This is a genomic window from Streptomyces sp. NPDC000878, from assembly GCF_053599695.1.
This window is the reverse complement of sequence record NZ_JBSFMT010000077.1, coordinates 1-45,874: the sequence shown is the minus strand read 5'-3', so window position 1 is coordinate 45,874 and position 45,874 is coordinate 1. Positions and strand designations below refer to the sequence as shown.

Below are 45,874 nucleotides of genomic sequence, written 5' to 3'. Positions count from 1 at the left end.
ATAGGGGCGCGGGGCTGTATCGATCTGCGGCTCCGCCGCGGGGCGCGACCAGCCCCCACTGGCCCGCGGTTTGACTACCGTCCGTCCCGCGGAGCGCTGAGTTCCAACTCCAGCAGCCACTCCACGACTTCGGTGTGGTGCCGGGCCTGACGGGGGTTGTCCCCCCACACGTACAGCCCGTGTCCCGCGACCACGACAGCCGGCATCCGGGGATCCCGAGCCGCCTCCAGGCGGTCCCCGAGCACCTTCATGTCCTGGCTGTTGGTGATGACCGGCAGGGTCACCTCGACGTCGTGCGCGGGCTGACCGACACCCTTGAGCATCTCGACGTCCTTGAACACGATGCCGCCCGGCTCGCGCCGGCCCATCGCCACGGACGCCACGGTGTGCACGTGCACCACCGCGCCGGCACCGGTCAGCGCGGCGACCCGGGCGTGCAGTTCGGCCTCGGCGGACGGCTTGCCGCCGTTGACGGCCGCGCCCTGCGCGTCCACCAACACCACGTCGGCGGGCGTCAGTTCGCCCTTGTCGTGGCCGCTCGCGGTGACCGCGAGGAGCAGCGGATCGCGGGACAGCACCACGGACAGGTTCCCGGAGGTGCCCCGCATCCAGCCGAAGGAGGCGAAGCGGGCGGACTCGGCGGCGAGCACCGCCCCCGCCTCCTCCAGGTCGAGCGTGCTGATGTCGGCGGTCACGTGGTGCTCCTTGAACTGGCGGTACTGGTAGTGCTGTTGATGCTGATCTCGTCGAACGTCCCCGCCTGCGCGTGGTCGCCGACGCCCTGCTCGTAGTACGGCTCCCCGGGGCGCCGGATCCCGACGGCCCGCCATCCGGCGGCGAGCGCCGCGTCCAGCTCGCCCGGCCGGTCGGAGAGGAAGAGGAGTCGGCTCGGGTCGGTGGTGCCGGTCGCCTCCGCGATACGGCGGTACGACTCCGGCTCCTGCTTGGGCCCCGCGTTCTCGGTGTCGTACAGGCCCGAGACGAGCGGCAGCAGGTCGCCCTCCGGGGTGGACGCGAACCACGCGCGCTGCGCGGCGACCGACCCCGAGGAGTAGACGTACAGCCGGAGACCCGCCGCGTGCCAGGTGCGCAGTGCGGGCAGGACGTCGTCGTAGAAGTGCGAGACGAGGTCGCCGCGTGCGAAGCCCTCGGACCAGATGATGCCCTGGAGGGTCTTGAGGGGCGTGGCCTTGCGGTCCTCGTCGAGCCAGGCGTTGAGGGTCTTCTCGACGAGTACGGCGTCGGCGCCGGGGTCGCCGATCAGCTCGCGCACCTGTGCGACGGCCCGCGCGACCTGCGGATCACCGCTCCGTTCCGAGAGCAGTGCTCCGAAACGAGAGCGTGAGTACGGATACAGCACGTCGACGACGAACCCCGTGGCGCTCGTGGTGCCCTCGATGTCGAGCACCACGGCGTCCACGCCGTCCACGGCGTACGTGCTGTTCTCCGTGTCCCGCAGGGTCACGCGGCGGCCTTGTCCTGCTGGTACCCGGCGTCGATCGTGTCGTAGTCCGGGAACTGCGAGGCGATGGTCGAGCCGGTGAAGCTGCCGATCCAGCCGTCCTCCTCGTGGAAGAAGCGGATCGCGGTGAAGGCCGGGCTGGTGCCCATGTCGAACCAGTGCGTGGTGCCGCGCGGCACGCCCAGCAGGTCGCCCTTCTCGCAGTACACGGCGTGGACCTCGCCGTTCACGTGCAGATAGAAGATGCCGGAACCGGAGACGAAGAAGCGGACCTCGTCATCGTCGTCGTGCGTGTGCTCCTGGAGGAACTTCGCGCGCGCGGCCTTCGCCTTGACGAGGTACTCCGGGTCGTCGCTGGGGTGCAGTCCGAGGACGTCGACCGTGGTGAAGCCCTCCTCGGCGTTCAGCTTGTCGATCTCCGGGCCGTACGCGGCGAACACGGTGTCGCTGTCGGCGTCCGCGGGGACGTCCTCACGGATCGGCCACTGCTCGTAGCGCACACCGATCGGGGCCAGCGCGGCGGCGATCTCGGCCGGGTCGGACGTACGGCGCACGACGGTCTCCGGGCCGGACTCGGGCCAGGTCGTCAGCAGGGTCATGGGAACAACTCCAGGTGGCTGGAAGGGGGGAGAGGGGGGAGTGGAACGCAGAACGGGAACGAAGGCGGGGGGAGGGGCCGGAGAGCCTGAGGGCCGGGGAACAGGAGGGGGGCCGGGCCGGTCGTCAGTCGCGACAGCCGCGACACAGCGCGCCGGTACAGCGTCGTACCGCTGCCGCGCAGGGTGTCGTCATCATCGGAAGCCTCACTGTCCCGGGTCGGGTGCCGGTCCCGTGATGGTAACTCCCGTCGGCGGGTCGGCAGAGTGTGACGAATCCGGCGTTCCACATGCTGAGATCCAGTGTCCAAGGCTTTGACGAATGGCTGGAAACGTTCTCATGATCTCCCTATGAAGACGCTGCTGCTCGTGCGGCGGCTGTACGTGGACTTGCTCCGGTCGACCACAGCCCGCTGTCGCTGACCTGACCCGGAGTACCCGAGACGCCCTCGGCCGTGGCGCGACCTCCGCCCCACGCGGCCCCCTCGCGCTCGGGGCCGGACACTCCCGCGCCCTCGCTTCCCGGCCATCGCCTTTCGGTCATCGCCACCTTCCGCTCGATCCCTCCCGTACTGCCCTTGCCCCTGGAGTTCCGCATGTCCCGCACCCGTCTGCCTCTCGCCGCGCTCTCGCTGGCCTCCGTCTCGGCGCTGTTCCTCGCGGGCTGCTCGCAGTCGACGAACGCCTCCGAGGACACCGGCGACACCTCCGCCTCCGCCTCCGCGTCCGCCGCCACCGGCACGAAGCCCGCGCCCTTCAGCAAGGGCACGGTCAAGGTCGCGCTGGTCCGCCAGAGCGGCGCCGGCGACTACTTCGAGCAGTGGGGCAACGGCGCCAAGGCGCAGGCCAAGGCCCTCGGCATCGACCTGACGGTGTACGACGCTCAGGCCGACAACGCCAAGCAGGCCACCGACCTGTCCTCGGCGATCAACTCCGGCGCGCAGGCGATCATCGTGGACCACGGCTTCCCGTCGACGATCCAGCCCGAGATCGACAAGGCCGTGAAGAAGGGCATCAAGGTCGTCGTCTACGACGTCGAGACCGCGACCAAGGGCGTCGTCAGCACCAAGCAGGACGACGCGAGCATGGCCCAGGCCGTCCTCGACGTGATGGGCAAGGAACTTGGCAAGAACGCCAAGGTCGGCTACGTCAACGTCGCCGGCTACGCGGCCCTCGACAAGCGCGACAGTGTCTGGAAGTCGACGGTCGACGCCAACGGCTGGAAGCAGGCCTTCAAGGTCGGCAAGGTCACCGACTCGACGGCCACTGACAACGTTCCCCTGGTCTCCGCCGCCCTCACCCAGCACTCGGACGTGACGGGCGTCTTCGCCCCCTACGACGAGCTGGCCAAGGGCACCGTCCTCGCCGTGCAGAACAAGAAGCTCCAGGACAAGGTGAAGGTGTTCGGCGCGGACGTCTCCAACGCCGACATCCAGAACATGACCGCCGCGGACAGCCCGTGGGTCGCCACGGCGGGCACCGACCCGTCCGCCGTCGGCGCCGCGGTGGTCCGTACGACCGCCCTGGAGCTGGCCGGCCAGTTGAACAAGACCTCGGTCGAGTTCCCGGCCGTCGCCATCACCCAGGACTTCCTGAAGAGCAAGAACATCCAGAACATGGACCAGCTGCGCGCCGCGCTGCCCGCGCTGAACCTCTCCCAGGTCAGCACGGCGGACTGGATCGCCAATGTCGCCCACTGAGGCGTCGCCGGCTTCTCCGGCCTCGCCCGCGGTGAGTCTGCGGGACGTCAGCATGGCCTTCGGCGGCAAGACGGTCCTGGAGTCCGTCTCGCTGGACATCGCACCGGGCAGCGTCGTCGCGCTGCTCGGTGCGAACGGGGCCGGCAAGTCCACGCTCATCAAGATCCTGTCCGGCGTCCACACGGACCACGGCGGCGAAGTGACCGTGAACGGCTCCCCGGCCGCCCTCCAATCACCGCTCGCCGCCCGCCAGTTGGGCATCCAGACGGTGCACCAGCGGATCGGCGAGGGCATCGTGCCCGGGCTCACGGTCGCCGAGAACCTGGTCTTCGAGGAGCTGGCTCAAGCACGCGGCAACCCGTTCCTGAACGGGCGCCGCGTGCTGGCCCGCGCCCGCGAGATCCAGTCGGCCCTGGACCTCGGCTGGAGCGACGCCCTGCTCAAGCGGGACGTCACCGAACTCGGCATCTCCGACCGCCAGTTGCTGATCCTGGCCCGCGCCCTGGCCACCCGCCCCGGACTCCTGATCCTCGACGAGCCGACCTCGGCGCTCTCCGCCGCCGAGGCGGAACGCCTCTTCGCGCTGGTCGAGAGAATGCGGGACGACGGCATCGCGGTCCTGTACGTCTCCCACCGCCTCGGCGAGATCGACGCGCTGGCGGACCGGCTGGTCGTCCTGCGAGACGGCCGTCTCACCGAGGACCAGGTCAAGCCCTTCGACTGGGACAGCGCCCTGCGCGCCATGCTCGCCCAGGCCCAGGAGGCGACCACCGCACGTCCGCAACGCGCGGGAGACCAGGGCGAGACCCTGCTGTCCCTGCGCGGCGTACGGCTCCTGGAGGGCCGCACCCCCCAGGATCTGGACCTGCGAGCGGGCGAAGTCACCGGCATCGTCGGCCTGTTGGGCGCAGGCAAGACGGAGCTGGCCCGAGGCCTCTTCGGCGCCGAACCCTTCACCACCGGAGCCGTGGAACTGGACGGCAAGGCGTACGAGCCCCGCCGCCCCGCCGACGCGATCCGGGCCGGCATCCACCTGGTCCCCGAGGACCGGCACGCGGACGCCCTGGTCCCCGGCTGGTCGCTCGCCCAGAACATCTCCCTCCCGTTCCTCAAGTCCCTGTCCACGGCCGGGCTGGTGAACCGCTCGAAGGAGGACGCCCTCGGCCGCGACACCATCGAGGCGCTCGGAGTCGTCGCCCGCGACGAGCACAGCACGGTGGAGGAGCTGTCCGGCGGCAACCAGCAGAAGATCGTCGTCGGCCGCTGGCTCGCCGAACGCCCCCGCGTCCTCATCCTGGACGAGCCGTTCCGAGGGGTGGACATCGGTGCGCGGCGGGACATCGGGCGGCGCGCCCGGGCGTTGGCGGCGGAGGGGGCGGCGGTCCTGGTCCTGTCCGCTGATGTGGACGAGGTGCTGGAGGTCGCCGACCGAGTCGTTGTCCTGGCGGCCGGCGAGATCCATCTCGACGCGTATGGCGAGGACGCGGAGCGGGACCGGGTCATCCAGACGATCTCGGCGTCCGTCTGATGCGGGGCGCTCTGCGGGTGACGGTGCCCGGCGGGGCTGGCGGGCGCGGAATCGCGCCCCCAAAGGGGCGCGGGGCTGCGACATTTGCGGCTCCGCCGCGTGGGCGCGACCAGCCCCCACCGGCCCGCAGCCGAACAACCGCCCAGCCCGCCGCCCACCCCCACGCCGGCCCCACCGCCCCCGCCACACCAGGAAGCACCCCATGACCACCACCCAGAGCGCTCCCGCGAAGACGGCGACCCCGTCCACGCCGGCCGCCGCCGGTCCGCGCATCCAGAACGCGGTCATCAAGTACGGCTTCATCTTCGTCACCGTCACGCTCTTCACGTACTTCGCGCTGAGTGAGCCGTCGTTCCGGGACTCCGCGACCCTCCTGGACACCCTCCGGTACGTCTCCGTCGCCGCGATCCTCGGCCTCGGGGTCACGCTCACCATGGCCGTCGGCGGAATGGACATGTCGGTCGGCGCGGTGGCCGGGCTCGGCGTGACCGTCGCCGCGAAGACGATGGTCACGTACAACCAGGTCGGCGTGGTCGCGATCATCGCGGTGATAGTGGCGGGCGCCCTGGCCGGCCTCCTCAACGCCCTGCTCATCGTGGTCCTGAAGATCCCCGACATGCTGGCCACGCTGGGCACCATGTTCGTCATCCAGGGCACCAAACTCATCCTGGTCGACGGCCAGTCCATCACTCCGGGCATGACCCAGTCCGACGGCACGACGGCCCCCGGCAGGTTCACCGAGGGCTTCCTGCGCATCGACCGGGGCACGATCCTCGGCATCCCCATCTCCGTGGTGATCTTCGGCGCCCTCACCGTCGTCGCCTGGGTCTTCCTGGCACGCACCCGCTGGGGCCGCGTGCTGTACGCGATCGGCGCCAACCCCGAGGCCTCCCGCCTGGCGGGCATCCGCGTGGGCGCGTACCGGGCACTGGCGTACGTCCTGTCCGGCGTCCTGGCCTCGATCGGCGGCCTGATCCTGGCGGCACGCATCGGCCAGGGAGACGTGTCCGCGGGCACCTCGCAACTCCTCGAAGCGGTCGCCGTGGCCCTGGTCGGCACGTCCGTCCTCGGCCGGGGCCGCCCGAACGTGTGGGGCACCGCTCTGGGCGCGGTCCTGATCGGCATCATCACCACGGGCCTGACCATCAAGGGCCTGCCGTACTACACGCAGGACGTGGTCGAGGGCGCCGTCCTGATCCTCGCCCTGGTCTTCAGCTTCACCCTGTCCAAGCGCCGCACCGCATAAGGAAGTTCACGATGGGCTACCGCATCCTGGAGCCGGCCGACATCCCCGCGTACCTGAACGAGCGCGGCCACTGGCCCGACCCGGCGGACATCCAGGTCCGTGAGGTCTCCGACGGCAACATGAACCGCGTCTTCCTGGCCAGGTCCGCCGACGGCACCCGCAGCCTGGCCGTCAAGCAGGCCCTGCCCTGGGTCCGGGTGGCCGGCCCGTCCTGGCCGATGAGCCCGGAGCGAGCCGACGCCGAGGCAAGGGCGTACGAGCAGGTCGCGAAGGTCGCCCCCGACAAGATCCCGGCGATCCACGGCTACGACCCCGAGAACTACGCCCTCGTCATGGAGGACATGTCGGACCTGGAGGTCCTGCGCACCCTCCTCAACGATGGCGCGTCCTACGGCCCGCACACCTCCGCCCGCATCGGCGAGTTCGTAGCCCAACTGACCTTCGCGACAAGCGACTTCGGAATGCAGTCGGCGGACCGCAAGGCACTGCTGGCAGCCTCGGTGAGCCCGGAACTGTGCAAGATCACCGAGGACGTGGTCCTCTCCGAGCCGTACATCGAGCACGAACACAACCACTGGCACGAGGACTTGGACGACCTGGCGAGGGAGTTCCGCGCGGACACGAGCCTCCGCACAGAGGTCGCCGACCTCCGCCACACGTTCATGACGAGCGCCCAGGCCCTCCTCCACGGCGACCTCCACACGGGCAGCGTCATGGTCGGCGAACGCGAAGGCGCCCCGGTGGTACGGGTCTTCGACCCCGAGTTCTCCTTCGTGGGCCCGATCGGCTACGACCTGGGCCTGTACTGGGCCAACGTATTGGTCTCGGAGGAGCGGGCCCGGGCGCTCGGCACGCTGTCCGACCACGGCGACCAACTCGCCCTGTCCTGGGCGGCGTTCGAGGCGGAGTTCCGCCGCCTGTGGCCCACAAGGGTCGACACGTTCTTCGACGACGCCTACTTGGACCGCTTCCTACGCAGGATCTGGACAGAGTCGGTGGGCTACGCGGGCACAGAAATCATCCGCAGAATCATCGGCTTCGCCCACCTGACAGACCTGACGACCCTCCCCAACCCGGCTCCAGCATCCCGCAGGGCACTACTGATCGGGCGGCAACTGATCCTGCGCCGCGAGGAGTTGACCAACCCGCACGATGTAGAGGCGCTGGTCCTTTAGGGGCGCGGGGAACTGAGCGACAAGCCACAACGAACCCGCAGACGGCAAAAAGGGGCAGCTCCCCCGACGAGGAGCCGCCCCTTTCACCAATCCTGGCTCTACTTCTTGTCGAGCAGATCCTGAACCTTGGCCCGGACCTCATCCGTAGCCAAGCCCCGAATCGTCAGCGTCGTCCGACGACGCAGCACGTCATCCGCAGTCTCAGCCCACTCGTTGTCCCGCGCATAAACAACCTGAGCCCAGATCTCCGGCGCATCCGCATGCACCCGCTCACCCAACTCAGGGTTCTCATTGGCCAGACGAGCGATGTCGAACGCCAACGACCCATAGTGCGTGGCAAGATGCCGAGCCGTGTCCGCAGCCATCCGCGGACCAGGCGCAGGCCCGTCCACCAACAGCCGGTGCGCAACCGCACGAGGGTTCGCGACCCCAGGCAGCGGCATCCGCTTCGGCAGCTCCGAGATCGGCTCGAACCCGTCACCCAGCGGAGCGCCCGGCAGGGTCTCCAGCTTCTGCATGACCGTACGGCCGATGTGCCGGAACGTCGTCCACTTGCCGCCCGAGACGGACAGCATGCCGCCCTTGCCCTCGGTCACGACAGTCTCCCGCTTGGCCTTCGCCGTGTCGCCGGGGCCACCCGGCAGCACCCGCAGGCCCGCGAAGGAGTACGTGATCAGATCACGGGACAGCTGCTGGTCACGTACGGAGAACGCGGCCTCGTCGAGGATCTGCGCCGTGTCCTTCTCGGTGACCGCGACGTCCGCCGGGTCGCCCTCGAACTCCTCGTCGGTCGTACCGAGCAGGAGCATGTCCTCCCACGGCAGGGCGAACGTGATGCGGTACTTGTCGATCGGCGTGGCCAGCGCGGCCTTCCACGGAGACGTCCGCTTCAGGACCAGGTGCGCGCCCTTCGACAGCCGGATGGACGGCGCCGCGTCCGGGTTCTCCATCCTGCGCAGGTGGTCGACCCAGGGGCCGGTCGCGTTGAGCACGAGCCGGGCGTTCACGCCGAACTCGTCACCGGAGAGCCGGTCGCGCAGCTCGGCACCGGTGACCCGGCCGTTGGTGAAGCGCAGCCCGGACACCTCGGCGTGGTTGAGGACGACCGCGCCCGCCTCGACGGCCGCACGGACCGTCATCAGCGCCATGCGCGCGTCGTTCATCTGACCGTCGCCGTACACGGCCACGGCCTTGAGGTTCTCGGTGCGCAGCTCGGGCACGTCCTGCGCGGCCTTGGCCGGCGACAGCAGGTGGCCGACGCCGTCACCGAACGCCGACAGCATGGAGTAGGCGAAGACGCCCGCCCCGAGCTTCGCCGCGCCGTGCGGCCCGCCCTTGTACACGGGGAGGTAGAACGTGAGCGGATTGGCCAGGTGGGGGGCCACCTGACGGGACACCGCGCGGCGCTCGAAGTGGTTCTCCGCCACCAGCTTCACCGCGCCGGTCTGCAGATAGCGCAGACCGCCGTGGAGCAGCTTGGAGGAGGCGGAGGAGGTGGCGCCGGCGAAGTCGCCGGCGTCGACCAGGGCCACCCGCAGCCCGGACTGCGCGGCATGCCAGGCAGTCGAGATGCCGAGGATGCCACCGCCGATCACGAGAAGGTCGTACGTCGCCTTGGAGAGCTGCTCCCGGGTCTCGGCGCGGCTCGGGTTCGTGCCGAAGGCCGGGTGCGTACCGAGGGCAGGCACGGACTGCAGGGTGGACTGGCTGGTCATGTTGTTTCTTACTCCTCGACAGAGCTGTCTTCGAGCCAGCCCATGGACCGCTCGACGGCCTTGAGCCAGCTCTTGTACTCACGGTCGCGCTTCTCCGCGTCCATGTTGGGGGTCCACTCGGCGGCCCGGCGCCAGTTGGCGCGCAGGTCGTCGGTGTTGGTCCAGAAGCCGACGGCGAGGCCGGCGGCGTAGGCGGCACCGAGGCAGGTCGTCTCGGCGACCATGGGACGGACCACGGGGGCGTCCAGGAAGTCCGAGAGGGTCTGCATCAGCAGGTTGTTGGAGGTCATGCCGCCGTCGACCTTGAGGGCCGCCAGCTCGACGCCGGAGTCCTTGGTCATGGCGTCCGTGATCTCACGGGTCTGCCAGGCGGTGGCCTCCAGGACGGCGCGCGCGAGGTGCGCCTTGGTGACGTACCGGGTCAGGCCGGCGATCACACCGCGGGCGTCGGAGCGCCAGTACGGGGCGAACAGACCGGAGAAGGCCGGCACGAAGTAGGCGCCGCCGTTGTCCTCGACCGACGACGCGAGCGTCTCGATCTCGGCGGCGGTGGAGATCAGGCCCATCTGGTCGCGCATCCACTGCACCAGCGAACCGGTGACCGCGATCGAGCCCTCCAGGGCGTAGACCGGGGCGTCGTTCCCGATGCGGTAGCCGACCGTGGTCAGCAGGCCGGAGTACGAGTTGATGATCTTGTCGCCGGTGTTCATCAGCATGAACGTGCCGGTGCCGTACGTCGACTTGGCCTCGCCCTCGGCGAAACAGGTCTGGCCGAACAGGGCCGCCTGCTGGTCGCCGAGCGCCGAGGCGACCGGGATGCCGCCGAGCAGGTCGCCCAGCTTGCCGCCGGTGACCTCGCCGTAGACCTCGGCGGAGGAGCGGATCTCCGGGAGCATCGACAGCGGGACGCCGATCGACTCGGCGATCTTCGGGTCCCACTCCAGGGTGTGCAGGTTCATCAGCATGGTGCGGGAGGCGTTGGTGACGTCGGTGACGTGGTGACCGCCGTTGACACCGCCCGTCAGGTTCCAGATGACCCAGCTGTCCATGGTGCCGAAGAGGATGTCCCCGGCCTCGGCGCGCTCGCGCAGGCCCTCGACGTTGTCGAGCAGCCAGCGGGCCTTGGGGCCGGCGAAGTACGAGGCCAGCGGCAGGCCGGTCTCACGGCGGAAACGATCCTGCCCGACATTGCGGCCCAGCTCCTTGCAGAGCGCGTCGGTACGGGTGTCCTGCCAGACGATGGCGTTGTGGACGGGCTCACCGGTGTTCCTGTCCCACAGCAGCGTCGTCTCGCGCTGGTTGGTGATGCCGATGGCCTTGATGTCGTCGCGGGTGATGCCGGCCTTGGAGATGGCTCCGGCGACGACCTCCTCGACGTTCGTCCAGATCTCGGTGGCGTCGTGCTCCACCCAGCCCGGCTTCGGGAAGATCTGCTCGTGCTCCTTCTGGTCGACGGAGACGATCCGGCCGTCCCGGTCGAAGACGATGCAGCGGCTGGAGGTGGTGCCCTGGTCGATCGCTGCAATGAACGGCCCTGCGCCGTGGGAATGCGTTGCGGCGGTGTGCGCGTCGGTCACTGTGTGCTCCTGAAAGGTCCGTGGGTTCCGTCGGTAAGAGGCGGGCTTGCTGCGTAGTCGCTCAAGACTGCTCAAGACTGCTCTGGCGGCTCAAGGCTGTGTTGGCTGCTCTAAGCAAAAGCGACGTTGTAGATGCCCGCAGCGATGGCGCCGCCGATCAGCGGACCGGCCACCGGGATCCAGGCGTAGGACCAGTCGGAGCCGCCCTTGTTGGGCAGGGGCAGGAGAGCGTGCACGATGCGCGGGCCGAGGTCACGGGCCGGGTTGATCGCGTAGCCGGTCGGGCCACCGAGCGAGAGCCCGATGGAGACGACCACGAGGGCGGTGATCAGCGCGCCCAGGGTGCCGAGACCCTTGCCGTCGCCGTTGAGACCCTGCGTGAGGACGGCGAGCACCAGCACGACGGTGCCGATGACCTCCGTGGCGATGTTCTGCCAGGCGACACGGATCTCGGGACCGGTGGAGAAGATGCCGAGGACGGGGCCCGCGCCCTTCTCCTGGGCTTCGACGGCCTTGGTCTTCGTGGCCTGCGCGCCCGGACCGCCGACGATCTCTCTGTCGGTGAGGTGCGCGTGGAACTGGCCGTAGTAGGCGACCCAGACCAGAGCGGCACCGATCATGGCGCCGAGCAGCTGCCCGCCCCAGTAGATCGGGACGTCGCTCCAGTCGATGCCGTTCTTCTTGAGCGCGAGCGCGAGGGTCACGGCCGGGTTGAGGTGGGCGCCGGAGAGGGGCGCCGAGGTGTAGACGGCCGTCAGTACGGCGAAACCCCACCCGAAGGTGATGGCGAGCCAGCCGGCGTTGCGGGCCTTGGAGGCCTTCAGCGTGACGGCGGCACAGACACCGCCGCCGAGCAGGATGAGTATGGCGGTACCGATGGTCTCGCCGATGAAGATGTCGGAGCTGGACACCCGCGACTCCTTTGTCCTTCGTCCAGGGGGTAACTGCCGGCCCTTGGCGTTGTCACACTCTAACGCCTATTGCCGGTCGGTGTTCGACAATGTCGACCGATGGACGGGAGTCTTGCTCTGGGGTTACGGGCGCGTCAAGAGCTCTGTTATCGAAAACACGATCGTTATTGATTGCTGTGAGCTATCGATCTTGAGTCGGTCGCGACCCGCGTCCACCCGCACACTCCACGCACACGCCGAGCCCGCTCAGTGCATCGAAAAAGGCCGGAACATCCAAGATGTCCCGGCCGTTTTCGTAGGAAAGTTCAGATTTTGTACGAAGGTTCAGAACCGCCCCGCGCCCAGGTCCCGTGACACCGCGCGGGCGCAGTCCCGCACCGCCGCGATCAGTTCCGGGCGCAGCTCGCCCTCCCGGCGGAGCCGTTCCACGGCCCCGGTGACGGCGACCGCGCCGACCGGCATCCGCCGCCGGTCGTGGATGGGGGCGGCGATGGACGCGACGCCCTCCCAGGTCTCCTCGACGTCGGCCGCGTACCCGCGCGCGCGGGTGAGGTCCAGGACGCCCTCGAAGCCCTCCGGGTCGATGATCGTCCGGTCGGTGAACGACTTGCGCTCGACCTCCAGGACCTCGCTGTGCGCGACCGGGTCGAAGGCCGACAGGACCTTGCCCAGGGCCGTGGAGTGCAGCGGCTGCATGGCCCCGACCTCCAGCACCTGGCGGCTGTCGTCGGGGCGGAAGACGTGGTGCACGATCAGCACACCGTGCTGGTGCAGCACCCCCAGGTGGACGCTCTCGCCGCTGGAACGGGCCAGGTCGTCGGTCCACACCAGGGCACGCGCGCGCAGCTCGTGGACGTCCAGATAGGTGGTCCCCAGACGCAGTAGCTCGGCGCCCAGCTGGTAGCGCCCGGACGCGGCCTCCTGCTCGACGAAGCCCTCCTGCTGGAGGGTGCGCAGGATGCCGTGGGCGGTGCCCTTGGCGAGGCCGAGGGACGAGGCGATGTCCGAGAGGCCGAGCCGACGCTCGCCGCCCGCGAGGAGCCGCAGCATCGCCGCCGCCCGTTCGAGCGACTGGATGTTCCGTGCCATCGCCGTCCTGCCTCCGTCCCCTTCGACCGCCGGCACACCGGCGTTCGCTGCCACCGTTCGGCAATGTCGAACACTACCGGTCCATGTCGACCGCCCGCCAATGGCCGGTCGTCACCTGTTACATCCGCGTACATCCGGGTGGATGTCTCGTATACGGCCCGCCCGCGACCCGCTGCTTCCGGCCACGACACGCGCGCCACGTACGTCCGTCCCGTGGACGCCCTGACCATACGGCCCCGCACCGGGCTACCCTGGCCGCGTGCGCCTTCCCCGGGAAGACGCAAAGCCGACAGCCGTCGCACTCCAGGGAGCCCTTACATGGCCGCCTCGTCGTCCGCCCCTTCCACCGACAACAGGACCCGTGTGTCCGCCCTCCGGGACGCACTCGCCACCCGAGTGGTGGTAGCCGACGGTGCGATGGGCACCATGCTGCAGGCGCAGGACCCGACGATGGAGGACTTCGAGAATCTCGAGGGCTGCAACGAGATTCTGAACGTCACCCGCCCCGACATCGTCCGCTCCGTCCACGAGGCGTACTTCGCCGTGGGCGTCGACTGCGTCGAGACGAACACCTTCGGCGCCAACCACACGGCGGCGTCCGAGTACGACATCGCCGAGCGCGTGTACGAACTGTCCGAGTCCGGTGCCCGTATCGCCCGCGAGACCGCCGACGACTTCGGCGCCCGCGACGGCCGCCAGCGCTGGGTCCTCGGCTCGATCGGCCCCGGCACCAAGCTGCCGTCCCTCGGTCACATCGACTACGTCACCCTCCGCGACGGCTTCCAGGCGAACGCCGAGGGCCTGCTCGCCGGCGGCGCCGACGCCCTGATCGTGGAGACCACACAGGACCTCCTCCAGACGAAGTCGTCGATCCTGGGCGCCCGCCGCGCCATGGAGGCCACCGGCCTCGACGTACCCCTGCTGGTCTCGATGGCCTTCGAGACGACCGGCACGATGCTGCTCGGCTCGGAGATCGGCGCCGCGCTGACCGCGCTCGAACCGCTCGGCATCGACATGATCGGCCTGAACTGCTCGACCGGCCCGGCCGAGATGAGCGAGCACCTGCGCTATCTCTCCCGCCACTCCCGCACTCCGCTGCTCTGCATGCCCAACGCCGGTCTGCCGATCCTCACCAAGGACGGCGCCCACTTCCCGCTCGACCCCGAGGGCCTGGCCGACGCCCAGGACACCTTCGTACGGGACTACGGCCTGAACCTGGTCGGCGGCTGCTGCGGAACCACCCCGGAGCACCTGCGGCAGCTCGTGGAGCGCGTACAGGGCGCCTCGCCCGTCGAGCGCGACCCGCAGCCCGAGCCGGGTGCCGCCTCGCTCTACCAGACGGTCCCGTTCCGCCAGGACACCGCGTACATGGCGATCGGTGAGCGCACCAACGCCAACGGGTCCAGGAAGTTCCGCGAGGCCATGCTGGACGCCCGCTGGGACGACTGTGTCGAGATGGCCCGTGAGCAGATCCGCGAGGGCGCGCACATGCTCGACCTGTGCGTGGACTACGTGGGCCGCGACGGTGTCGCCGACATGGCGGAACTGGCCGGCCGCTTCGCCACCGCCTCCACCCTGCCGATCGTCCTGGACTCCACCGAGGTCCCCGTCATCCGGGCCGGGCTGGAGAAGCTCGGCGGGCGCGCGGTCATCAACTCCGTCAACTACGAGGACGGCGACGGCCCCGAGTCCCGCTTCGCCAAGGTCACCAAGCTCGCCCAGGAGCACGGCGCCGCGCTGATCGCGTTGACCATCGACGAGGAGGGCCAGGCCCGCACTCCGGAGCACAAGGTCGCCATCGCCGAACGGCTGATCGACGACCTGACCGGCAACTGGGGCATCCATGAGTCGGACATCCTCATCGACACGCTGACCTTCACGATCTGTACCGGTCAGGAGGAGTCCCGCAAGGACGGCATCGCGACGATCGAGGCGATCCGCGAGCTGAAGCGCCGCCACCCGGACGTCCAGACGACGCTGGGTCTGTCGAACATCTCCTTCGGTCTCAACCCGGCCGCCCGCATGCTGCTGAACTCGGTCTTCCTCGACGAGTGCGTGAAAGCGGGCCTGGACTCGGCGATCGTCCACGCGAGCAAGATCCTGCCGATCGCCCGCTTCAGCGAGGAGGAGGTCACCACCGCGCTCGACCTGGTCTACGACCGGCGCGCGGAGGGTTACGACCCGCTCCAGAAGCTGATGGCGCTGTTCGAGGGCGCCACCACCAAGTCCCTCAAGGCGGGCAAGGCCGAGGAACTCGCCGCCCTGCCCCTGGACGAGCGGCTTAAGCGCCGCATCATCGACGGCGAGAAGAACGGTCTGGAGGCCGACCTCGACGAGGCACTCCAAACCCGCCCCGCCCTCGACATCGTCAACGACACCCTCCTGGAGGGCATGAAGGTCGTCGGCGAACTCTTCGGCTCCGGCCAGATGCAGCTGCCGTTCGTGCTCCAGTCCGCCGAGGTCATGAAGACGGCCGTCGCCCACCTCGAACCGCACATGGAGAAGACCGACGACGAGGGCAAGGGCACGATCGTCCTCGCCACCGTCCGCGGCGACGTCCACGACATCGGCAAGAACCTCGTCGACATCATCCTCACCAACAACGGCTACACCGTCGTCAACATCGGCATCAAGCAGCCGGTCTCCGCGATCCTCGAAGCCGCGCAGGAGCACCGGGCCGACGTCATCGGCATGTCCGGCCTCCTCGTGAAGTCGACCGTGATCATGAAGGAGAACCTCCAGGAGCTGAACCAGCGCAAGCTGGCCGCCGACTACCCGGTCATCCTCGGCGGCGCCGCCCTGACCAGGGCCTACGTCGAGCAGGACCTCCACGAGATCTACGAGGGCGAGGTCCGCTACGCCCGCGACGCCTTCGAGGGCCTGCGCCTCATGGACGCCCTGATCGGCGTCAAGCGGGGCGTGCCCGGCGCCAAGCTGCCCGAGCTGAAGCAGCGCCGCGTCCGCGCCACCGCCGCCGTACAGACCGAGGAACGCCCGGAAGAGGGCCACGTCCGCTCCGACGTCGCCATCGACAACCCGATCCCCACCCCGCCCTTCCAGGGCACCCGCGTCATCAAGGGCATCCAGCTCAAGGAGTACGCGAGCTGGCTCGACGAGGGCGCCCTCTTCAAGGGCCAGTGGGGCCTCAAGCAGGCCCGCGCCGGCGACGGGCCGACCTACGAGGAGCTGGCCGAGACCGAGGGCCGGCCCCGGCTGCGCGGCCTCCTGGACAAGCTCCAGACGGAGAGCCTGCTGGAGGCGGCCGTCGTCTACGGCTACTTCCCGTGCGTCTCCAAGGACGACGACCTGATCATCCTGGACGACGACGGCAACGAGCGGACGCGCTTCACGTTCCCGCGCCAGCGCCGTGGCCGCAGGCTCTGCCTGGCCGACTTCTTCCGTCCGGAGGAGTCCGGCGAGATCGACGTCGTCGGCCTCCAGGTCGTCACCGTCGGCTCCCGGATCGGCGAGGAGACCGCCAAGCTCTTCGAGTCGAACTCCTACCGCGACTACCTCGAACTGCACGGCCTGTCCGTCCAGTTGGCCGAAGCCCTCGCCGAGTACTGGCACGCGCGCGTCCGCTCCGAACTCGGCTTCGCCGGCGAGGACCCGGCCGACGTCGAGGACATGTTCGCCCTCAAGTACCGGGGCGCCCGCTTCTCCCTCGGCTACGGCGCCTGCCCCGACCTGGAGGACCGCGCCAAGATCGCCGACCTCCTCCAGCCCGAGCGCATCGGCGTCCAGCTCTCCGAGGAGTTCCAGCTCCACCCCGAGCAGTCCACCGACGCCATCGTCATCCACCACCCCGAGGCGAAGTACTTCAACGCACGCTGAGCCGGTCGGCGCCTTTGACGCACGCTGATCGGATAAGTCGTACACTGGTCGGTCCATCGCAGGCCGGTTGCCCTCTGTGCACTCAGGGGCAACCGGCCTGATCGTCCCTCAAGGAGGTGCGCCAGGATGACCAGCACGGTCCCCGCGCTCGGAACCCGTACGGCCGAAGGCTCAGCACTGCAGGCCGTACTCCTCGACATGGACGGCACCCTGGTGGACACCGAGGGCTTCTGGTGGGACGTCGAGGTCGAGATCTTCGCCGGCCTCGGCCACACCCTCGACGACTCCTGGCGGCACGTCGTGGTCGGCGGCCCGATGACCCGCAGCGCCGGATTCCTCCTTGAGGCCACTGGCGCCGACATCACCTTCGCCGAACTGTCGGTCCTGCTCAACGACGGGTTCGAGGACCGGATCGGCCGCGCCCTGCCGCTGATGCCGGGCGCCGCCCGCCTCCTCGCCGAACTCTCCGCGCACGAGATCCCGACCGCCCTCGTCTCCGCCTCGCACCGTCGCATCATCGACCGCGTCCTGGCCTCCCTGGGCCCCCAGCACTTCGCCCTGAGCATCGCCGGCGACGAGGTGGAGCGTACGAAGCCGTACCCCGACCCCTATCTGATCGCCGCCGCCGGACTCGGCGCCGAGCCGGCGAGATGCGCCGTCGTCGAGGACACGGCGACCGGGGTCGCCGCCGCCGAGGCCGCCGGCTGCCATGTCGTGGCCGTGCCGTCGGTCGCGCCCATCGCCCCCGGCGCGCGCCGTACGATCGTGACCTCCCTGGAAGAAGTCGACCTGCCCTTTCTGCGCGGCCTGATGACGTTCGACCGATGACGGAAATGCGCTGACCCGTTTACCGAGCGTGCCTGATCGAATGCGGAAAACGCGCGGATGAACAGGCAGGTCGTCAGATGAGAAATTCGGACCACCGAATATCTGTCGATGGCTGAATTCGGGTATGCGGCAATGTCGGCGAACATGTGAGGTTCGCCACGCGGCAGGGGCTCGACAGTGCACACGTGCTGTGTACACGCACCCCTTTCGGGGTCTTGGGGGAGGCCCTTGTGTCCCGTTTGGGGAGAGCCTGCACGGAATCCTTCCGCTGCCGGTTTTCCGGTGCGTCCACACCCGGTTCCACAGCGTGATCGGCCACCAACTCCGGCTGCCTGCGGGCCTCTCCACGGTCCGGACTAATCTCGTTGCGAGAACATCGCCGTAATCCCGAAACCCCGCGCGCACCACCCCACGCATGCCGGGCCCCTGGGATCGACAGCCTGGAGAAACCCGAGCATGAACCGTAAGACTTTGGTGCTGCCGGCCGTCATCGGTCTGCTCGCTCCGGTGCTCGCCGCCTGCGGCGGAGCCAACGGCGGAGGCAGCGGAGGCGACGCGATCGTCGTCGGCACCACGGACCGGTTCACCGCCTCGAAGGAGGCCCCGGCACCGATCGACCCGGCCTACGCCTACGACGTCGGCACCTGGAACATCCTGCGCCAGACCGTGCAGACCCTCATGGTGCAGCCGCGCGGCGACGGCGAACCGGTGCCCGAGGCCGCCGAGAAGTGCCGGTTCACCGACGCAGGCAACGAGCGCTACGCCTGCACCCTGCGCAAGGACCTCAAGTTCTCCAACGGCGACAAGATCACCGCCTCCGATGTGAAGTTCTCCATCGACCGGGCCCTGCGGATCCAGGCCGACAGCGGTGTGTTCGCCCTGCTGTCCACGATCGACACCGTCGAGACCCAGGGCGACCGCGAGGTCATCTTCCACCTCAAGACCGCCGACGCCACCTTCCCGTTCAAGCTGTCCACCCCGGTCGCGGGCATCGTCAACCCGGACGACTACGACAAGGACAAGCTGCGCGACGGCTTCGACGTGGACGGCTCCGGCCCGTACACGCTCCACTCCGAGGTCAAGAACGACGAACTCGTTAACGCCGTCTTCACCAAGAACCCCAACTACCAGGGGCAGTTGACGCCGAAGAACGACAAGGTCGAACTGCGTTCCTTCGCCGACGCCACCGCGATGGGCACCGCGCTCTCCAAGGGCGACATCGACCTGATGACCCGCACGATGTCCCCCGAGCAGATCAGGAAGCTCGACGACGACTCGACCGGCGACATCGACCTCGTCCAGATGCCCGGCCTCGAAATCCGCTACCTCGCCTTCAACACCGACGCCCCGACGGTGAAGACCAAGGCCGTCCGCCAGGCGATGGCGCAGATCATCAACCGCGCCGAACTCGTCTCGAAGGTGTACGGCGACGAGGCCCAGCCGCTCTACTCGCTGGTCCCGGCCACCATCACCGGCCACTCGAACTCCTTCTTCAACAAGTACGGCGAGCCGAGCGACATCAAGGCCAAGACCCTGATGGAGAACGCCGGTGTCACCGCCCCGGTGAAGCTGACCCTGCACTACACGACCGACCACTACGGCTCGGCCACCAAGCAGGAGTTCGAGGAACTGCAGAAGCAGCTCAACGCCAGCGGACTGTTCAAGGTCAGCATCGAGGGCGCCCCCTGGGCCACCTTCCGCCCGGCCGAGAAGGAGGGCGAGTACGACGTCTACGGCATGGGCTGGTTCCCGGACTTCCCCGACGCGGACAACTACCTCGCCCCGTTCCTCGACAAGGACAACTTCCTCAACCTGCCGTACGCCAACAGCAGGATCCGCACCACTCTGATCCCGGAGTCCCGCCGTGAGGCCGACCGCCTCACCGCCTCCACGAGCCTGACGGACATCCAGGACATCGTCGCCGACGACGTACCCGTACTGCCGCTGTGGCAGGGCAACCAGTACATCGCCGCACGCGACGGCATCACCGGTGCCGAGTGGGCCCTCAACTCCTCCTCGACGCTTCAGCTTTGGGAGCTCGGCCGCGGTGTGAGCAACTGACCGCCACACCCGTCCGACGCGTGAATCCCGACCCGGGGCTGGGACGGTCCCGGGTTCCCGAGACCCGACGACAAGGCACATCCACGTGAACCTGCGCAACCAGTGGCCGGTCCTGCCCATCGTGGCGGGGCTGGCCTCCGGCCTCCTGACCGGATGCGGCTCGGAGAACGGTGAGCCGGGGGCCGACGGCTCCACCGTGGTGATGGGGATGTCCGACGACGTCCTGGCCACCGACCCGGCCTCCGGCTACGACCCCGGCTCCTGGCTGTTGTTCAACAACGTCTTCCAGTCGTTGCTCAGCTTCCCCAACGGGGGCACCGAACCACAGCCCGAGGCCGCCAAGGAGTGCGCCTTCAGCGACGCGCAGACCAAGGTGTACAAGTGCACCCTGCGCGACGGCCTGAAGTTCAGCAACGGTGACGCGCTCACCTCGGAGGACGTCAAGTTCTCCTTCGACCGCATGCTGAAGATCAACGACGACGCGGGCCCCGCGATCATGTTCCCGATGCTCGACTCGGTGGACACCCCCGACGAGAAGACCGTCGTCTTCAACCTCAAGGTGCCCGACGCCACCTTCCCCAGCAAGATCGCCTCCGGCGCCGGCTCGATCGTCGACCACACCCAGTACGACGAGGACGGCCTGCGCACGGACGGCGAAGCCGTCGGCTCCGGCCCCTACAAGCTCGACTCGTTCGGCGACGAAAGCGCGGTCTTCTCCGTCAACCCGAACTACAAGGGCACCGCCGACGTCAAGAACTCCGGCGTCACCCTCCAGTTCTTCCACGGCGACCAGACCAAGCTGAAGGACGCCCTCCTCGACGGCAAGGTCGACATCGCCTACCGAGGCCTCAAGGCCGGCGACATCGCCGACATCGAGAAGGACAGCGGCGACGAGGGCATCGACATCGTCGAGGGCACCAGCGCCGAGGTCCAGCACCTCGTCTTCAACATGAACGACCCGGTCACCGGAAAGCTCGGCGTACGCAAGGCCATCGCCTACCTCCTCGACCGCGAGGCCCTCGTCGACGAGGTCTACGAGGACACCGCGACCCCGCTCTACTCGATCATCCCGGCCGGCATAGCCGGTCACAACACCGCCTTCTTCGACACCTACGGCGCCCGCCCCTCCAAGGCCAAGGCCCAGGCGGCCCTCCAGGACGACGGCATCACCGACAAGGTCGAGCTGACCCTCTGGTCGACCCCGTCCCGCTACGGCCCCGCCACCGACGACGAGTTCAAGGCCATCGCCAAGCAGCTCAACGCCAGCGGCCTCTTCCGGGCGACCGTCAAGTCCGTCCCCTTCGCGCAGTACGAGAAGGACATCGAAGCCGGCAAGTACGGCGTGTACGTGAAGGGCTGGGTGCCGGACTACCCCGACGCCGACAACTTCACCGCCCCCTTCTTCGGCGAGGGCAACGTCCTCGGCAACAACTACGCCAACAGCACCATCACCGGCACGCTCATCCCCGGCACCGCCGCCGAGAGCGACCGCGCCGCGACCGACGCGGACTTCGGCGAACTCCAGGACATCGTCGCCCAGGAGCTCCCCGTCATCCCGATCTGGCAGGCCAAGCAGTACGCCGTCACCCGCGAGAACGTCTACGGCCTGGAGTACTGCCTCGACGCCTCGACCGTCTTCCGCTTCTGGGAGATCAACAAGGGCTGACCCGGCCGATACGACGACGAGGGCGCCCCTTCCGTTCCAGGAAGGGGCGCCCTCGTCGTCGTACACACAGTGCGGTTGCCGCCTACTGGGCGCCGGGACGCACCAGCCCGCTCTCGTACGCGTACACCGCGGCCTGCACCCGGTCGCGCAGCCCCAGCTTGGTCAGCACATGCCCGACATGCGTCTTGACCGTCGTCTCGCTGACGAACAGGTCGGCGGCGATCTCCGCGTTCGACAGCCCGCGTGCCACCAGCTTCAGCACCTCGACCTCACGCTCGGTCAGCGTGTGCAGGGTGTCCGGCACGGGCTCGTCACCCGACGGCAGATGGCCCGCGTACTTGTCGAGCAGCCGGCGCGTGATGCTCGGCGCGAGCATCGCCTCACCGGCCGCCACCACCCGGATCGCCTGCACCAGCTCGTTCGCCGGCGCGTCCTTCAGGAGGAAGCCACTGGCACCGGCCCGCAGCGCCTCCACCACGTACTCGTCGAGATCGAAGGTCGTCAGCACCAGCACCTTCGCCGGCCCGTCCCGCCCAGGACCCGTGATCTGCCGAGTCGCCTCGACCCCATCCATTCGCGGCATGCGAATGTCCATCAGAACCACATCGGGCTGCAGGGCCCGCACCTGGTCGATCGCCTGAAGACCGTCTCCGGCCTCGCCGACGACCGCGATGTCCTGCTCGGCCTCCAGAATCATCCGGAACCCGGTACGCAGCAGCGGCTGGTCGTCGACCAGTAGAACGCGGACGGCCACGTAAGTCTCCTTCGCTAGGCCCCTTCATTCTGCCTTGCCGACCAACATCGGACGCGACCACGCCCTGCTTTTAGGGGCGCGGGGAACTGCGCGACCAGCCCCCACCGGCCGGCAGACGAATCACAACGCTCCCGGTGGAGCCACACCCACCGGCAACGGATAAGGCGGGGGAGTCCCCCCAAACTCCGGACACACGGCCTGGTGATCACACCAACCACAGAGCTTCGTCGGCCGAGGCCGCCAGACCCCGGACTCCGTCGCCTCCCGGATCGCCTCCCACAAGGAATGCAGCTTTCGCTCCACCCGCTCAAGATCAGCCAGCACCGGGTCGTACGTCAGCACATCCCCACTGCCGAGATACACCAGCTGCAACCGCCGAGGCACCACGTTCTTCAACCGCCAGACGACCAGCGCGTAGAACTTCATCTGGAACAGCGCCCCCTCCGCGTACTCCGGCCGCGGCGCCTTCCCCGTCTTGTAGTCGACGATCCGCACCTCGCCCGAGGGCGCCACATCGACCCGGTCGATGATCCCGCGCAGCCGCAGCCCCGAATCCAGCTCCGCCTCGACGAACAGCTCACGCTCGGCGGGCTCCAGCCGCGTCGGATCCTCCAGCCCGAACCAGCGCTCCACCAGCCGCTCTGCCTCGCCCAGCCAGCGCGCCAGCCGCTCCCCGTCCGGATCGTCCGCGAACAGCTCCACCACCTCCGGCCGCGACTCCCGCAGCCGGTCCCACTGGCCCGGGATCAGCGACTTCGCCCGGGGCGCCGTCCGCTCCGCCGCCGGCGCGTCGAACAGCCGCTCAAGGACCGCGTGCACCAGCGTGCCTCTCGTGGCCGCCTCACTCGGCTTCTCCGGCAACCGGTCGATCACCCGGAACCGGTACAGCAACGGACACTGCATGAAGTCACTGGCCCGCGAGGGCGACAGCGACGACGGCGCGGAGGGCAGCACGACCGGCGAGACGGACTCGGCAGTGCCCTCGGTGCTGATTTCCATGACGACGACCTTACGGCCCACCACTGACAGTGACCCACCCGCCGCCACGACCAGGGCCTGTCCGGCGGATCATGTCGCGGACGCGGGGTCTGGCACGCCCATCTGCGGCGTTGTCGTCGCTCTCCCCCACTCTCGGCTTCGCTCGAGAGGGGGGACCCCCATCGCTCCGCGTCGACTCCCTCCTCCGCCTTGCAGCTGCACGCACCAGACCCCGCTCACCGGCGATGATGCGGCGCCGTTGCTTTCCCGCGACCTGATCCGCCGGACAGGCCCTACACCAGGACACCCCGGCGAACACAGGGGGTGCCGGGGCGGAACACGTCGCGACGGCCGCATACCATCGACCCGAGACCCTTCCGCCCCGGAGCGGAAAAGGGAGACGCATTCGACAAGGGGACACTGTGGACGAGAGCGGCGGGAGCGGGCAGCCGCGCTCCGGCAACGACCAGCCGACCGACCGCCACACCGGGAGTACGGCCCCGGCCACCGACCCCGCACGCCCCGAACCCACGAGCACCGACACCAGGCTCGCCCAGACCGAGAAGCCGACGGAGCCCGCCCGGAACGAGCGGAACGATCGGGACGAACACAACGACAAGCCCACGGAACCCGGCGAACCGGCAGCCCCGGAAGAACCCGCGAAACCGACCGGGCCCACCCCGCCGGACGCGCCCGCCGACACCACCGGCCGCTCCCGCACCACCCCCCGCCTCGGCAAGTCCCGCGCCCCCCAGAAGCCCAAGAAGGAACCCGGCGGCGGACTCCTCATGGGACGCCCCTTCGGCGTACCCGTCTACGTCGCCCCCAGCTGGTTCCTCGTCGCCGCCCTCATCACCTGGGTCTTCGGCGGCCAGCTCGACCGCGTCCTGCCCGAACTCGGCGCCCTGCGCTACCTCGTGGCCCTCTTCTTCGCCGTCGCCTTCTACGCCTCCGTCCTGGTCCACGAACTCGCCCACACCGTCGCCGCCCTCCGCTACAAACTCCCGGTACGCCGCATCCAGCTCCAGTTCTTCGGCGGCGTCTCCGAGATCGAGAAGGAGTCCGAGACCCCCGGCCGCGAATTCGTCCTCGCCTTCGTGGGCCCGCTCCTCTCCCTGATCCTCGCGGGCGTCTTCTACCTCGCCCTCCAGACCGTCGAAGCCGGCACCGTCCCCGGAGTCCTGCTGGCCGGCCTGATGATCTCCAACCTCATCGTCGCCGCCTTCAACCTCCTGCCCGGCCTGCCCCTCGACGGCGGCCGGATGCTCCGCGCCGTCGTCTGGAAGATCACCGGCAAACCCATGAGCGGTACGATCGCCGCCGCCTGGGTCGGCCGCGCCCTCGCCGTCTCCGTCCTCATCGGACTCCCGCTGCTCACCCAGTCCGGCGCCCTCGGCTCCAGCGCCGAGGACAGCGTCGGCATGGACACCGTCACCGACGCCCTGCTCGCCGCCATCCTCGCCGCGATCATCTGGACCGGCGCCGGCAACAGCCTCCGCATGGCCCGCCTGCGCGAACACCTCCCGGAACTCCGCGCCCGCAACCTCACCCGCCGCGCCGTCCCCGTCGAGACCAACACCCCCCTCTCCGAGGCCCTGCGCCGCGCCAACGACGCCGGCGCCCGCGCCCTGGTAGTCGTAGACCCCGACGGCGAACCCCTGTCTCTCGTCCGAGAGGCCGCCATCGTCGGCGTACCCGAGCACCGCCGTCCCTGGGTCTCCGTCAGCGGCCTCGCCCAGGACCTCACCGACGGCATGCGCGTCTCGGCCGAACTCTCCGGCGAGGAACTCCTCGACGCCCTGCGCGCGACCCCCGCCACCGAATACCTGGTCGTGGAGGAGTCCGGCGAGATCTACGGAGTCCTCTCGGCGGCCGACGTGGAACGCGCCTTCGTCAAGGCCATGGCCCGCCCGAACTAGAGAGCACGGCTCTCCTGAAGCCGGTGTCGCAGGTTCTCGTCCTGCCGGGGCTCGCGACGCCAGGAACGGGCGGCCAGGCGCTCGACGAGCAGGTAGTGGACGAGCAGCGCCAGGAACCAGGTCACCACGCCCCCGACCAGGAACAGGGCGAGCGGACTGAGCCCCGCCTGGCCGCGCCGCAGCAGCCAGTACACGGGCAGGTGCAGCAGAAACAGGCTGTACGACATACGGCCGATCTCCGTGAGCAGACCGCCCGACAGCAGCCGCACCAGAGGACCCCGATCACCGCAGAGCACCGCCGTCAGCAGACCGGCACCCAGCACGACCCCGACCACGTACCGGCTGTCGCCCTGCTCCCCGCCCCGCAGGACGGCCGCCACCGCCAGGGCTCCCGCAGCGGCGAAACCGGTCACCATCAGCAGCACGGCCCCTGGCCGGGACACCGCACGGCCACGACGCTCAGCCAGATGAACCAGGCACGCGGCAACCGCACCGGCCGGCAACGCGACCGCCTGTACGCCGGAAACGACGCCCAGATCGGGCAGCGCCCCGCATGCCGCAGCGACGGTCACCGCCCCGCCGAGCAGGGCGACGACCAGCGCCACCGGGGCCAGCCGACGCCGGGCCAGGAGACAGAGGCCCGCCAGCACAAGTGACCACGCCAGCATGGAACGCGCGGTGACCTCCACCAACCACAGCGGAGCAAGCGGCGCGTCCGGCAGGGGGACGGCACCGAGCGGCCACCCCCGCAACCACGCGGCCCACCCACCATGTCCGAGTGCCCAGTACGCAGCGAGGGTCATGCCGACCGACACCAGCAGCGCGGGCAGCAACCGCTTCGCGCGACGGCCCAGGAAGCCGACCACGCCGGTCCTCCCGGTGGTGGTCGCCCGACGGAGCAGCGGCAGGGTGGCGAGGAAACCCGAGAGCACCAGCAGGACGTCGACACCCGCACCGGCCCAGGAGAAATACGGCCCGCCCACTCCGGTGTCGTGCAACAGAACGGCCAGCACAGCCGCGCCCCGCAGCCCGTCCACAGGGGAGAATCGCCTCCCACTGGCCTCCTGCCCGGAATCCGGCCTTGGCTCGCCTTCGGGCGCGGGCCCGGCGGCAGGCAGCGCGGGGGATCGGGTGAGGGCCGCGGAGGGAGTGCTGCCGAGCGGTCCTCCGAACGCGACCGGTCCCACCTCGACGTCCGATGCCGGCCAGGCCATCGGTTCCCGCTCCGCGGCCGGTGTCACGTCGTTGCCCGGCTCCGGCCGGACGACCGGATGCAGATCCGCGATCCGTCCCGCCCCGACACTCCGGGGCCTCCCGGCGGTCTGAAGAGGCACGGTGTCATCTGGAGCCCCTTTGGTTGGCGCCCCTTCCGCCGACGGATGGGGACGGGAACCGTACTCGCCCCAGAAGCGCTCTTCGTTCATCGCGGCCAGTCCCGGAAGCAGGAGGCGACAACGGCCTCGGCCGGGCGCCCGAGGAAGGAGGCGCGGGAGACGGCGTCGGCTCCCGCCGCGGGGTCGGCGTGGAAGTCGAGGTTCCACCAGTACAGGCCGGCCATGTCCCGGTCCCGGGCGACCTGACAGGCCGCCGCGAACCAGCGTTGCTGCACCGTCTGGTTGAGCTTCCCCTCGCCCTTCCAGACGGCCGGGTGCCGATAGGCGCCGTCCTCGGCGATGATGCCGACCTCGCTCAGCACGATCCGGGGCAGCTTCCCGGTGCTCTTGCGGTCCAGCCAGCGCTGCCAGCCCTCGGCGATCTCCGCGACGGAGGCGTCGTCGCCGAGCCGGGGGAGGGGGAAGTAGGCGTCCACGCCCAGGTGTTCGACGGGCACGGGGACATGCCGGGAGACGTAGTCGTCCCAGTTGGCGTCGTAGGACAGTTCACCGGTGAACGACCTGCGCGCGGTGGCGATCAGCGAACGCCAGCGCGGATCGTCCTCCAGCGAGGTCAGCTCCGCCCCGACGACGAACGTGCTCGCGTGATGCCGGGCCGCGAGCGTGAGATACGGCGCCAGGAAAGCCTCGTACGACCGGAACCAGGCCGCCCGGTCCGCCGGGGCGAGCGACCCGCGCCAGGCCAGGGGATCCCGGGCCACCAGGCTCCGCTCGTCGAGAAGCGGACGCACGGTGATCCGCAGCCCGGCCGCCGCCGCGGTGTCCAGGAGCATCCCCAGATGCCGTACCGAGGGCGTCTCGGCCGAGGCACCGACCCGGCTCGCCGTGGGCCCGGCGGTCGCGAACGGAAACGTCACCGAGACCGCGTTCATGTCCTTGCCGACCATGTAGTTCACCAGCCGCAGCGAGTCGGCCCGCACGGACGCGTCCGTCTCGCCCGGGTACGTGTACCAGAGCACCTGCGCCCCGAGCTGAGGGTCCCCACGCCGCCAGGGCCGGGCGACCCGCGCCGGAGCAGGGGTCTCGGCCGCCGACGCGGACGCTGACGCCGATGCGGACGGTGTGGTCGGCTCCGGAGCACCGGCTCCCAACGAGACGCACCCACTCGTGAACAGAAGGGCGGGGAGGGAGAGGAGAGCGAGGCCACGCAGACCCCGAAGACGTGTACGCATCCCTCAGGCCGGCTTCGCGATCACGACGAACTGGTTCTCCACGCCCCGCAGACACCGCAGCAGCCCCCGGAACGAACCGGCCGCCTCCCACAACGCGAAGAACGGCATCAGAGCGACCACCGCCATCGGCTCCCACCACAGCCGACGGCCGTTGGCCGACACCGAGGCGTTGATCTTCAGGCCCTCCCAGTACATCCACACCGCGTACCCCATGGTCACCGCCCACAGCGGCAGGATCCACGGCGTGACCGGCGAGGTGTTGAGGTCGCCGAGCAGCGCGCCCACCGCCAGGACGACCCCGACATGCTGGAACGGCCCCATCACCCACGTCGTCACGCTGTACATGAGCAGCGCCCTCGAACGGCGCGGCAGACTCCGGTTGAAGGCCAGCCCCACCAGACCCCACGACCAGCGCTCCCGCTGCTTCAGGAAGTCCCGCATGGTCGCCGGGGACGCCCCGTAACTGCGGCCGGAGAACCAGTCGCTGCGCCCCTTGTAACGGCTGGCGAAGACCAGGGCCAGATGAGCGTCCTCGCAGATGGAGTCAGGCCCGAAGTCCCAGCCGATCGTGGCCTCGATCGACGCACGGAGCAGCAGCAGCTCGCCGTGCAGCCCGGCCAGCGGGGTACCGCCGCCGGTGAGGACGGCGAAGCGGGCGATGTCGTCGGCGGGACGTATCGCGTCGGCCAGCCACGTCAGCCGGTTCACCGCGTTCTCCCGCGGATACGTCAGCATCCCCTGCGCCAGATGCTTTCCGTCGGGACCCGCGCGCCGCTGGGCGTTGATGAACCGGGCGACCTGCTCGGCCGTGTCGGGACCGACCCCGGTGTCGTCGTCCATGTGCAGCACCCACACGTCGTCCAGGGCCTCACCCTCGGCGATGCGCAGCTCATGGGCGTAGTGGTTCGCGCGCGCCTTGAAACGGGTGCCATTGGGTGTGCGATAGGCCTTCGGCACGGTGACCACGCGAATCAGCGGGCTGCGGGCCGCCAGGGCGTCGATGCGCTCGGCCGCCTCACAGCCCTCCTCCGTCAGGACGTCGATACGCAGCGCGGGAAACCAGCCCGGCAGGAACGCGCAGTACGACAGCACCGACCGCTCCAGCGCCGGATACGTGTCGTGCCGTCCAATGGTCGGCACGAGCACGACGAGCCGGTCGTGCAGCGCCGGAGCCGCACCGGCCCAGCCCCGCTGACGCGCGATACGGCGCCGGGTCAGCACGGCACCGGTGACACCGACGAGCGAACTGACGACGGGCAGCGTCCACAGGACGGTCACCACCCAGCCCATCAGAGTCTGCCTGGGGGAGTACAACGCGGAGGAGAAGACGTAGGCGAGACCCGCGGTGACCAGGAACGGCAGGAAGCCCGGCTTCCACACCGCCTGACGCCGCACCATCCGCGCGGTACGGCGGGACGGGAAGACGTCGACGCCGTCGGCGGAGGTGGCCATGATCACCCACTTGTGTACGTAAAGAAAGAATCATCACCAAGGGCCGGAACACCCCCGAAGCACCCTCGAAGCGCTAAGCGGAACCATGCACGCCGATTGTGGATTTTGTGAAGATGATTCCTGTCACAGCACAGGACACCCGACCCCGGTCCCTCATCCACCGACGCGATGGTCGGCGGCCCCCGCCAACACCAGTAGGCTGTTCACATGTCCGAACCGACCGGTGCCGCCCGCAGGCGCGGGCCCTTCAAGGTCGGGGACCAGGTACAGCTGACCGACCCCAAGGGCCGCCACTACACGTTCACGCTCGAAGCCGGAAAGAACTTCCACACCCACAAGGGTTCCTTCCCGCACGACGAGCTGATCGGCGCACCCGAGGGCAGCGTTGTCCGCACCACCGGAAACGTCGCCTACCTCGCGCTGCGCCCCCTGCTCCCCGACTACGTCCTGTCCATGCCCCGCGGCGCCGCCGTGGTCTACCCCAAGGACGCGGGGCAGATCCTGGCCTTCGCCGACATCTTCCCCGGCGCACGCGTCGTGGAAGCCGGCGTGGGCTCCGGCTCACTCAGCAGCTTCCTGCTGCGCGCCATCGGCGACCAGGGCATGCTGCACTCCTACGAGCGCCGCGAGGACTTCGCCGAGATCGCCCAGCAGAACGTGGAACGCTACTTCGGCGGCCCCCACCCCGCCTGGCAGCTCACCGTCGGCGACCTCCAGGACAACCTCAGCGACACCGACGTCGACCGCGTCGTCCTCGACATGCTCGCCCCCTGGGAATGCCTGGAGGCCGTCTCCAAGGCCCTCGTCCCCGGCGGCATCGTCTGCTGCTACGTGGCGACCACCACCCAGCTCGCCCGGACCGTCGAGTCCATCCGCGAGATCGGCTGCTTCAACGAGCCGAGCGCCTGGGAATCGATGGTCCGCAACTGGCACATCGAGGGCCTCGCCGTCCGTCCGGACCACCGCATGATCGGCCACACCGGCTTCCTGCTCACCGCCCGCCGCCTCGCCGACGGCGTCGAGCCCCCCGTCCGCCGCCGCCGCCCCTCCAAGGGCTCCTACGGCGAGGACTACTCCGGCCCCAACGCCGACGGCGGCAACGGCCGCTGACCGCGTCAACGCACGAACACCGTGGCCGAGTTCCCGCAGTACACCGGGAACTCGGCCACACCGCTCTCCAGTTGACGCCACAACAGCACCAGTGCCGACACCGGACCCACGCACCCCGCCGTTCCCTCGCACTGTGACGTGTGGCACTATGCGGGACACCCCACCGGTACAGCCCTCCACGGGAGACACTCCGAGTGCAGCACTCCGCCGTCCCGGAACTGGCACACACGCACACCCGCCCCATCCACTGGCTCGCCACGGCCACCGCCCTCGCCGGAGTCGTCGCCCTCTCCTCGGCCCTCCAGCCGGACTCCGCCACCGCGGCCCAGGCAGCCGGCCCCGGAGGAAAGCCCGCCGCAGCCGTGGCACCCCCCGACCCCACCGGCGTCGACTTCCCCCTCCAGTGCGGCCCCCTCCCGATCCTCGTCCAGGAAAAGGCCACCGGAGACCTCGACGGCGACGGCAGACCCGAAACGGTCGCCTCCGTACGCTGCGACGCCGGTTCCGGCACCCCGCCCAACGGCGTGTACGTCCTCACCCAGGCGGCCGACGCCGAGCAGCCCCGCCTCGTCGCGACCCTCGTCGACCCCAAGGACCGCCTCACCGTCACCGACCTCACCGTCAGTGCCGGCGCCGTCACGGCCACACTCCTCGGCTACTCGTCCCTCGACGTCCCCAGATGCTGCCCGGACGTCGACGAGCGCGCCAAGTGGCAGTGGAAGAACGGCGCGTTCCTCCGCTCGACACCCGCCAGCGCACAGAGCGTGTGAACACCCGCCGGCCGACCGGCAGGCGGCCACGGAACGTACGTACGGCGAACACCGTGTGAGAAATCAGACAGGGGCATTACGAGAATCAGCCGACGGTGGCGCGGAGTGGTCGGACGATCACTCCGCGTCCGGGCCGAAAACCTCGACCCTGTCCGAAACTCGACGTACGTGAATACAGTCGCCCGGACACTCCTTCGCGGAGTCCACCACATCGGTCAGCAACGGCAGCGGAACCGGCGTCGTCGCCCCCGGGGCCTGCAACAACTCGTCCCCGGGGCTCTTCACGTACGCCAGCCCGTCGATGTCCAGCTCGAAGACCTCAGGCGCGTACTGGACGCAGATCCCGTCCCCCGTACACAGGTCCTGATCGATCCAGACCTCCAACGCCTCGGCGCCTGTCCCGGCCTCCTCCTGCACGGTCATATCTCCTGCCGTTTCTGCCCCGAGCAAGACAATCCGACGGCAAGTCGGCCCAGCTCTGGCGGGTGTTGAACACTTCGACCCTACCTCCGGCCGCTTCCCAACCACGTTCTGTGGGTATTCCCCTGGCGTGAGGGAGAGCGCAAGGGTGAAGATCGGACACACCTCGACAGTCTTTGTGATCTAGGGGTTTCAATCGACACCCACCCAGGTAGGGTCTGGAAGCGTCCAGCTCCCCTTGGAGGAGGTGAGGACCGTGGCAGCCCACGACGACGACATGAACCGCGGCATCCGCCCGGGACGAGGGTCCGACGACCCGTCCGGGCAGATTGCCTACCTTGAGCAGGAGATCGCCGTCCTGCGGCGCAAGCTCGCCGACTCTCCGCGACACACGAGGATTCTCGAAGAGCGGATCGTCGAGCTGCAGACAAACCTGGCCGGCGTGTCCGCACAGAACGAGCGGCTCGCCAACACACTCCGAGAGGCCCGCGACCAGATCGTGGCCCTCAAGGAGGAAGTCGACCGGCTCGCACAGCCCCCGGCCGGCTTCGGTGTCTTCCTGGTCGCCAACGAGGACGGCACGGCCGACATCTTCACCGGAGGCCGCAAACTCCGCGTGAACGTCAGCCCCAGCGTCGAGCTCGAAGTGCTACGACGCGGCCAGGAAGTGATGCTCAACGAAGCTCTCAACGTGGTCGAGGCCATGGAGTACGAGAGCGTCGGCGACATCGTCACCCTCAAGGAGATCCTCGAGGACGGCGAGCGCGCCCTGGTACAGGGGCACACCGACGAGGAACGGGTGGTACGGCTCGCCGAGCCCCTCCTGGACGTCGTCATCCGCCCCGGCGACGCCCTCCTGCTCGAACCCCGATCCGGGTACGTCTACGAAGTCGTACCGAAGAGCGAGGTCGAGGAACTGGTCCTCGAAGAGGTACCCGACATCGGCTACGAGCAGATCGGCGGCCTGGGCAACCAGATCGAGATGATCCGCGACGCGGTCGAACTCCCGTACCTCCACCCCGACCTCTTCAAGGAGCACGAACTCAGGCCGCCCAAGGGCGTCCTGCTCTACGGGCCCCCCGGATGCGGAAAGACACTCATCGCCAAGGCCGTCGCCAACTCGCTGGCCAAAAAGGTCGCCGAAGTCACCGGCCAGGCCACCGGCAAGAGCTTCTTCCTCAACATCAAGGGCCCCGAACTCCTCAACAAGTACGTCGGCGAGACCGAGCGGCAGATCCGCCTCGTCTTCCAGCGCGCTCGTGAGAAGGCCAGCGAGGGCACCCCCGTCATCGTCTTCTTCGACGAGATGGAATCCCTCTTCCGCACCCGCGGATCCGGCGTCAGCTCGGACGTGGAGAACACCATCGTCCCCCAGCTCCTCGCCGAGATCGACGGCGTGGAAGGCCTGCAGAACGTGGTCGTCATCGGCGCCTCCAACCGTGAGGACATGATCGACCCCGCCATCCTGCGCCCCGGCCGCCTCGACGTGAAGATCAAGATCGAACGTCCGGACGCCGAATCCGCCAAGGACATCTTCCAGAAGTACCTCACCGACCGCCTCCCGCTGCACCCCGAGGACGTGGGGGAGCACGGCGGCGACAAGGGCGCCACGGTCCAGAGCATGATCCAGACCGCCGTGGAGCACATGTACACGGAATCCGAGGAGAACCGCTTCCTGGAGGTCACCTACGCCAACGGTGACAAGGAAGTCCTCTACTTCAAGGACTTCAACTCCGGCGCCATGATCGAGAACATCGTGGGCCGGGCCAAGAAGATGGCGATCAAGGACTTCCTCGACCACAAGCAGAAGGGCATCCGCGTCTCCCACCTCCTCCAGGCATGCGTGGACGAGTTCAAGGAGAACGAGGACCTCCCCAACACCACCAACCCCGACGACTGGGCCCGGATCTCCGGAAAGAAGGGCGAACGGATCGTCTACATCCGTACGCTCATCACCGGAAAGCAGGGCGCAGACACCGGGCGCTCCATCGACACGGTGGCCAACACCGGTCAATACCTGTAAAAGACGGGGTGGCTGCGGGTGCCCTCACCGGGTACCCGCAGCCAACTGTTTTTCAGGCCACAGCCGGAGCAAGGCAATGACGCAAATGATCTCCCCACCAGCGCAAAGGCGTTCTAGGCTCTTTCGTACCGCCGAGGCGCGCAGTGCGGGGACGGGCACCGCACACGCACCGGAGCGCCAGCGGTACTTGAGCGGCGTCCCCGACCGAGGACACCGCCGGGCAAGGAGGGCCGCATGACCGTACGGCGAGTAATGGGCATCGAGACGGAGTACGGGATCTCCGTCCCCGGCCACCCCAACGCCAATGCCATGCTCACCTCGTCCCAGATCGTCAACGCCTACGCGGCGGCGATGCACCGGGCGCGGCGGGCCCGCTGGGACTTCGAGGAGGAGAACCCGCTGCGGGACGCGCGGGGCTTCGACCTCGCCCGCGAGGCCGCCGACTCCAGTCAGCTCACCGACGAGGACATCGGTCTCGCCAATGTCATCCTCACCAACGGCGCGCGACTGTACGTCGACCACGCACACCCCGAATACAGCTCCCCCGAAGTCACCAACCCCCGCGACGCCGTCCTCTGGGACAAGGCCGGCGAACGCATCATGGCCGAAGCCGCCGAACGCGCCGCGCAGCTCCCCGGCGCCCAGCCGATCCACCTCTACAAGAACAACACCGACAACAAGGGCGCCTCCTACGGCACGCACGAGAACTACCTGATGAAGCGGGAGACCCCCTTCTCGGACATCGTGCGCCACCTCACGCCGTTCTTCGTCTCCCGCCAGGTCGTCACCGGCGCAGGCCGCGTCGGCATCGGCCAGGACGGCCACGAACACGGCTTCCAGCTGAGCCAGCGCGCGGACTACTTCGAGGTAGAGGTAGGCCTGGAGACGACGCTGAAGCGCCCGATCATCAACACCCGGGACGAGCCCCACGCGGACGCGGAGAAATACCGCCGCCTCCACGTGATCATCGGCGACGCGAACCTCTCCGAGATCTCGACCTACCTGAAACTGGGCACGACGGCGTTGGTCCTGTCCATGATCGAGGACGGCTTCATCGCGGTCGACCTGGCCGTGGACCAGCCGGTCCGCACGCTCCACCAGGTGTCCCACGACCCGACGCTCAAGCGCCTGGTCACGCTCCGCAGCGGCCGCACACTGACCGCCGTACAACTCCAGATGGAGTACTTCGAGCTGTCGCGCAAGTACGTGGAGGAGCGGTACGGGGCCGACGCGGACGACCAGACCAAGGACGTCCTGGCCCGCTGGGAAGACACCCTGAACCGCCTGGAGAACGACCCCATGAGCCTTGCCGGCGAACTCGACTGGGTCGCCAAACGAGAACTCATGGAGGGCTACCGCCGCCGCGACGACCTCGACTGGGACGCCGCCAGGCTGCACCTGGTCGACCTCCAGTACGCGGACGTACGGGCCGAGAAGGGCCTTTACAACCGCCTGGTGGCCCGTGGCCGTATCAAGCGCCTGCTGGACGAGGACGAGGTCGAGAGGGCCCGTACGAAGCCCCCGGAGGACACGCGCGCCTACTTCCGCGGACGCTGCCTGGAGCAGTACGCGGACGACGTCGCGGCGGCCTCCTGGGACTCGGTGATCTTCGATCTGCCGGGCCGGGATTCGCTCCAGCGCGTCCCAACCCTTGAGCCGCTTCGCGGAACGCGTAATCACGTGAAAGAGCTCCTGGACCGCTGCCGCACGGCAGAAGACCTGGTCAGGGTCCTGTCGGGCCACTGAGTAGGTGTTGGGGCCGGGACGCCCGGGCAGGGTGGAAAGTGTGGCGTCCGGGAATCATCGAGGTGGTTCCCGGACGTTGTAGCAACAGCGGGGCCAATGTCGGACCCTGCTTGTAGGGTCTGATCAAGAACGTCGAACCGAGCGGGGTGAGGGTTATGGCGACCAAGGACACCGGCGGCGGACAGCAGAAGGCGACGCGCAGCACCGAGGAGGTCGAGGAGGCACCTGAGGCACAGGTATCCGAAGACCTCAAGGAGCGCCAGGAGAAGCTGAGCGACGACGTGGACTCCGTCCTGGACGAGATTGACGATGTCCTCGAGGAGAATGCGGAGGACTTCGTTCGAAGTTTCGTTCAGAAGGGCGGCGAGTAGCCTTCGAATCAAAGGCTCCGGGGGCGCTTAGCTTGGCAAGCGAAGAGGGCTTGAAGCGTTGCTCGCGGTGCAGGGAATCAAAGCCGCGAGCAGCCTTCGCCAGCAACAAGGCGGCCCGTGACGGGTTGCAGGCCTACTGCCGAGAGTGCTGGGCGCAATATCACCAGACCCGGCAGCTGGCGAAGGGAAAGAATGTACGGCCCCGTGTGGAGACGCCGGAGGGTCACAAGTTCTGTCGGAGCTGTGGTGAGGTCAAGCCGCACAGTGAGTGGCATCGCAATGCAACAGCCTCCGACGGTCTTTCGACGAGTTGCGGAGCCTGCCTGGCAAGCAAGGGCCGTGCAGGGCATCTGAAGCGCCACTACGGCATGACGGTGGCCGAGCGTGACGAGATGGTCGCCTCTCAAATGGGGCTCTGCGTGATCTGCCTGAAAGCTCCTGCCATTCATGTGGATCACTGCCACGAGACGGGTAGGGTCCGTGGCGTACTGTGCTTCAACTGCAATTCGGCCATCGGCAAGTTGGGAGATGATCCCGACGCTGTTCGTCGGGCTGCCGCCTACTTGGAAGGATCCCCGTGGAAGCCAACACTCGTAGCACCGGGCGTCTACCGGCTGCCTTCCTGACGCCTGGGTCGTCGTCCTTCATGGACTTCCTGTCCGACCATCAGCCGGAGATGCTTCCGGGCAAGCGGCAGCTGCCGCCCACCCAGGGCGCGATCGAGGCGCCGCACGGCACCACCATCGTGGCTGTCACCTTCCCGGGTGGTGTCGTGCTTGCCGGTGACCGGCGGGCGACCATGGGGAACGTCATCGCGCAGCGGGACATCGAGAAGGTGTTCCCGGCCGATGAGTACTCGGCCGTCGGGATCGCCGGCACCGCCGGTCTCGCCGTCGAGATGGTCAAGTTGTTCCAGCTCGAGTTGGAGCACTTCGAGAAGGTGGAGGGTGCGCAGCTCTCGCTGGAGGGCAAGGCGAACCGGCTGTCCACCATGATTCGTTCGAACCTCGGTATGGCCATGCAGGGTCTTGCCGTGGTGCCGCTGTTCGCCGGGTTCGATGTGGACCGGGGGAAGGGGCGCATCTTCTCGTACGACGTGACGGGTGGGCGTTCCGAGGAGCAGGGGTATGCCGCGACCGGGTCGGGGTCGATCTTCGCGCGTGGTGCGATGAAGAAGCTGTATCGCCGTGATCTGACTGAGGCGGATGCGACGACGCTGGTCATCCAGGCGTTGTACGACGCGGCGGACGACGATTCGGCGACCGGTGGTCCTGATGTCGCGCGCCGGATCTACCCGATTGTCACTGTGATCACCGAGGACGGTTTCCGCAGGTTGACGGACGAGGAAGGCGCCGAGATCGCCCGTTCGATTCTGGAGCGGCGTCTTGAGCAGCCCGACGGCCCGCGTGCCGCGCTGCTGTAGTGCCTCTTCTTGTTCAGGTGGTCCAGTGACTTCGACAGAAAGGGACGGTTAACCGGTGTCGACGCCGTTCTATGTCTCACCCCAGCAGGCGATGGCCGACCGGGCGGAGTACGCCCGTAAGGGCATCGCGCGTGGTCGCAGCCTGGTTGTGCTGCAGTATGCCGATGGCATCGTGTTCGTCGGCGAGAACCCGTCCCGTGCGCTGCACAAGTTCAGCGAGATCTATGACCGGATCGGCTTCGCGGCTGCCGGCAAGTACAACGAGTACGAGAACCTGCGGATCGGTGGTGTGCGGTATGCCGATATGCGTGGGTACACGTACGACCGTGCCGATGTGACGGCTCGTGGTCTGGCGAACGTGTACGCGCAGACGTTGGGCACGATCTTCTCGTCGGCGGCGGAGAAGCCGTACGAGGTCGAGCTGGTGGTGGCCGAGGTGGGGGAGACCCCGGACGGTGACCAGATCTATCGGCTGCCTCATGACGGGTCGATCGTCGATGAGCATGGTTCGGTGGCGGTCGGTGGTAATGCCGAGCAGATCAGCAGTTATCTGGATCAGCGTCATCAGGACGGGTTCTCGTTGGCCGAGGCGCTGAAGTTGGCGGTTCAGGCGCTGTCGCGGGATACGAACGGTACCGAGCGGGAGATTCCGGCGGAGCGGCTGGAGGTGGCGGTGCTGGATCGTACGCGTCCTCAGAAGCGGAAGTTCAAGCGGATCGTCGGTCGTCAGCTGGGTCGGTTGCTGGAGGCCGACGGGGCGTCCACGGAGGCGGAGAGCGCCGCCGAGGAGGAGTAGTCGCCGCCCTCGTTCTTCTTTGTTGGTTCGCACCCCGGTTGCCTTTGGCGGCCGGGGTGCGGGCGTTGGTGGGGGTTCAAGGGCTGCGGGGCGGTGCTGTGGAGTCTCGTACGACGAGTTGGACGGGGATGTCGCCCTGGGTGGGGGTGCGGCCGTCGAGGACGGCGAGGAGGGCTTGCATGCCGCGTTCGCCGAAGAGTTCGGCGTCGAGTCGTACGGTCGTCAGCTCGGGGTCGATGGCGGTGGCGAGGGCGAGGTCGTCGAGGCCGGTGACGGAGAGGTCGTCGGGGATGCGCAGGCCGAGGCGGCGGATGGCCTTGTAGGCGCCGGCGGCGAGTTTGTCGTCGTCGCAGACGAGGGCGGTGGGGTGGGGCCCGGGGGCGGTCAGGGCGGCTGTGGTGGCCTGCTGGGCGCCCTCGATGGAGATGGGGGCGTGGATGGTGCGTACGCGTGTGTCGGGGACGGTGGCGAGGCGTGTGGCGAGTTCGTGGGCGCGTACGGCGAAGGTCCAGGAGGGGATGTCGGCGGCGAGGTGGAGGAAGTGGCGGTGGCCGAGGGCGAGGAGGTGGTCGGCGACCTGGCGTACGCCGTCGGCGATGTCGAGGTTGACGGTGGCGGCGCCGAGGCTGCCGTGGGGGTCGCTGTCGAGCATGACGAGGGGGAGTTGGTCGCCGCGGATGGCGGTGAGGGCGTCGGCGGCCATGGAGGAGGCGAGGACGCCGTCGAGGGCGGCCCGGGCGGAGTGGAAGGGGTCGCGGGCGGGGCCGATGCCTTCGGGGGAGGGGTAGAGGACGACGCCGAAGCCGTGTTCGGCGGCGATGCGGGCGGCTCCGGTGTAGACGCCGGCGAAGAACTCGGTTGTGAGGGCGGGGACGACGAGGAGGACGGTGCGGGTGTGGCCGAGGCGGAGGTTGCGGGCGGCGAGGTTGGGGCGGTAGCCGAGTTCGCGGGCGGCTTCTCGTACGCGTTCGGCGGTGGTCTCGGAGACGCGTCCGCGCCACTTGTCGCCGAGGACGAGGGAGACGGCGGCCTGGGAGACGCCCGCGGCCTGGGCGACGTCACGGCTGGTGGGTCGGGTGCTACCTCGTGCCACCGTGGGCCTGCTCCTTCGTGTGGACGTGCGGACAGCGCACATGGTACGTATGGCAGGCGACGTTATACGTACAACCTCCGGCGTCGCGGTTGACGGGAAGGGCTGGTCATGGCGTCGGGATACCTGGAGATCCTCAGGGCGCGGCACGCGGTGCGGCTGCTCGTGGGCACCCTGGTGGGCCGGTTGCCGAACGCCACGGCGGCGATCGCGATCGTGCTGTTCGTGCGGGCCGAGGGCGGTACCTACAGCCTCGCCGGCGGGCTCGCGGCGGCGTACGGGGTGGCGAACGCCGTGGGGCAGCCGCTGCTGGGGCGCCTGGTGGACCTGTACGGGCAGCCGCGGATCCAGTTGTCGGGCGCGCTCGTGTCGGCGTTCGGCATGGGGGTGTTCGCGTTCGCGGGCACCGATCCGCTGCCGCTCGCGTATGCCGCGGTGGCGGTCGCCGGGCTTTTCACGCCTCCATTGGAGGGCGGTCTGCGGGCGCTGTGGCCCTCTGTCCTCCGTAAGGAGGGCCAGGTGCACACGGCGTACGCGATGGACGCGGTGGCGCAGGAAGTGATGTTCACCGTGGGGCCGTTGCTGGTGACGCTGTGCGCGTCGCTGTGGTCGGCGCAGGCCGCGCTGCTCGTGCTGAACGTGATCGGGGTCCTGGGGGCGCTGTCCGTGGTGCTGTCGCCGCCCTCGCGCGCGTGGCGTTCGGCGCCGCGCGAGGCGCACTGGCTGGGTGCGCTGCGTTCGCCGGGGCTGCTGGCGATGCTGGGGGCGTTCCTGTTCGTGGGGATCGCGCTGGGGTCGATCACGGTGGCCTCGGTGGCGTACGCGGACGACAACGGTGGTGACACGGTGTACGGCTGGCTGATGGCGGCCATCGGGCTGGGTGCGCTGCTCGGCGGGTCGGTGTACGGGGCGCGGCAGTGGAGCGGGCCGGCGGAGCGGCGGCTGACGGTGCTGGTGGGGCTGCTGGCGGTGAGTTACCTGCCGTTGACGCTGATGCCGGGTGCGGTGGCGATGACGTTGCTGATGGTGCTGGCCGGAGTGTTCCTGGCGCCGGCTCTCGCATGTGTGTTCGTGCTGGTGGACCGGCATGCTCCGCGGGGGACGGTCACCGAGGCTTTTTCCTGGCTTGTGACGACGTTCACCGTGGGTGCGTCGCTGGGGACGGGCCTCGCGGGGCCGGTCGTGGAGTGGGGCGGAACGCTGTGGGGGTTCGTCGTGCCGGGGGGTGCGGGGGCCGTGTCGTTGCTGGTTCTGCTGGTCACCGGGCGGGTGCTGGCGGTGCCCGCTGGGGGTGCGGTGGTTGCGGTCTCATCGGAAAATGATCCAAACCGTGCTGCCGGATCCCGTTTCAGCTCGGGGGATCGGGCGTAATGTTCAGTCATGGACCGCCGCATTTTCGGGCTGGAGAACGAGTACGGCGTCACGTGTACGTTCAGGGGACAGCGGCGTCTGTCTCCCGACGAGGTGGCTCGGTACCTCTTCCGCCGTGTCGTGTCATGGGGCCGCAGCAGCAATGTCTTTCTGCGAAACGGCGCCCGCCTCTATCTTGACGTGGGATCACATCCGGAATACGCAACGCCGGAATGTGACAACGTGACGGAACTCGTCACCCACGACAAGGCCGGCGAGCGCATTCTCGAGGGACTCCTGGTGGACGCCGAACGACGCCTGCACGAGGAAGGAATCGCGGGCGACGTCTACCTCTTCAAGAACAACACGGACTCGGCGGGCAACTCTTACGGTTGCCACGAGAACTATCTGGTGGCCCGGCACGGGGAGTTCTCCCGGCTCGCGGACATCCTCATTCCGTTCCTTGTCACCCGCCAGCTTCTGTGCGGTGCGGGCAAGGTGCTGCAGACTCCGCGTGGTGCTGTCTACTGCGTGAGTCAGCGGGCCGAGCACATCTGGGAGGGCGTCTCCTCGGCGACGACCCGGTCCAGGCCGATCATCAACACGCGTGACGAACCGCACGCGGACGCCGAGCGTTACCGTCGGCTGCATGTCATCGTCGGTGACTCGAACATGTCCGAGACGACGATGCTCCTCAAGGTCGGTGCCACCGACCTCGTGCTGCGCATGATCGAGGCGGGCACGGTGATGCGGGACCTGACCCTGGAGAACCCGATCCGGGCGATCCGCGAGGTCAGCCATGACATCACGGGCCGTCGCAAGGTGCGGCTGGCCAGCGGCCGGGAGGCCTCGGCGCTGGATGTGCAGCGCGAGTACTACGAGAAGGCCGTGGACTTCGTCGAGCGACGGGGTATCCGTACGGGCACGGTCGCGCAGGTGCTGGAGCTGTGGGGCCGGGTGCTCGACTCCATCGAGGCCGAGGATCTGGACCGGATCGGCACCGAGATCGACTGGGTGATGAAGTACCAGCTCATCGAGCGGTACCGGGCCAAGCACAATATGACGATGTCGCATCCGCGCGTCGCTCAGATAGACCTCGCCTATCACGACATTCACCGCAGGCGGGGTCTTTACTACCTGCTGGAGAGGAAGAACCAAGCCGCCCGGATCTGCAACGACTTGAAGATCTTCGAGGGCAAGTCGGTTCCGCCGCAGACCACTCGCGCGCGGCTGCGCGGTGACTTCATCCGGCGGGCGCAGGAGCAGCGCCGTGATTTCACGGTCGACTGGGTGCATCTGAAGCTCAACGACCAGGCGCAGCGCACGGTGTTGTGCAAGGACCCGTTCCGCAGTGTCGACGAGCGGGTGGAGAAGCTGATCGCCGGTATGTGAGTCACCGGTGGACGGGCCTCCGATATGTGAGATTTGCGGCCGGGTGTGTTTCCGGAACGCAACGCGGGCGCCGTACGTTTCCCGTACGGCGCCCTTCTCACGCCGTAGAGTTGCGCGCACGCCAGCAACACAAGATCGACACCGATACGAGGCTTTCACCGTGCGCCGACGCTCAGTTCTCCTTGCCGTACCTGCCGGACTTGTCACGCTCGCCGGGTGCGGTGACGACGAGTCCGACACGAGCAAGGCCAGTGACAGCCCGTCTCCTTCGGCATCGGAGTCGGGTTCGTCCACCGCGCCGGCGCCGAAGATCGTCGACGGTCCGCTCCCGGCGGTCACCGCGGGGGCGAAGTTCGACGAGAAGCCGACGGTGGCCAAGGGCAGCGGTGAGCCGTCGAAGGACCTTGCCGTGAAGACGCTGATCGCGGGCAACGGCAAGACGGTCGTGGAGAACGACTACGTCGTGGCGAACTACCTGGGCCAGGTCTGGGACTCGGCGAAGGTCTTCGACAATTCGTACGACCGGGGGACCGCGCTGGTCATCCAGCTCGCGCAGGGCAGCATCATCGACGGCTGGCGGTACGGGCTGACGGGCAAGAAGGCCGGCAGCCGGGTCGAGATGGCCGTCCCGCCGACCTGGGGTTACGGCACGTCCGGCAACTCGCAGGCGGGTATCAAGGGCACCGACACGCTGGTGTTCGTGGTGGACGTCAAGGACACGTTCAACGCGAAGAGTTCGGCGAAGGGCAAGGTCGTCGCCCAGGACGACGCGGCTCTGCCGAAGGTCGGTACGAACACCGACGGGGCGGCTCCCTCGATCGAGGTCCCGAAGGCGACCGCGCCCACGAAGCTGGTGGCGAACTACGTCATCGAGGGCGACGGCGAAGTGGTCAAGGAGACCGAGTCGGTCCTCGTGCAGTACAAGGGCGTGCTGTGGGACACGGGCAAGGAGTTCGACTCGTCGTACAAGAACGGCCAGCTGGTCTCGTTCGGGCTGTCGCAGGTCGTCAAGGGCTGGGCGCAGGGGCTGACGGGCAAGAAGGTCGGCAGCCGCGTGATGATCTCCATCCCGCCGGCCCTGGGCTACGGCGACAACCCGCCGCAGGGCAGCGGTATCGAGAAGGACTCGGTGCTGGTGTTCTCCGTGGACATCCTCGCGAAGATGTGAGCCCTTGTGGTGACCTCTTGTGGTGACCGCTCGATGTGATCCCTTCGTGGAGGTCGGCCTGGCGCGGGCGTCGTCGCGCCGGGGATGAAAGACTGTCCGTGTTGCCTTTGTTCATTCACCAGCAGGAGCCAGAGACGTGAGCATCGAGAAGCCCGAGATCGACTTCCCCGAGGGCGAGCCGCCGGCGGACCTCCAGATCAAGGACATCTGGGAGGGCGACGGAGCCGAAGCGGTGGCGGGTCAGAACGTCACGGTCCACTACGTGGGTGTTGCCTTCAGCACGGGCGAGGAGTTCGACGCCAGCTGGAACCGGGGCAACCCGTTCAAGTTCCCGCTGGGCGGCGGCCGGGTCATCAAGGGCTGGGACCAGGGTGTCCAGGGCATGAAGGTCGGTGGCCGGCGCGAGCTGACCATCCCGGCCCACCTCGCCTACGGCAACCAGAGCCCGACGCCGGCGATCAAGCCGGGCGAGACGCTGATCTTCGTGGTGGACCTGGTCGCGGTCTGACCGTCCTCCGGTCCGATCGTCGTACGACAGTCGAATGGGATCGGGATCAGGTCGGATTGTCGTACGAAACAGGTGCGAGGTCTGACCGGACTTGATCATCTGGGGTCCATGCCTGTCCGGGCATGGGCCCTCGGCTTTTGCCGCGCCACTTCGGGGCGGTACGGTCATCCGTCGTAAGCACCATAGGGAAGGCGAAGGGCGTCGATGGCCATTGCCAAGGCAGAGCGGCTGATGAATCTGGCGCTGTGTCTGCTCGGGACGCGCAGGCCGCTGAGCAAACGCGAGCTGCGTGACTCCATCGAGGCCTACCTTGAGGCGGGCAGCGACGACTCCTTCAACCGGATGTTCGAGCGGGACAAGGACGATCTGCGCGAACTCGGCCTGGTCATCGAGACGGTGGAGAACCTCGACGGCGAGGTCGGCTACCGCGCCGGCCGTGACAGCAACCGGCTGCCGCCCATCACCCTCGACGCCGAGGAGGCAGCCGCGCTGGGCCTGGTCGCGAAGGTCTGGCAGCAGGCGAGGCTCGCCGGTGCGGCCAGCGGCGCGCTGCAGAAGCTGCGCGCGGCCGGACTGCCCGAGGACGTCGACCCGTACGAGGCCCATGGCGCCCTGGAGCCGCGCATCCCGGTGCACGAGGCCGCGTTCGAACCGCTGATGCTGGCCTGCCGGGACCGCCGCCCGGTCCTCTTCGACTACCGCAAGGCCACCGCCGCCCGTCCGGAGCCCCGTCATGTGGAGCCGTGGGCGCTGGAGTGCTGGCGCGGTCACTGGTATCTGGCGGGCTGGGACCGCGACCGGAGCGCCGAACGCGTGTTCCGGCTGTCACGGATCACCGGCAAGGTCCGCAGCCGGGGTGCGAAGTTCACCGCCGAGGTGCCCGATGTCGTCACGGTCCGCGAGACCGTCGCCAGCTGGGCGGGGGAGACGGCTGACCGGTCCGCGCTGATCCGGCTGCGGACGGGCTCCGGTTACCCCCTTCGGGCGAAGGCGTCCCAGGTCCGGGAACTCGGCGACGGCTGGGACGAGTTGGAGATTCCGTACGGGCACGGGCTGGACGCCTGGCTGGTGGAGTTCGGGCCGGACGTGGTGGTCCTGGAGCCGGCCGAACTACGCTCCGACGTGGTGGACCGGCTGCGTGCAGTGGCCAAGGGCTGAGGGGGAGCACAAGCAAGTGGCAGGCAAACCGGCCAGGCCCGTGAACGCCATCGACCAGACGCGGCGGATGCTGTCCCTGGTGACCTATCTGCGCGAGCGGCCCGGTGCGCGCGTCGGCGATGTCGCGCGCGCGTTCGGGATCACCGAGGACGAGCTGGTCTCGGACCTGGACGTGCTGCCCATGTGCGGCACCAGCTTCCGGGGTGGCGACCTGCTCGACATCGACACCGACGGCGAGCGGATCTGGTGGCACAACCCTGCCGCCCTCGGCGAGGAGGCCGCCGAACCGCTCCGGCTCGCCGCCGACGAGGCGACCGCGCTGCTGGTCGCCGCCCGCGCGGTGTCCACGCTGCCCGGGCTGCGCGAGGGCGACCGGCAGGCGCTGCTGCGAGCCACCGCCAAGGTGGAGACGGCCGCCGGTGAGGCCGCCGGCGCCAGCACCCGGCTGTCGGTGACCTTCGAGTCGGAGGGCGGGGTCTTCGCGGACGTCGACCGGGCGATCTCCGAGCGCCGCCGCCTGCGGATCCGCTACTACTCGCCCGCGCGCGACGAGGTCACCGAGCGGGAGATCGACCCGATCCGGCTGGTCAGCGTCGGGCACACCTACGTCGAGGCATGGTGCCGGCGCTCCGAGGCGCGCCGTACGTTTCGGCTCGACCGGGTCGCCGAGATCGAGATTCTGGACGAGCCGTCCGTACCGCCCGAGATAGAACTGCGGGACCTGTCGGAGGGGCTGGTGCAGCCTGCCGCCGAGGACCCCGAGGTGGTCGTCGAGGTCGGGCCCGGCGGGCGCTGGGTCGCCGAGTACTACCCGCACGACAGCGCCGATGAGCTTCCCGACGGCGGGCTGCGTATCACTTTGCGCACCCCCGATCCGACGTCGCTGCGGCGGCTGGCGCTGCGGCTCGGCCGTGACGGGCGCATCGTCTCGCCGCAGGGGCTCGCGGACAGTGCCCGGCAGGCGGCCCAGGAGGCGCTGGTGGCGTACGACGCCCCGTCGGCCGCTCAGGGCACGCAGGCGCGGGGATCCGGGGCGCGCGGAGTTCAGGACGGGCTGTACGACGGACGGGAGCAGGAGCGTTGAGCGAGTCTCCGATGTCAGGTGTTCGGGACATGACGGTTGCGGCTGCCTTCGCGGGGATGAGAAGGGTGGCGCCTGTGGTGTTCCGGGCGGCCTGCCCGGACTGTCGTGGCAACTTCGAGTTGACCGCGAGTGCGCTGCGGCTGGCCATCGGTGCCAGTAGTCGGACCACGTTCTACTCCTTCACCTGTCCCGACTGTGATGTCACTGTGCGTAAGCCTGCCGGTGAGCGGGTTGTCGAGCTGCTCACCGGGGGTGGGGTGAAGACGTTGCGGCTGGCTGGGCCGGCTTGAGGGGGTGGGGGGTGGTTTTTTCGCCCCCGCCGCCCCTGCCCGTCCCATCCCTGGGGGCTGCCGCCCCCAGACCCCCGCTGTCGGCCTGAACGGCCTCGTCCTCAAACGCCGGACGGGG

General features: G+C 68.8%; 38 protein-coding genes and 1 pseudogene. 25 read left to right on the top strand and 14 right to left on the bottom strand.

The window, feature by feature from the left end; all coding sequences use genetic code 11:
- Positions 1–74: 74 nt before the first annotated feature.
- Genes mtnB through ACWDR4_RS41580 form a run of 3 tightly spaced genes read right to left on the bottom strand, consistent with a single transcriptional unit; the run spans position 75 to position 2,061 of the window.
- The gene (mtnB, locus tag ACWDR4_RS41590; RefSeq protein WP_450416310.1) at positions 75–695 is read right to left on the bottom strand and encodes a methylthioribulose 1-phosphate dehydratase; all 621 of its coding nucleotides are present in this window, start codon (positions 693–695) and stop codon (positions 75–77) included.
- Positions 692–1,465, bottom strand: a complete 774-nt coding sequence (gene mtnC, locus ACWDR4_RS41585) for an acireductone synthase (RefSeq protein WP_450416308.1) — start codon at positions 1,463–1,465, stop codon at positions 692–694. The genes mtnB and mtnC overlap by 4 nt, the downstream gene beginning before the upstream one ends.
- Complete coding sequence (locus ACWDR4_RS41580) at positions 1,462–2,061, bottom strand: 1,2-dihydroxy-3-keto-5-methylthiopentene dioxygenase (protein ID WP_450416307.1); 600 nt, start codon at positions 2,059–2,061, stop codon at positions 1,462–1,464. The genes mtnC and ACWDR4_RS41580 overlap by 4 nt, the downstream gene beginning before the upstream one ends.
- A 593-nt stretch (positions 2,062–2,654) precedes the next feature.
- On the opposite strand from ACWDR4_RS41580, the gene ACWDR4_RS41575 reads away from it, so the two are divergent.
- The 4 genes from ACWDR4_RS41575 (at position 2,655) to mtnK (ending at position 7,707) form a co-directional block, all read left to right on the top strand.
- The gene (locus ACWDR4_RS41575) at positions 2,655–3,758 is read left to right on the top strand and encodes a substrate-binding domain-containing protein (protein WP_450416306.1); all 1,104 of its coding nucleotides are present in this window, start codon (positions 2,655–2,657) and stop codon (positions 3,756–3,758) included.
- A complete protein-coding gene (locus tag ACWDR4_RS41570) occupies positions 3,745–5,286 on the top strand; it encodes a sugar ABC transporter ATP-binding protein (protein WP_450416304.1) in 1,542 nt (513 codons plus the stop codon). The genes ACWDR4_RS41575 and ACWDR4_RS41570 overlap by 14 nt, the downstream gene beginning before the upstream one ends.
- A 202-nt stretch (positions 5,287–5,488) precedes the next feature.
- Positions 5,489–6,532: an ABC transporter permease gene (locus ACWDR4_RS41565; protein ID WP_450416302.1), complete on the top strand. Its 1,044-nt coding sequence runs from the start codon at positions 5,489–5,491 to the stop codon at positions 6,530–6,532.
- Between the two features lie 11 nt (positions 6,533–6,543).
- The gene (gene mtnK, locus ACWDR4_RS41560) at positions 6,544–7,707 is read left to right on the top strand and encodes an S-methyl-5-thioribose kinase (RefSeq protein ID WP_450416300.1); all 1,164 of its coding nucleotides are present in this window, start codon (positions 6,544–6,546) and stop codon (positions 7,705–7,707) included.
- A 98-nt stretch (positions 7,708–7,805) separates the two neighbouring features.
- Here mtnK and ACWDR4_RS41555 read toward each other — a convergent pair whose 3' ends face one another.
- From ACWDR4_RS41555 to ACWDR4_RS41540, 4 genes are all read right to left on the bottom strand, one after another.
- A complete protein-coding gene (locus tag ACWDR4_RS41555; protein WP_450416299.1) occupies positions 7,806–9,422 on the bottom strand; it encodes an FAD-dependent oxidoreductase in 1,617 nt (538 codons plus the stop codon).
- Between the two features lie 8 nt (positions 9,423–9,430).
- A complete protein-coding gene (glpK, locus tag ACWDR4_RS41550; protein ID WP_450416298.1) occupies positions 9,431–10,999 on the bottom strand; it encodes a glycerol kinase GlpK in 1,569 nt (522 codons plus the stop codon).
- A gap of 110 nt (positions 11,000–11,109) precedes the next feature.
- Complete coding sequence (locus ACWDR4_RS41545; protein WP_450416296.1) at positions 11,110–11,910, bottom strand: MIP/aquaporin family protein; 801 nt, start codon at positions 11,908–11,910, stop codon at positions 11,110–11,112.
- A 324-nt stretch (positions 11,911–12,234) separates the two neighbouring features.
- The gene (locus ACWDR4_RS41540; protein WP_450416294.1) at positions 12,235–12,999 is read right to left on the bottom strand and encodes an IclR family transcriptional regulator; all 765 of its coding nucleotides are present in this window, start codon (positions 12,997–12,999) and stop codon (positions 12,235–12,237) included.
- Positions 13,000–13,317: 318 nt separating this feature from the next.
- On the opposite strand from ACWDR4_RS41540, the gene metH reads away from it, so the two are divergent.
- From metH to ACWDR4_RS41520, 4 genes are all read left to right on the top strand, one after another.
- Positions 13,318–16,833 carry a methionine synthase gene (metH, locus tag ACWDR4_RS41535; RefSeq protein ID WP_450416292.1) on the top strand — a complete coding sequence of 1,172 codons (3,516 nt, stop codon included), beginning with the start codon at positions 13,318–13,320 and terminating at the stop codon, positions 16,831–16,833.
- A gap of 126 nt (positions 16,834–16,959) precedes the next feature.
- A complete protein-coding gene (locus tag ACWDR4_RS41530; protein WP_450416290.1) occupies positions 16,960–17,661 on the top strand; it encodes an HAD family hydrolase in 702 nt (233 codons plus the stop codon).
- Positions 17,662–18,117: 456 nt separating this feature from the next.
- Positions 18,118–19,722: an ABC transporter substrate-binding protein gene (locus ACWDR4_RS41525; RefSeq protein WP_450416288.1), complete on the top strand. Its 1,605-nt coding sequence runs from the start codon at positions 18,118–18,120 to the stop codon at positions 19,720–19,722.
- A gap of 85 nt (positions 19,723–19,807) precedes the next feature.
- Positions 19,808–21,388, top strand: a complete 1,581-nt coding sequence (locus ACWDR4_RS41520) for an ABC transporter substrate-binding protein (protein ID WP_450416286.1) — start codon at positions 19,808–19,810, stop codon at positions 21,386–21,388.
- Between the two features lie 82 nt (positions 21,389–21,470).
- Here ACWDR4_RS41520 and ACWDR4_RS41515 read toward each other — a convergent pair whose 3' ends face one another.
- Both ACWDR4_RS41515 and ACWDR4_RS41510 read right to left on the bottom strand, forming a co-directional pair.
- Positions 21,471–22,142 (bottom strand): response regulator, encoded by a 672-nt coding sequence (locus ACWDR4_RS41515; protein WP_105974642.1) that lies wholly within the window; start codon positions 22,140–22,142, stop codon positions 21,471–21,473.
- A gap of 120 nt (positions 22,143–22,262) precedes the next feature.
- Entirely contained in the window at positions 22,263–23,141 is an 879-nt protein-coding gene (locus tag ACWDR4_RS41510; protein WP_450416283.1) for a RecB family exonuclease, read from the bottom strand.
- Between the two features lie 401 nt (positions 23,142–23,542).
- On the opposite strand from ACWDR4_RS41510, the gene ACWDR4_RS41505 reads away from it, so the two are divergent.
- Positions 23,543–25,039, top strand: a complete 1,497-nt coding sequence (locus ACWDR4_RS41505) for a site-2 protease family protein (protein ID WP_450416282.1) — start codon at positions 23,543–23,545, stop codon at positions 25,037–25,039.
- Here the strand turns inward: ACWDR4_RS41505 and ACWDR4_RS41500 are convergent.
- From ACWDR4_RS41500 to ACWDR4_RS41490, 3 genes are all read right to left on the bottom strand, one after another.
- Complete coding sequence (locus tag ACWDR4_RS41500; RefSeq protein WP_450416280.1) at positions 25,036–26,253, bottom strand: acyltransferase family protein; 1,218 nt, start codon at positions 26,251–26,253, stop codon at positions 25,036–25,038. The two genes, ACWDR4_RS41505 and ACWDR4_RS41500, sit on opposite strands and share 4 nt — an antisense overlap.
- Before the next feature lie 206 nt (positions 26,254–26,459).
- Positions 26,460–27,392, bottom strand: coding sequence for a glycoside hydrolase family 113 (locus tag ACWDR4_RS41495; RefSeq protein ID WP_450416278.1), 933 nt, complete (start codon positions 27,390–27,392; stop codon positions 26,460–26,462).
- A 216-nt stretch (positions 27,393–27,608) separates the two neighbouring features.
- Complete coding sequence (locus ACWDR4_RS41490; protein ID WP_450416277.1) at positions 27,609–29,057, bottom strand: glycosyltransferase family 2 protein; 1,449 nt, start codon at positions 29,055–29,057, stop codon at positions 27,609–27,611.
- A 207-nt stretch (positions 29,058–29,264) separates the two neighbouring features.
- Between ACWDR4_RS41490 and ACWDR4_RS41485 the strand changes: the two genes are divergently transcribed.
- Positions 29,265–30,167: a tRNA (adenine-N1)-methyltransferase gene (locus tag ACWDR4_RS41485; RefSeq protein ID WP_450416275.1), complete on the top strand. Its 903-nt coding sequence runs from the start codon at positions 29,265–29,267 to the stop codon at positions 30,165–30,167.
- Between the two features lie 194 nt (positions 30,168–30,361).
- The gene (locus ACWDR4_RS41480; protein ID WP_450416273.1) at positions 30,362–30,937 is read left to right on the top strand and encodes a hypothetical protein; all 576 of its coding nucleotides are present in this window, start codon (positions 30,362–30,364) and stop codon (positions 30,935–30,937) included.
- Between the two features lie 117 nt (positions 30,938–31,054).
- On the opposite strand, the gene ACWDR4_RS41475 is transcribed toward ACWDR4_RS41480, so the two are convergent.
- The gene (locus ACWDR4_RS41475; protein ID WP_450416271.1) at positions 31,055–31,360 is read right to left on the bottom strand and encodes a ferredoxin; all 306 of its coding nucleotides are present in this window, start codon (positions 31,358–31,360) and stop codon (positions 31,055–31,057) included.
- 253 nt (positions 31,361–31,613) lie between these two features.
- On the opposite strand from ACWDR4_RS41475, the gene arc reads away from it, so the two are divergent.
- The 6 genes from arc to prcA all read left to right on the top strand — a co-directional run bounded on the left by arc (position 31,614) and on the right by prcA (position 37,716).
- Positions 31,614–33,380, top strand: a complete 1,767-nt coding sequence (arc, locus tag ACWDR4_RS41470) for a proteasome ATPase (protein ID WP_450416270.1) — start codon at positions 31,614–31,616, stop codon at positions 33,378–33,380.
- Positions 33,381–33,614: 234 nt separating this feature from the next.
- Positions 33,615–35,126, top strand: a complete 1,512-nt coding sequence (gene dop, locus ACWDR4_RS41465) for a depupylase/deamidase Dop (RefSeq protein ID WP_450416269.1) — start codon at positions 33,615–33,617, stop codon at positions 35,124–35,126.
- A 155-nt stretch (positions 35,127–35,281) separates the two neighbouring features.
- Positions 35,282–35,497: a ubiquitin-like protein Pup gene (locus ACWDR4_RS41460; protein ID WP_006379817.1), complete on the top strand. Its 216-nt coding sequence runs from the start codon at positions 35,282–35,284 to the stop codon at positions 35,495–35,497.
- Between the two features lie 32 nt (positions 35,498–35,529).
- Complete coding sequence (locus ACWDR4_RS41455) at positions 35,530–36,123, top strand: endonuclease VII domain-containing protein (protein ID WP_450416268.1); 594 nt, start codon at positions 35,530–35,532, stop codon at positions 36,121–36,123.
- The gene (gene prcB / locus ACWDR4_RS41450; RefSeq protein WP_450416266.1) at positions 36,075–36,920 is read left to right on the top strand and encodes a proteasome subunit beta; all 846 of its coding nucleotides are present in this window, start codon (positions 36,075–36,077) and stop codon (positions 36,918–36,920) included. Before ACWDR4_RS41455 ends, prcB begins: the two co-directional genes overlap by 49 nt.
- 55 nt (positions 36,921–36,975) lie before the next feature.
- Positions 36,976–37,716, top strand: coding sequence for a proteasome subunit alpha (gene prcA / locus ACWDR4_RS41445; protein WP_450416264.1), 741 nt, complete (start codon positions 36,976–36,978; stop codon positions 37,714–37,716).
- Between the two features lie 76 nt (positions 37,717–37,792).
- Here the strand turns inward: prcA and ACWDR4_RS41440 are convergent, their stop codons facing one another.
- A complete protein-coding gene (locus ACWDR4_RS41440; RefSeq protein ID WP_450416262.1) occupies positions 37,793–38,809 on the bottom strand; it encodes a LacI family DNA-binding transcriptional regulator in 1,017 nt (338 codons plus the stop codon).
- A gap of 108 nt (positions 38,810–38,917) precedes the next feature.
- Here ACWDR4_RS41440 and ACWDR4_RS41435 point away from each other — a divergent pair, with 108 nt between their 5' ends.
- From ACWDR4_RS41435 to ACWDR4_RS41400, 8 genes and pseudogenes are all read left to right on the top strand, one after another.
- Positions 38,918–40,177, top strand: coding sequence for an MFS transporter (locus ACWDR4_RS41435; protein WP_450416261.1), 1,260 nt, complete (start codon positions 38,918–38,920; stop codon positions 40,175–40,177).
- 9 nt (positions 40,178–40,186) lie between these two features.
- Positions 40,187–41,548 carry a Pup--protein ligase gene (gene pafA, locus ACWDR4_RS41430; RefSeq protein ID WP_327693768.1) on the top strand — a complete coding sequence of 454 codons (1,362 nt, stop codon included), beginning with the start codon at positions 40,187–40,189 and terminating at the stop codon, positions 41,546–41,548.
- A gap of 160 nt (positions 41,549–41,708) precedes the next feature.
- A complete protein-coding gene (locus ACWDR4_RS41425; RefSeq protein ID WP_450416259.1) occupies positions 41,709–42,716 on the top strand; it encodes an FKBP-type peptidyl-prolyl cis-trans isomerase in 1,008 nt (335 codons plus the stop codon).
- 136 nt (positions 42,717–42,852) lie between these two features.
- Complete coding sequence (locus tag ACWDR4_RS41420; RefSeq protein WP_450416257.1) at positions 42,853–43,224, top strand: FKBP-type peptidyl-prolyl cis-trans isomerase; 372 nt, start codon at positions 42,853–42,855, stop codon at positions 43,222–43,224.
- Between the two features lie 204 nt (positions 43,225–43,428).
- Positions 43,429–44,382 carry a helix-turn-helix transcriptional regulator gene (locus tag ACWDR4_RS41415; protein ID WP_450416256.1) on the top strand — a complete coding sequence of 318 codons (954 nt, stop codon included), beginning with the start codon at positions 43,429–43,431 and terminating at the stop codon, positions 44,380–44,382.
- Between the two features lie 16 nt (positions 44,383–44,398).
- The gene (locus ACWDR4_RS41410; RefSeq protein WP_450416254.1) at positions 44,399–45,466 is read left to right on the top strand and encodes a helix-turn-helix transcriptional regulator; all 1,068 of its coding nucleotides are present in this window, start codon (positions 44,399–44,401) and stop codon (positions 45,464–45,466) included.
- Complete coding sequence (locus ACWDR4_RS41405) at positions 45,463–45,756, top strand: hypothetical protein (protein WP_450416252.1); 294 nt, start codon at positions 45,463–45,465, stop codon at positions 45,754–45,756. The genes ACWDR4_RS41410 and ACWDR4_RS41405 overlap by 4 nt, the downstream gene beginning before the upstream one ends.
- Positions 45,714–45,874 (top strand): annotated as a pseudogene (locus ACWDR4_RS41400) (cobyrinate a,c-diamide synthase); the annotation flags it as partial. The gene ACWDR4_RS41405 and the pseudogene ACWDR4_RS41400, both read left to right, overlap by 43 nt.

Excerpts from the sequence above, each read along its gene's own strand:
- ACWDR4_RS41580 (WP_450416307.1), bottom strand. The coding sequence starts at position 2,061 with ATGACCCTGCTGACGACCTGGCCCGAGTCCGGCCCGGAGACCGTCGTG.
- ACWDR4_RS41575 (WP_450416306.1), top strand. The coding sequence starts at position 2,655 with ATGTCCCGCACCCGTCTGCCTCTCGCCGCGCTCTCGCTGGCCTCCGTC.
- ACWDR4_RS41570 (WP_450416304.1), top strand. The coding sequence starts at position 3,745 with ATGTCGCCCACTGAGGCGTCGCCGGCTTCTCCGGCCTCGCCCGCGGTG.
- ACWDR4_RS41565 (WP_450416302.1), top strand. The coding sequence starts at position 5,489 with ATGACCACCACCCAGAGCGCTCCCGCGAAGACGGCGACCCCGTCCACG.
- mtnK (WP_450416300.1), top strand. The coding sequence starts at position 6,544 with ATGGGCTACCGCATCCTGGAGCCGGCCGACATCCCCGCGTACCTGAAC.
- ACWDR4_RS41555 (WP_450416299.1), bottom strand. The coding sequence starts at position 9,422 with ATGACCAGCCAGTCCACCCTGCAGTCCGTGCCTGCCCTCGGTACGCAC.
- ACWDR4_RS41540 (WP_450416294.1), bottom strand. The coding sequence starts at position 12,999 with ATGGCACGGAACATCCAGTCGCTCGAACGGGCGGCGGCGATGCTGCGG.
- metH (WP_450416292.1), top strand. The coding sequence starts at position 13,318 with ATGGCCGCCTCGTCGTCCGCCCCTTCCACCGACAACAGGACCCGTGTG.
- ACWDR4_RS41530 (WP_450416290.1), top strand. The coding sequence starts at position 16,960 with ATGACCAGCACGGTCCCCGCGCTCGGAACCCGTACGGCCGAAGGCTCA.
- ACWDR4_RS41525 (WP_450416288.1), top strand. The coding sequence starts at position 18,118 with ATGAACCGTAAGACTTTGGTGCTGCCGGCCGTCATCGGTCTGCTCGCT.
- ACWDR4_RS41510 (WP_450416283.1), bottom strand. The coding sequence starts at position 23,141 with ATGGAAATCAGCACCGAGGGCACTGCCGAGTCCGTCTCGCCGGTCGTG.
- ACWDR4_RS41500 (WP_450416280.1), bottom strand. The coding sequence starts at position 26,253 with ATGGCCTGGCCGGCATCGGACGTCGAGGTGGGACCGGTCGCGTTCGGA.
- ACWDR4_RS41490 (WP_450416277.1), bottom strand. The coding sequence starts at position 29,057 with ATGGCCACCTCCGCCGACGGCGTCGACGTCTTCCCGTCCCGCCGTACC.
- ACWDR4_RS41485 (WP_450416275.1), top strand. The coding sequence starts at position 29,265 with ATGTCCGAACCGACCGGTGCCGCCCGCAGGCGCGGGCCCTTCAAGGTC.
- ACWDR4_RS41475 (WP_450416271.1), bottom strand. The coding sequence starts at position 31,360 with ATGACCGTGCAGGAGGAGGCCGGGACAGGCGCCGAGGCGTTGGAGGTC.
- dop (WP_450416269.1), top strand. The coding sequence starts at position 33,615 with ATGACCGTACGGCGAGTAATGGGCATCGAGACGGAGTACGGGATCTCC.
- ACWDR4_RS41460 (WP_006379817.1), top strand. The coding sequence starts at position 35,282 with ATGGCGACCAAGGACACCGGCGGCGGACAGCAGAAGGCGACGCGCAGC.
- ACWDR4_RS41435 (WP_450416261.1), top strand. The coding sequence starts at position 38,918 with ATGGCGTCGGGATACCTGGAGATCCTCAGGGCGCGGCACGCGGTGCGG.
- pafA (WP_327693768.1), top strand. The coding sequence starts at position 40,187 with ATGGACCGCCGCATTTTCGGGCTGGAGAACGAGTACGGCGTCACGTGT.
- ACWDR4_RS41415 (WP_450416256.1), top strand. The coding sequence starts at position 43,429 with ATGGCCATTGCCAAGGCAGAGCGGCTGATGAATCTGGCGCTGTGTCTG.